The sequence below is a fragment of the Bacillus sp. FSL R7-0672 genome (genome assembly GCF_038601465.1).
Lineage (GTDB): Bacteria > Bacillota > Bacilli > Bacillales > Bacillaceae > Bacillus > Bacillus pumilus.
Genome location: NZ_CP152010.1, coordinates 3396176 through 3453640, shown reverse-complemented (window position 1 = coordinate 3453640; position 57465 = coordinate 3396176). Strand labels below are relative to the sequence as shown.

Annotated in this window: 63 protein-coding genes and 1 pseudogene (2 of these 64 only partly in view); 42 read left to right on the top strand and 22 right to left on the bottom strand. The window is 42.2% G+C overall.

The annotated features are described in order from the left end of the window. The 3 genes from MKY18_RS17625 to MKY18_RS17615 all read right to left on the bottom strand — a co-directional run. Positions 1 to 96: the 5' portion of a glycosyltransferase family protein gene (locus MKY18_RS17625; RefSeq protein ID WP_106066017.1), read on the bottom strand. 573 nt of this gene lie to the left of the window's left edge; only the first 96 of its 669 coding nucleotides appear in the window; it begins with the start codon at positions 94 to 96; its stop codon lies beyond the left edge, outside the window. Next, the gene (locus tag MKY18_RS17620; protein WP_044140252.1) at positions 89 to 778 is read right to left on the bottom strand and encodes a class I SAM-dependent methyltransferase; all 690 of its coding nucleotides are present in this window, start codon (positions 776 to 778) and stop codon (positions 89 to 91) included. Before MKY18_RS17620 ends, MKY18_RS17625 begins: the two co-directional genes overlap by 8 nt. Before the next feature lie 298 nt (positions 779 to 1076). Next, complete coding sequence (locus MKY18_RS17615) at positions 1077 to 1217, bottom strand: anti-repressor SinI family protein (protein WP_003215413.1); 141 nt, start codon at positions 1215 to 1217, stop codon at positions 1077 to 1079. A gap of 456 nt (positions 1218 to 1673) precedes the next feature. Between MKY18_RS17615 and MKY18_RS17610 the strand changes: the two genes are divergently transcribed. Next, positions 1674 to 2057, top strand: a complete 384-nt coding sequence (locus tag MKY18_RS17610) for a GtrA family protein (protein ID WP_034620336.1) — start codon at positions 1674 to 1676, stop codon at positions 2055 to 2057. Positions 2058 to 2084: 27 nt separating this feature from the next. Then, positions 2085 to 2342, top strand: a complete 258-nt coding sequence (locus MKY18_RS17605; protein ID WP_003215318.1) for a hypothetical protein — start codon at positions 2085 to 2087, stop codon at positions 2340 to 2342. A gap of 35 nt (positions 2343 to 2377) precedes the next feature. Here the strand turns inward: MKY18_RS17605 and MKY18_RS17600 are convergent, their stop codons facing one another. Beyond that, on the bottom strand, positions 2378 to 3223 hold the full coding sequence (locus MKY18_RS17600; protein WP_003214606.1) for an AraC family transcriptional regulator: 846 nt from the start codon (positions 3221 to 3223) through the stop codon (positions 2378 to 2380). A 176-nt stretch (positions 3224 to 3399) separates the two neighbouring features. Between MKY18_RS17600 and MKY18_RS17595 the strand changes: the two genes are divergently transcribed. From MKY18_RS17595 to qoxD, 8 genes are all read left to right on the top strand, one after another. Further along, positions 3400 to 4584, top strand: a complete 1185-nt coding sequence (locus tag MKY18_RS17595) for a galactokinase (RefSeq protein WP_185108044.1) — start codon at positions 3400 to 3402, stop codon at positions 4582 to 4584. Next, on the top strand, positions 4584 to 5576 hold the full coding sequence (galE, locus tag MKY18_RS17590) for a UDP-glucose 4-epimerase GalE (protein ID WP_044140251.1): 993 nt from the start codon (positions 4584 to 4586) through the stop codon (positions 5574 to 5576). Before MKY18_RS17595 ends, galE begins: the two co-directional genes overlap by 1 nt. A 34-nt stretch (positions 5577 to 5610) precedes the next feature. Beyond that, the gene (gene galT / locus MKY18_RS17585; protein ID WP_342497611.1) at positions 5611 to 7131 is read left to right on the top strand and encodes a UDP-glucose--hexose-1-phosphate uridylyltransferase; all 1521 of its coding nucleotides are present in this window, start codon (positions 5611 to 5613) and stop codon (positions 7129 to 7131) included. 4 nt (positions 7132 to 7135) lie between these two features. Next, entirely contained in the window at positions 7136 to 8218 is a 1083-nt protein-coding gene (locus MKY18_RS17580) for an aminopeptidase P family N-terminal domain-containing protein (protein WP_065097784.1), read from the top strand. Between the two features lie 516 nt (positions 8219 to 8734). Next, positions 8735 to 9691, top strand: coding sequence for a cytochrome aa3 quinol oxidase subunit II (gene qoxA, locus MKY18_RS17575; protein WP_106066372.1), 957 nt, complete (start codon positions 8735 to 8737; stop codon positions 9689 to 9691). Positions 9692 to 9718: 27 nt separating this feature from the next. Next, complete coding sequence (qoxB, locus tag MKY18_RS17570) at positions 9719 to 11677, top strand: cytochrome aa3 quinol oxidase subunit I (RefSeq protein WP_003215069.1); 1959 nt, start codon at positions 9719 to 9721, stop codon at positions 11675 to 11677. Further along, entirely contained in the window at positions 11677 to 12294 is a 618-nt protein-coding gene (gene qoxC, locus MKY18_RS17565) for a cytochrome aa3 quinol oxidase subunit III (RefSeq protein ID WP_034321973.1), read from the top strand. The genes qoxB and qoxC overlap by 1 nt, the downstream gene beginning before the upstream one ends. Position 12295: 1 nt before the next feature. Continuing rightward, entirely contained in the window at positions 12296 to 12676 is a 381-nt protein-coding gene (gene qoxD / locus MKY18_RS17560; protein WP_007497818.1) for a cytochrome aa3 quinol oxidase subunit IV, read from the top strand. 55 nt (positions 12677 to 12731) lie between these two features. Here the strand turns inward: qoxD and MKY18_RS17555 are convergent, their stop codons facing one another. Continuing rightward, positions 12732 to 12998 carry a spore morphogenesis/germination protein YwcE gene (locus MKY18_RS17555; RefSeq protein WP_003215279.1) on the bottom strand — a complete coding sequence of 89 codons (267 nt, stop codon included), beginning with the start codon at positions 12996 to 12998 and terminating at the stop codon, positions 12732 to 12734. A 476-nt stretch (positions 12999 to 13474) separates the two neighbouring features. On the opposite strand from MKY18_RS17555, the gene MKY18_RS17550 reads away from it, so the two are divergent. The 3 genes from MKY18_RS17550 to MKY18_RS17540 all read left to right on the top strand — a co-directional run bounded on the left by MKY18_RS17550 (position 13475) and on the right by MKY18_RS17540 (position 16604). After that, entirely contained in the window at positions 13475 to 14686 is a 1212-nt protein-coding gene (locus tag MKY18_RS17550; RefSeq protein ID WP_185108040.1) for an FtsW/RodA/SpoVE family cell cycle protein, read from the top strand. Positions 14687 to 14796: 110 nt separating this feature from the next. Continuing rightward, a complete protein-coding gene (gene nfsA, locus MKY18_RS17545; RefSeq protein ID WP_065097787.1) occupies positions 14797 to 15546 on the top strand; it encodes an oxygen-insensitive NADPH nitroreductase in 750 nt (249 codons plus the stop codon). A gap of 56 nt (positions 15547 to 15602) precedes the next feature. After that, the gene (locus tag MKY18_RS17540; RefSeq protein WP_106066026.1) at positions 15603 to 16604 is read left to right on the top strand and encodes an LLM class flavin-dependent oxidoreductase; all 1002 of its coding nucleotides are present in this window, start codon (positions 15603 to 15605) and stop codon (positions 16602 to 16604) included. 324 nt (positions 16605 to 16928) lie between these two features. Here MKY18_RS17540 and MKY18_RS17535 read toward each other — a convergent pair whose 3' ends face one another. Beyond that, positions 16929 to 19355 (bottom strand): S8 family serine peptidase, encoded by a 2427-nt coding sequence (locus MKY18_RS17535; RefSeq protein WP_342497610.1) that lies wholly within the window; start codon positions 19353 to 19355, stop codon positions 16929 to 16931. A gap of 500 nt (positions 19356 to 19855) precedes the next feature. Between MKY18_RS17535 and MKY18_RS17530 the strand changes: the two genes are divergently transcribed. The 8 genes and pseudogenes from MKY18_RS17530 to MKY18_RS17495 all read left to right on the top strand — a co-directional run bounded on the left by MKY18_RS17530 (position 19856) and on the right by MKY18_RS17495 (position 26286). Next, complete coding sequence (locus tag MKY18_RS17530) at positions 19856 to 20134, top strand: hypothetical protein (RefSeq protein WP_044140240.1); 279 nt, start codon at positions 19856 to 19858, stop codon at positions 20132 to 20134. A gap of 52 nt (positions 20135 to 20186) precedes the next feature. Continuing rightward, positions 20187 to 21020: a PRD domain-containing protein gene (locus MKY18_RS17525; RefSeq protein ID WP_044140239.1), complete on the top strand. Its 834-nt coding sequence runs from the start codon at positions 20187 to 20189 to the stop codon at positions 21018 to 21020. 255 nt (positions 21021 to 21275) lie between these two features. Next, the gene (locus MKY18_RS17520) at positions 21276 to 22664 is read left to right on the top strand and encodes a sucrose-specific PTS transporter subunit IIBC (protein WP_044140238.1); all 1389 of its coding nucleotides are present in this window, start codon (positions 21276 to 21278) and stop codon (positions 22662 to 22664) included. 19 nt (positions 22665 to 22683) lie between these two features. Further along, on the top strand, positions 22684 to 24141 hold the full coding sequence (locus MKY18_RS17515; RefSeq protein WP_342497609.1) for a sucrose-6-phosphate hydrolase: 1458 nt from the start codon (positions 22684 to 22686) through the stop codon (positions 24139 to 24141). Between the two features lie 500 nt (positions 24142 to 24641). Further along, a pseudogene (locus MKY18_RS17510) lies at positions 24642 to 24833 on the top strand (septation ring formation regulator EzrA); the annotation flags it as partial. A 65-nt stretch (positions 24834 to 24898) separates the two neighbouring features. Then, positions 24899 to 25390, top strand: a complete 492-nt coding sequence (locus MKY18_RS17505) for a hypothetical protein (RefSeq protein ID WP_340962092.1) — start codon at positions 24899 to 24901, stop codon at positions 25388 to 25390. Positions 25391 to 25740: 350 nt separating this feature from the next. Next, positions 25741 to 25992, top strand: a complete 252-nt coding sequence (locus tag MKY18_RS17500) for a hypothetical protein (RefSeq protein WP_231129509.1) — start codon at positions 25741 to 25743, stop codon at positions 25990 to 25992. Positions 25993 to 26037: 45 nt separating this feature from the next. Then, entirely contained in the window at positions 26038 to 26286 is a 249-nt protein-coding gene (locus MKY18_RS17495; RefSeq protein ID WP_185847308.1) for a DUF2651 family protein, read from the top strand. Between the two features lie 30 nt (positions 26287 to 26316). Here MKY18_RS17495 and MKY18_RS17490 read toward each other — a convergent pair whose 3' ends face one another. From MKY18_RS17490 to MKY18_RS17480, 3 genes are all read right to left on the bottom strand, one after another. Further along, entirely contained in the window at positions 26317 to 26583 is a 267-nt protein-coding gene (locus MKY18_RS17490) for a YesK family protein (protein WP_044140235.1), read from the bottom strand. A 125-nt stretch (positions 26584 to 26708) separates the two neighbouring features. Further along, the gene (locus tag MKY18_RS17485) at positions 26709 to 26855 is read right to left on the bottom strand and encodes a hypothetical protein (protein ID WP_155758700.1); all 147 of its coding nucleotides are present in this window, start codon (positions 26853 to 26855) and stop codon (positions 26709 to 26711) included. Further along, on the bottom strand, positions 26842 to 28008 hold the full coding sequence (locus tag MKY18_RS17480) for a Rap family tetratricopeptide repeat protein (RefSeq protein ID WP_342497608.1): 1167 nt from the start codon (positions 28006 to 28008) through the stop codon (positions 26842 to 26844). Before MKY18_RS17480 ends, MKY18_RS17485 begins: the two co-directional genes overlap by 14 nt. Positions 28009 to 28879: 871 nt before the next feature. Between MKY18_RS17480 and MKY18_RS17475 the strand changes: the two genes are divergently transcribed. Both MKY18_RS17475 and MKY18_RS17470 read left to right on the top strand, forming a co-directional pair. Then, entirely contained in the window at positions 28880 to 29134 is a 255-nt protein-coding gene (locus tag MKY18_RS17475; protein WP_008359596.1) for a hypothetical protein, read from the top strand. Between the two features lie 79 nt (positions 29135 to 29213). Then, on the top strand, positions 29214 to 29696 hold the full coding sequence (locus tag MKY18_RS17470) for a hypothetical protein (RefSeq protein ID WP_113767848.1): 483 nt from the start codon (positions 29214 to 29216) through the stop codon (positions 29694 to 29696). A 45-nt stretch (positions 29697 to 29741) separates the two neighbouring features. Here MKY18_RS17470 and MKY18_RS17465 read toward each other — a convergent pair whose 3' ends face one another. Continuing rightward, the gene (locus tag MKY18_RS17465; RefSeq protein ID WP_113767847.1) at positions 29742 to 30551 is read right to left on the bottom strand and encodes a bifunctional hydroxymethylpyrimidine kinase/phosphomethylpyrimidine kinase; all 810 of its coding nucleotides are present in this window, start codon (positions 30549 to 30551) and stop codon (positions 29742 to 29744) included. A 126-nt stretch (positions 30552 to 30677) separates the two neighbouring features. Then, positions 30678 to 30983 (bottom strand): general stress protein, encoded by a 306-nt coding sequence (locus MKY18_RS17460; RefSeq protein WP_065097796.1) that lies wholly within the window; start codon positions 30981 to 30983, stop codon positions 30678 to 30680. 128 nt (positions 30984 to 31111) lie between these two features. Between MKY18_RS17460 and MKY18_RS17455 the strand changes: the two genes are divergently transcribed. Then, positions 31112 to 31939: a glycosyltransferase family 2 protein gene (locus MKY18_RS17455; RefSeq protein WP_113767846.1), complete on the top strand. Its 828-nt coding sequence runs from the start codon at positions 31112 to 31114 to the stop codon at positions 31937 to 31939. Beyond that, a complete protein-coding gene (locus MKY18_RS17450; protein ID WP_342497607.1) occupies positions 31936 to 32622 on the top strand; it encodes a uracil-DNA glycosylase in 687 nt (228 codons plus the stop codon). The genes MKY18_RS17455 and MKY18_RS17450 overlap by 4 nt, the downstream gene beginning before the upstream one ends. Positions 32623 to 32655: 33 nt before the next feature. Here the strand turns inward: MKY18_RS17450 and MKY18_RS17445 are convergent, their stop codons facing one another. After that, positions 32656 to 34014 (bottom strand): aldehyde dehydrogenase, encoded by a 1359-nt coding sequence (locus MKY18_RS17445; RefSeq protein ID WP_217012690.1) that lies wholly within the window; start codon positions 34012 to 34014, stop codon positions 32656 to 32658. 170 nt (positions 34015 to 34184) lie between these two features. On the opposite strand from MKY18_RS17445, the gene MKY18_RS17440 reads away from it, so the two are divergent. The 3 genes from MKY18_RS17440 to MKY18_RS17430 all read left to right on the top strand — a co-directional run bounded on the left by MKY18_RS17440 (position 34185) and on the right by MKY18_RS17430 (position 36300). After that, complete coding sequence (locus tag MKY18_RS17440) at positions 34185 to 34517, top strand: YwdI family protein (protein ID WP_342497606.1); 333 nt, start codon at positions 34185 to 34187, stop codon at positions 34515 to 34517. Between the two features lie 33 nt (positions 34518 to 34550). After that, the gene (locus MKY18_RS17435) at positions 34551 to 35858 is read left to right on the top strand and encodes a purine/pyrimidine permease (RefSeq protein ID WP_065097801.1); all 1308 of its coding nucleotides are present in this window, start codon (positions 34551 to 34553) and stop codon (positions 35856 to 35858) included. A 70-nt stretch (positions 35859 to 35928) separates the two neighbouring features. Next, complete coding sequence (locus MKY18_RS17430; protein ID WP_003215282.1) at positions 35929 to 36300, top strand: DUF423 domain-containing protein; 372 nt, start codon at positions 35929 to 35931, stop codon at positions 36298 to 36300. Between the two features lie 41 nt (positions 36301 to 36341). Here MKY18_RS17430 and MKY18_RS17425 read toward each other — a convergent pair whose 3' ends face one another. The 3 genes from MKY18_RS17425 to MKY18_RS17415 all read right to left on the bottom strand — a co-directional run bounded on the left by MKY18_RS17425 (position 36342) and on the right by MKY18_RS17415 (position 38524). Beyond that, a complete protein-coding gene (locus tag MKY18_RS17425) occupies positions 36342 to 36959 on the bottom strand; it encodes a cupin domain-containing protein (protein ID WP_044140224.1) in 618 nt (205 codons plus the stop codon). A 133-nt stretch (positions 36960 to 37092) separates the two neighbouring features. Next, positions 37093 to 37635, bottom strand: coding sequence for a spore coat protein GerQ (gerQ, locus tag MKY18_RS17420; RefSeq protein WP_065097803.1), 543 nt, complete (start codon positions 37633 to 37635; stop codon positions 37093 to 37095). Positions 37636 to 37858: 223 nt separating this feature from the next. Continuing rightward, positions 37859 to 38524, bottom strand: coding sequence for a YIP1 family protein (locus MKY18_RS17415; protein WP_260564464.1), 666 nt, complete (start codon positions 38522 to 38524; stop codon positions 37859 to 37861). A 184-nt stretch (positions 38525 to 38708) separates the two neighbouring features. Between MKY18_RS17415 and MKY18_RS17410 the strand changes: the two genes are divergently transcribed. The 12 genes from MKY18_RS17410 to MKY18_RS17355 all read left to right on the top strand — a co-directional run bounded on the left by MKY18_RS17410 (position 38709) and on the right by MKY18_RS17355 (position 49756). Continuing rightward, positions 38709 to 39479 carry a glycosyltransferase family 2 protein gene (locus tag MKY18_RS17410; RefSeq protein WP_217012689.1) on the top strand — a complete coding sequence of 257 codons (771 nt, stop codon included), beginning with the start codon at positions 38709 to 38711 and terminating at the stop codon, positions 39477 to 39479. A 6-nt stretch (positions 39480 to 39485) separates the two neighbouring features. Next, positions 39486 to 40898 (top strand): CDP-glycerol glycerophosphotransferase family protein, encoded by a 1413-nt coding sequence (locus tag MKY18_RS17405; RefSeq protein WP_342497605.1) that lies wholly within the window; start codon positions 39486 to 39488, stop codon positions 40896 to 40898. Between the two features lie 21 nt (positions 40899 to 40919). Further along, a complete protein-coding gene (locus tag MKY18_RS17400; RefSeq protein ID WP_342497604.1) occupies positions 40920 to 42098 on the top strand; it encodes a DegT/DnrJ/EryC1/StrS family aminotransferase in 1179 nt (392 codons plus the stop codon). Next, entirely contained in the window at positions 42095 to 42970 is an 876-nt protein-coding gene (locus tag MKY18_RS17395) for a GNAT family N-acetyltransferase (RefSeq protein ID WP_278177028.1), read from the top strand. The genes MKY18_RS17400 and MKY18_RS17395 overlap by 4 nt, the downstream gene beginning before the upstream one ends. A gap of 1 nt (position 42971) precedes the next feature. Continuing rightward, a complete protein-coding gene (locus MKY18_RS17390; protein WP_342497603.1) occupies positions 42972 to 44096 on the top strand; it encodes an N-acetylneuraminate synthase family protein in 1125 nt (374 codons plus the stop codon). Further along, positions 44086 to 44826: a glycosyltransferase family protein gene (locus MKY18_RS17385; protein WP_065097809.1), complete on the top strand. Its 741-nt coding sequence runs from the start codon at positions 44086 to 44088 to the stop codon at positions 44824 to 44826. Before MKY18_RS17390 ends, MKY18_RS17385 begins: the two co-directional genes overlap by 11 nt. Further along, positions 44823 to 45851, top strand: coding sequence for a glycosyltransferase (locus MKY18_RS17380; protein ID WP_113767838.1), 1029 nt, complete (start codon positions 44823 to 44825; stop codon positions 45849 to 45851). The genes MKY18_RS17385 and MKY18_RS17380 overlap by 4 nt, the downstream gene beginning before the upstream one ends. Before the next feature lie 2 nt (positions 45852 to 45853). Beyond that, the gene (locus MKY18_RS17375; protein ID WP_113767837.1) at positions 45854 to 46594 is read left to right on the top strand and encodes a sugar phosphate nucleotidyltransferase; all 741 of its coding nucleotides are present in this window, start codon (positions 45854 to 45856) and stop codon (positions 46592 to 46594) included. Beyond that, positions 46591 to 47556 (top strand): dTDP-glucose 4,6-dehydratase, encoded by a 966-nt coding sequence (gene rfbB / locus MKY18_RS17370; protein WP_342497602.1) that lies wholly within the window; start codon positions 46591 to 46593, stop codon positions 47554 to 47556. The genes MKY18_RS17375 and rfbB overlap by 4 nt, the downstream gene beginning before the upstream one ends. 3 nt (positions 47557 to 47559) lie before the next feature. Beyond that, positions 47560 to 48414, top strand: coding sequence for a dTDP-4-dehydrorhamnose reductase (gene rfbD / locus MKY18_RS17365; RefSeq protein ID WP_113767836.1), 855 nt, complete (start codon positions 47560 to 47562; stop codon positions 48412 to 48414). After that, entirely contained in the window at positions 48407 to 48862 is a 456-nt protein-coding gene (locus MKY18_RS17360; protein WP_003215275.1) for a dTDP-4-dehydrorhamnose 3,5-epimerase family protein, read from the top strand. Before rfbD ends, MKY18_RS17360 begins: the two co-directional genes overlap by 8 nt. A 102-nt stretch (positions 48863 to 48964) precedes the next feature. Further along, positions 48965 to 49756 (top strand): SDR family oxidoreductase, encoded by a 792-nt coding sequence (locus MKY18_RS17355; RefSeq protein ID WP_269199666.1) that lies wholly within the window; start codon positions 48965 to 48967, stop codon positions 49754 to 49756. Positions 49757 to 49770: 14 nt separating this feature from the next. On the opposite strand, the gene MKY18_RS17350 is transcribed toward MKY18_RS17355, so the two are convergent. From MKY18_RS17350 to MKY18_RS17325, 6 genes are all read right to left on the bottom strand, one after another. Continuing rightward, on the bottom strand, positions 49771 to 50964 hold the full coding sequence (locus MKY18_RS17350) for an aminotransferase class I/II-fold pyridoxal phosphate-dependent enzyme (RefSeq protein WP_065098078.1): 1194 nt from the start codon (positions 50962 to 50964) through the stop codon (positions 49771 to 49773). 18 nt (positions 50965 to 50982) lie between these two features. After that, entirely contained in the window at positions 50983 to 52404 is a 1422-nt protein-coding gene (locus MKY18_RS17345) for an ATP-grasp domain-containing protein (RefSeq protein WP_065097814.1), read from the bottom strand. 15 nt (positions 52405 to 52419) lie between these two features. Beyond that, positions 52420 to 53181: a glucose 1-dehydrogenase gene (locus tag MKY18_RS17340; protein WP_050944484.1), complete on the bottom strand. Its 762-nt coding sequence runs from the start codon at positions 53179 to 53181 to the stop codon at positions 52420 to 52422. Further along, positions 53178 to 53885 carry a cupin domain-containing protein gene (locus MKY18_RS17335; protein WP_065097815.1) on the bottom strand — a complete coding sequence of 236 codons (708 nt, stop codon included), beginning with the start codon at positions 53883 to 53885 and terminating at the stop codon, positions 53178 to 53180. Before MKY18_RS17335 ends, MKY18_RS17340 begins: the two co-directional genes overlap by 4 nt. A 1-nt stretch (position 53886) precedes the next feature. Further along, entirely contained in the window at positions 53887 to 54489 is a 603-nt protein-coding gene (locus MKY18_RS17330; RefSeq protein ID WP_003215386.1) for a hypothetical protein, read from the bottom strand. A gap of 149 nt (positions 54490 to 54638) precedes the next feature. Next, positions 54639 to 55871: an MFS transporter gene (locus MKY18_RS17325; RefSeq protein WP_050944482.1), complete on the bottom strand. Its 1233-nt coding sequence runs from the start codon at positions 55869 to 55871 to the stop codon at positions 54639 to 54641. A 145-nt stretch (positions 55872 to 56016) separates the two neighbouring features. Between MKY18_RS17325 and MKY18_RS17320 the strand changes: the two genes are divergently transcribed. Continuing rightward, positions 56017 to 56496, top strand: a complete 480-nt coding sequence (locus MKY18_RS17320) for an Lrp/AsnC family transcriptional regulator (protein WP_185107670.1) — start codon at positions 56017 to 56019, stop codon at positions 56494 to 56496. Between the two features lie 199 nt (positions 56497 to 56695). Here MKY18_RS17320 and MKY18_RS17315 read toward each other — a convergent pair whose 3' ends face one another. Continuing rightward, the gene (locus MKY18_RS17315) at positions 56696 to 56830 is read right to left on the bottom strand and encodes a hypothetical protein (protein ID WP_260406807.1); all 135 of its coding nucleotides are present in this window, start codon (positions 56828 to 56830) and stop codon (positions 56696 to 56698) included. Positions 56831 to 57248: 418 nt separating this feature from the next. Between MKY18_RS17315 and MKY18_RS17310 the strand changes: the two genes are divergently transcribed. Next, positions 57249 to 57465, top strand: partial view of an alpha/beta hydrolase family protein gene (locus MKY18_RS17310; protein ID WP_226804352.1) — the 5' portion only. It continues 752 nt past the right edge of the window; only the first 217 of its 969 coding nucleotides appear in the window; its start codon is at positions 57249 to 57251; the stop codon falls past the right edge of the window.

Genomic DNA, 57465 nt, shown 5'->3' with positions numbered 1-57465 from the left:
ATGGGGAGCAGGAAGTGAAGCGAGCTGCCGAAAGCAAGCCTGAAACATGGCCTCATCATTTACACATAAAACAAACAGGATGGTGGGGTTACTCATGAAGCTGAACCGCCTCAACCACATACTGATAGGCGGTAGCGGCCTCATGAAAATCTGAACGAATGCCATGCTTCATGAGTAATTCATGTAAATCAATCATTATGCTCTCATAGGAAGGATGCTGTACGCGAATGGTTTCGAGTTCGCGAATACGAAAGCCTGCTGAATGAAAGAGTGCATGAATTTCATGAAGAGTGAAGAAACGTAAATGAGTTTGATCCATTAATCCTGCATCTGAATAAGTGAATCTGCCGGCTAATAATTCTAAAACGGTTGATATGTGACCGATATTCGGAATGGATGACAGGATGGCTCCTTCTTTTTTAAGGAAAGGTTTGACCTTCTTTAAAACGGCCCACGGATCCAATAAATGTTCAAGGACATCTCCGAATATAATGCAGTCAAATTGTTCCTGTTCGTAAGGGAGCGTCATCTGTTCAATATTTCCGCATAGCACATGATCTAGCTCTTGCTCAGCCTCTTTTGCTGCATTCTCAAACGATTCAATTCCATAAATGGTCCGGCCCTTTTGTTTCAGGACTTTTCCAAGCTTGCCTGTGCCGCATCCGATATCCAATAAAGACGTCCATTCCTCACGAATACGGCTGACAATGACCGGGTTCACGCCATGATAATACTGATCCTTTTTTTGGTGATAATAGGAAAGGGAATCTGAACTCACGCTCTACCCACCTTTCTGCTTTCTCATTGTTTTCATGCTTAATATATGGGTGGGGAGCTTGGTTTTATAACGAGAGAAGAACAATTTTTATGAATGGTGGCTAAAAAGGGATCATATAAAGAACGGGAAACGGACTGTCCTCCTAATATAGAAAGACAGAACCCCATGAGTGGAAGGGATTGGTATGAAGGGGTGTTCTACTGTAGCGTATCGTCATGAAAGGATTTTTAAAAGGTCAATTGACAAGTCAGAACTTTTAGCCAAAGCAGTCTGAAAGACAAAGGATAACGGCGTTGATTTACGGTTTGTTTATCATCTTCTGATCACCGTTGGATGTTAAAAAAGCTTGTATTTCTTCGATGGCTAGTCCAATTTTTTTCGCTTCCTGAATCAAATAAACCCACTCTTCGTCAACTCTTCTTTTCACTTGCGTATCCATAATATCCTCCAGTTCAATAAGACATATTCATCTGCAACCAATGACTTGAACAAACCGTCTAGTAACTGTACGTGTGGATGAAAACAGCGCAAAATAGATTTTGTCGAAAAATGATGACATTTAACCTATTTTGTAAAATCTATCACCTACCACGTTCCTAAAAAAATGACTAAAAAACCCATAAATATTGATTTCTTACTTCTAATAATAAACAATTGTAAAGTCAGTTAAAAGATTATAAATTAAAATAATGAAAAAGACCTAAAACATTTGGCTTATATAAACCAATTAGGTTGACATTTGCCATCGAGTAGAACAAATTTCATCTGTGCAGGACGTACATATTGTTCGTTTGGGAAGTTCTTCTCAAGATGGTATTCTAAAAGAAACAGAAACCACCAAGAAGGAATGAAGAAAGACATGTATAGCCTTTTTCAAAAGTATCAAGAAGTTGTCATGTATCTTGTGATGGGTGTGTGTACAACCATTGTCAACATAGTCAGCTTCTACTTATTCGTTGAGATGTTTTCCATGGATTATAAAACAGCTACAGTTGTTTCATGGGTATTTGCTGTTCTCTTTGCTTATATCACCAATAAGAAGTATGTCTTCAAACAAAAGGCTCGTGATACGAAAAGCCTTATGCGTGAGCTTTCTTCATTTTTTAGTGTTCGTCTCATGTCTCTAGGTGTAGATCTAGGGCTGATGATTTTATTTGTGACCCAAATGGCGCTCAATGAAACTGTCGCAAAAATTCTTGTCAACTTTGTGATTGTGGTCGTGAATTATGTCGCCAGTAAATGGTTCGTCTTCAAGAAAACAAAAGAAGATGCGATTTAACACATGAAAAAAGATAGGTGATGTGAAATGAGCAGCAGGCCAGACGAATTATATGATGTCATATATCAACAAACAGAAAAGCAGCATGAACAAGTGCTGAGGCTAGTCAAAGAAATGACCGCACATCCAGAAGCGTTTTCGGAACAAGAAAAGGAAAAGATCAACCGAATGGACATTGCGCTTCAAACAGCAACGGACATTTTGGAAAACTTAATGACACCTGACACGCAAATGACCATTGTTTTAAGACAAGGGAGAATCCATGTTGACCTGACGAAAGCGTAAAAGAAGCAGCCAATTGTGAAAGCGGCTGCTTTTTATTATGCATCGCTTGTTTCCCGCAGTTGCTTTGGAGACATGCCGATTTTCTTTCGAAAGACTTTATTCAAGTAATTCGCATTTCTGTAGCCGCACTGTATGGCGATTTCTTCAATCGAGTATTTTGTTGTTTTCAGTAACGTTTCCGCCTTTTCTAACCGGATATTGGTTAGATAGTGAATAGGTGTGAAGCCAGTGGCCTTTTTGAATTCCCTCGTAAAATGACTTTTGGATAAACGTGCCGCAGCTGCCATATCGTCCGGGCCAATTTCCTCGTGAAAATGATGGCTGGCAAACAAGGCCGCTTGAACGATGGGCTCGGGCCATTTCTCCATTTGTCCCTCAAGCTTTGGCAAATATGAATACAGTTCCATGACAAATTGATAAGCAAGGCTAGACCCCTCAAATGGATTGGTAATCCGTCTTTCACTGGCTTCATCATAAATGGTCTTGAGCAGGCGGATCGGTCTGGAATTCGGATGAAAACGCATGACCTGCTTTCCTTGGTCAATAAATTGGTCAAAGCAAAGATCGCAGGCTTCCCCGTAAAGCGTTAAATAGAGAAATTCCCAATGCTCACTGTCTTCTGGAAAATAATATTGGTAGGCACTTGGGCTTTTCACGAGAAAGGCCTGACCCGGCAATACTTTGAAACGTTTCTCTCCGATTTCAATCATGCCATGTCCAGACAGTGTGAGCTGAAAGATGCACTTGCCCTGATCCTTCCGCTCCACGCCATTCCAGCTATATAACGAAGAAGATTGAACTTCCCAGCCAACAGACCAGATTTGTGCTGGCAATGTCACATCAGAATGGTGAAAACGAAATGCAAATGCTTCTTTCTTCAAATTGGAAACCCTCCTTCACAGCAAAAAACAACCTTTTTCTATTTAGAATCATGTTACACCTCATATCACATCGTACCATTCACAGCAAAAAAAGGGTATTTTTTAACGATTTTTTTACCATTGAACTGATGCTGCTGGGACAACTAAAATAAAAAGTATCAGAAGAGAAAAGGGGAATGGATATGATCGATACGTTACGCGCGGCATTTCACCAGCAATTTGGAGATAGAGAAGAACTGCGCTATTTTTTTGCCCCAGGAAGAGTGAACTTGATTGGTGAACATACAGATTACAATGGAGGACATGTGTTTCCATGCGCGCTTACTCTCGGGACGTATGCTGCTTGTGCAAAGCGGTCAGATGGCCGCGTGAGAATGTATTCCTTGAACTTTGATCGTGATGGTGTGAAAGAATTCAATCTTTTTGAAATCGCTTACGTAGAATCGGACGGCTGGGCAAATTATCCGAAGGGTGTGTTCAAACAGTTTATAGAAGCAGGAATGAAGATAGAAGAAGGCTTTGACATTGTGTACAGCGGCAATATTCCAAATGGCGCAGGTCTGTCTTCCTCTGCCTCCATAGAGCTTGTCACCGCTGTTCTCATCAATGAATGGTATTCATTCAGCGTTTCAAATGTCCGTCTTGCCCTTCTTTCACAGCGTGCAGAGAATGAATTTATTGGTGTCAATTGCGGGATCATGGATCAGTTTTCGATTGCCCTTGGAAAAGAAGATCACGCCATTTTGCTCAATTGTGACACCCTTGCCTTTGAATATAGTCCGTTTCGGCAAGAGGGACTGGCGCTTGTCATCGCCAATACAAACAAAAAGCGGACACTGGCTGATTCCAAATACAATGAGCGCCGGGCAGAGTGTCAATCCGCTTTAAATGATCTTCAGAAAGAAATCGACATCACCCACTTATGTGAGCTCACTGCGGATGAATTTGCAGGGATTGCCCACTTGATTGAAGATGACATCTGCCGCAAACGGGCAAGACATGTCGTGACGGAAAACGAGCGAACGATGAAAGCAGTAAATTTTCTGAAAGATGATAAAATGGAAGAACTAGGTGGGCTCATGAAGGCTTCTCATCTTTCTTTAAAGAATGATTATGAAGTAACAGGACTTGAACTAGATGCACTGGCTGAAGCAGCTTGGCGGCACCCGGGGACGATTGGCTCCCGTATGACAGGTGCAGGCTTTGGCGGATGTACGATCAGCATCGTGAAAGAAGAGCTGCTAGATTCATTTATAGAAGAAACTAGTGCGATATATCAAGAGAAAACAGGTGTTCAAGCCTCTTTTTACACAGCTGGAATTGGAGGCGGCGCAAGAGGACTCACAAAGGGGGAAGTGTGATGACAATTTTAGTTTGTGGAGGAGCAGGGTACATAGGCAGTCATGCGGTGGCGGCTCTTCTAGTGAAAGGCGAACGAGTAGTGGTAGTAGATAATTTGCAGACAGGCCACAAAGAAGCTGTTTTGGAAGGAGCTGTCTTAGAGGAGGGTGATTTACGAGATCACGCCTTTTTAAGACAGGTGTTCAAATCGCATCAAATAGAAGCGGTCATGCATTTTGCGGCAGATTCACTCGTCGGGGAGAGTGTGACAGATCCGCTTAAGTACTATGACAACAACGTCGGCGGAGCAACTGCTTTACTACATGTCATGAATGAATTTGATGTGAAACATATCGTCTTTTCTTCAACTGCTGCTGCATACGGTGAACCGAAGCGGGTGCCGATCGTTGAAACGGATGAAACGAACCCAACGAATCCATATGGAGAAACGAAACTAGCGATTGAAAAAATGCTGAAGTGGTCTGAGCAAGCGTATGGAATAGAGTACGTGGTACTTCGCTACTTTAATGTAGCTGGTGCCCATACAGAAGGACTTGTCGGAGAGGATCATCAGCCTGAGACGCATCTCATTCCAATTATTCTGCAAGTTGCTCTAGGAAAACGGGATCAAATGATGATTTATGGTGATGATTATGAGACAGAGGATGGCACGTGTATTAGGGATTACATTCATGTGATGGATTTAGTAGAGGCACACATCTTAGCTGTTGACCGGCTGCGTGCTGGAAAAGGCAGTGCGACCTACAACTTAGGGAATGGAACAGGGTTCTCCGTGAAGCAGGTCGTAGAAGCTGTTAGAAAAGTCACGGGGCATACCATCCCGGCACAAGTGGCAAAAAGACGCGCGGGAGATCCAGCAAAGCTGATTGCTTCTTCTGAAAAAGCACTGCAAGAATTGGGATGGACACCTCAATATGCTGACCTTCACACGATCATTCAGAGTGCGTGGGATTGGTTTCAGAAGCATCCAGATGGTTACCAAAGTGAATAAAACGTAAAGGCAGGCAAGAGAGGGGACAGAGGGAATGGCGATTGATATTTTTGAAAAGCTGGAACAGCTGATTCAATATGGGATCAATAAAGAGCTAATGACATCACTAGATATCGAATATACGAGAAATCGACTGCTTGAGGTACTCAGGCTCGATGAAGCGGAAGCAAGAACAGTCTCAGGAGAAGAAGACCTTGAAGACATCTTAATGCCGATGCTCGATTGGGCAGTAGAAACAGGGATTATTCCTGAAGGGACAGATACGTATCGTGATTTACTAGATGCGAAAATCATGGGCTGCTTGGTGGCTCCTACAAGTGTTATCTATGCGAAGTTTGAAGAGAGACGCAAGCAAGAGGGACCGAAGGCAGCTACGAGCTGGTTCTATGAGATGCAGCAGCATGCCCACTACATTCATACAGGCAGGATCGCCAAAAATGTACAGTGGTTTACACCAACAGACGATGGCGTGCTGGAGATCACCATTAATCTATCAAAGCCAGAAAAGGACCCTAAAGCCATCGCTGAAGCGAAGAAGCTCAGTCAAAAGCAATACCCTCTTTGTCTCCTTTGTAAAGAAAACGTTGGGTTCGAGGGGCGGATCAACCATCCAGCGAGACAGAATCACCGGATTATTCCTGTGACACTCTCAGATGAATCGTGGTTTCTGCAATTTTCACCTTATGTGTATTACAACGAGCACTGTATAGTGTTCAAAGGCAAACATGAGCCAATGAGCATCACCAAAAAGACCTTTGAACGACTGCTTTCCTTCATATCTATATACCCGCACTATTTCATTGGATCGAACGCCGACCTTCCGATTGTCGGAGGCAGTATATTAAGTCATGACCATTTTCAAGGCGGTGCGCATGAATTTCCGATGGCGAAAGCAGAGATGGAAGAAGTCTTTTCTCTCAAAGCCTTTCCAAATGTGCGAGCTGGCATTGTGAAATGGCCGATGTCTGTGATCCGACTTCGAAGTAATGAGCGGAAGTCGCTCGCAGACGCAGCAGACTTTATCTTACATGAGTGGAAACTGTATTCAGATGAAGTGGTGGGGGTCATCGCTCATACAGGAGAGACACCTCACAACACCATTACACCTATTGCGAGGCGTCACGGGGATGACTATGAATTAGATTTAGTGCTTCGTAATAACCGTACAAACAAGCAGCACCCGGACGGCATTTTCCATCCGCACGAAGAAGTCCACCATATTAAAAAAGAGAATATCGGATTAATTGAAGTCATGGGCCTTGCTGTGCTTCCTGGTAGATTAGCAGAGGAAATAAGTCAATTAAAAGAGGCTTTGCTATCTGAAAGTCCACTTGAAGAAATCAAAGCCCGTCCTGCTATCATGAAGCACGAGGCTTGGGCGAAGCGGCTGCTTGAAGAGAACACCTTTACAGAGGACAATACCGAAACCATTTTACAAAAAGAAATTGGCTTTATTTTTTCTCGAATTCTCTCGCAGGCAGGTGTGTTTAAAAGAACTGAGCAAGGGAAAACAGCTTTTAACCGTTTTATTCAAATACTTCAAACAGGCAGGTGATTAGATGATTGAACAAGTAAGAGAATTAATGGAAGAAAAGCAGCTTGATGGTGTTTTGATTCAAAAGCGAAATAACTTCTCCTGGCTGACAGGCGGAAGAAGGAATCATATTGTGTTAAATACGCCAGAGGGCGTGTGCCAGCTGCTCGTCTTAAAAGACGACCTCGTCCTCATTGTGAATCAAATGGAAGAAAAGCGGATCATTGAAGAGGAAATGGCGTACGTCGATCATCCGTTTCAAGTGGTCACAATGGATTGGTATGAGGATGAGACCCCATACATTCAAGAACTCACAAAAGGTAAACGAATTGGGACGGACATTCAAATAGATGGATTCGAATGGATCGAACCGGATTTGTCGCATGTTCGCTCGATCCTAACCGCCTCACAGCTCAGACAATATGAAACACTGTGTCATGAAACAGCGGTCATTGTAGAAAGTGTCTGTCAAGAAATCGTTCCAGGGCAGACCGAGCACGAGATTGCTTCGCTTGTTGCTCAAAGAGCCATTACACAAGGGATGACGATAGAAGTCCTGCTTCTGGCAACCGATGACCGGATCCATCAATACCGTCACCCGATTCCAACAGATAAAGCTCTTCAAAAGCACGCGCTTGTTGTTCTCTGCGCGGAGCGGCACGGGCTCGTTGCGAATGTCACAAGGTCTGTTTACTTTGGTCAGCTTCCGAAGGAGCTTGAAGAGAACAAAGAGCGTCTAGCACGAATTGACACGGTCATGAATGCCGCCACTCGTCCTGGGGGAACATTAGGAGATGTTCTGAAAGCAGGTATTGCTCAGTACGAAAAAGAGGGCTTCCCTGATAGCTGGAAAAAGCTTCATCAAGGGGGAAAGACGGGATTTGTATCTAGGGAAATCATTGCTGTTCCCTCATCGAAGGAAGAAATTCAGCTTCATCAAGTGTTTACATGGAACCCTTCATTGCCTGGACTGAAATCAGAGGATACGATTGTTGTAGAAAAAGAGGGCAACCGATTTTTAACGTATACAGGCAAGTGGACGTACATGGACATTGAACATGAAGGGAAGATCTATAGACGACCTGACATCTTAGTGAGAGATGAATAAATGCAGAGTGCCGGCGCTGAGCCGGTTTTTTGCTGGAAGTCTTTAGCGAGATTCCACTAATTCAGCATCATTACCAATTCTTACAGCGTATACACAGAGGATCGATACTTTCTTTTCTTGTGAACTTGCGTTAAAATGAGTAAGGTTTTTGTTAAATGTAGGGATACCTATTTTGAAATTGTTTACCTAGATAAAATTTCATTAAGTTAAATTGAAATTTGACCAAACTTTTTTATTGTGGTAAACCTAAATTTGACAAAGTTCTTGATTGTTTGTCCTTTGCCTTCAACTCTCAACTTTTCAAAATCCTAGAAATTTATTGTGTGTGCAATAATATAAATTTATGTCGAATTTATGACATTTTAATAGAAATCTGTTGAAAAATAAATGAACTTTTGAAAAAAGGGAAGCTAACTGTAACAGATTTTGATAGCATTACAAAGGGAAGAAAAGTTTTCGAAGGCAGATGGCTTTTCACAATTATTCAGCAATTTATACATTATCTAAGGAAGGATGGTGATCTTCTTGTTCAGAGCCATTAAACCTATGCTTTTATTAGCGATGCTCGTGAGTGTTTTTGTATTAGGAGGTTGCAGCAATATCGCTGTTTTAGATCCTAAAGGACCTGTCGCAGCACAACAAAAAGACTTAATCCTTTTATCCATCGGATTCATGCTCTTTATCGTTGGTGCGGTATTTGTACTGTTTACCATCATTTTGGTTAAATACCGCGAGCGTAAGGACGTTGGAAACGCCTCTTATAACCCAGAAATACACGGGAACACGCTTCTAGAAGTTGTCTGGACAGTGATCCCAATATTAATCGTTGCTGCCCTTTCAGTTCCAACTGTAAAAACAATTTACTCTTTGGAAGAGGCACCTCAAGCAACAAGCCATAAAGATCCTCTTGTCGTTTATGCTACAGCTGTTGATTGGAAATGGATCTTTAGCTATCCAGAGGAAAATATTGAGACAGTGAACTACTTAAACATTCCAAAAGATCAGCCGGTTTTATTCAAAATCACTTCTGCTGATACAATGGCATCACTATGGATTCCTCAGCTAGGCGGGGAGAAGTATGCGATGGCTGGAATGGAGATGGAACAATATCTTCAAGCTGATCAAGTTGGCACATATGAAGGAAGAAACGCCAACTTCACAGGCGAGGGCTTTGCTCAGCAAAAATTCAAAGTCAATGCGATGACGCAGTCTGACTATGATAAATGGGTAAGCAAAACGAAAAAAGAAGCACCAAAGTTAACGAAGAAAACGTATGACTACTTGATGCTTCCTGATGCTGCAGATGTGCAGACATTCTCATCAACACATTTATCCTTTGCGAAGCATGGAGAGGATTCTGAATACGCACTCCAAGCACGCAAACGTTTAGGTTACAAATCAGTTTCTCCGCATTCCAAAACAGATCCTTTCGAGAATGTGAAGAACTATAAAAGAAAACTAGATAATGAATAAACTGACTAAGGAAAGGAGGAGGCCGTTATGCATTTGAAATGGGATGAGTTTTTTGTAACTGGAGACCCATTAATTCTTGGTGCGCAAATATCTATCGCTCTTACTTCCATTGCTATCGTGTTTGTTTTAACCTACTTTAAAAAGTGGAAATGGCTCTGGAAAGAATGGCTAACATCAGTTGATCATAAAAAGCTTGGGATCATGTATATCCTTGCTGCTGTGATTATGTTCTTCCGCGGTGGGGTAGACGGACTGATGATGCGCGCACAGCTGGCGCTTCCTAATAATACGTTTTTAGATTCCAACCACTATAATGAAATTTTCACAACGCATGGTACGATCATGATTCTATTCATGGCGATGCCATTTTTAATTGGTTTAATCAACGTCGTTGTACCTCTTCAAATTGGTGCACGTGACGTTGCATTCCCTTATTTGAACAACCTGAGCTTCTGGACATTTATGGTCGGAGCGATGCTGTTCAACATTTCCTTCGTCATTGGAGGATCACCAAGTGCAGGCTGGACGAGTTACATGCCGCTCGCCGGAAATGATTTCTCACCAGGACCTGGACAGAACTATTACTTGCTCGGGCTCCAAATTGCAGGTATTGGTACACTTATGACTGGTATTAACTTCATGGTGACCATTTTAAAAATGCGTACAAAAGGTATGACGCTTATGCGTATGCCAATGTTTACATGGACAACGTTGATCACGTCTGTCATCATCGTATTCGCATTCCCTGTACTAACAGTTGCTTTAGCACTTATGACATTTGATCGTTTATTCGGTTCTGCATTCTTTACACTCGAAGCAGGCGGTATGCCAATGCTTTGGGCGAACCTTTTCTGGATTTGGGGACATCCTGAGGTATATATCGTGATCCTGCCGGCTTTCGGTATTTTCTCAGAAATCTTTGCGACGTTCTCAAGAAAACAGTTGTTTGGTTACAAAGCGATGGTTGTATCGATTGTGGCAATCTCTGTTCTTAGTTTCCTTGTGTGGGTTCACCACTTCTTTACAATGGGGAACAGTGCAGCGGTTAACTCATTCTTCTCGATTACAACAATGGCAATTTCTGTACCAACAGGTGTGAAAATCTTTAACTGGCTCTTTACGATGTATCGAGGCCGTATCAGCTTTACTTCACCAATGCTTTGGGCACTTGGTTTCATCCCGAACTTCGTTATCGGTGGTGTCACTGGGGTTATGCTTGCGATGGCAGCTGCGGATTACCAGTACCATAACACGTACTTCCTTGTATCCCACTTCCACTATGTATTAATCGCAGGTACTGTATTTGCATGTTTTGCTGGTCTTGTTTTCTGGTATCCAAAAATGTTTGGTTACAAGTTAAACGAAAGAATCGGCAAATGGTTCTTCTGGGTATTCATGATCGGATTTAACATCTGTTTCTTCCCGCAGTACTTCTTAGGACTGCAAGGAATGCCAAGACGTATTTATACGTATGGACCAGAAGATGGCTGGACTGCACTAAACTTTATTTCAACAATTGGTGCATTTATGATGGGTGTCGGATTCATCATCCTGTGCTACAACATTTACTACAGCTGGAGACACGCGAAACGTGAAGTGTCTGGCGACAGCTGGGGAGAGGGACGTACTCTTGACTGGGCGACATCTTCTGCAATTCCGCCGCATTATAACTTTGCAGCACTTCCAGAAGTGACAACACCAGATGCATTCCATCATTGGAAGCAAAACAATGTAGACGTTCATCCTGAAAAAGAATTCAAGAAAATTCACATGCCGCACAATTCAGGCAGACCACTTATCATGTCTGCATTCTTCGGACTTGGTGCATTCGGCCTTGTATTTGAATGGTACTGGATTGGCGTTATTGGTTTAATCGGTGTATTCGCAACAATGATTTTACGCTCATTTGAATATGACGATGGCTACTATATTCCTGTTGAAGAAGTGATTGAAACAGAGAAAAAGAATAAGGAGGCGCAGAAGTAATGGGACATAATGATAGCAGCTATGCAAATGCACCGCTTGAATATCAGTCTGAAACGGGACGTTTAAACATCCTTGGTTTCTGGATATTCCTTGGCGCGGAAATCGTGTTATTCTCAACACTTTTTGCGACCTACTTTGTTCTTCATGGCAGAACAGCTGGCGGCGTTTTACCAGCTGAGCTGTTTGATATGAAGCTTGTATTGATCATGACATTCCTGCTATTGGTTAGTTCATTTACATGCGGGATTGCCGTTCATGAAATGCGCCGTGGAAGTACAAAAGGGGTTGTCATTTGGACGATCCTCACACTGCTTCTAGGTGCAGGCTTCGTTGGGTTTGAGATTTACGAGTTCTTCCATTATGTACATGAGGGTGCGAGCATTCATACAAGTGCGTATTGGTCTGCATTCTTTGTACTCTTAGGAACTCACGGATTACACGTATCCATCGGTATCTTCTGGATTACCGGGGTCTTGTTCCAAATTAAAAAACGTGGATTAACTCCACAAACAGCATCGAAGATTTTTATCTCAAGTCTATACTGGCATTTCCTTGATGTTGTATGGATTTTCATCTTCACAGCTGTTTACTTGATCGGATTAGGGGGGCTTTTGTGATATGGCTGGAAAAACACATTCCTCAGCAGAGCACGAACACTTCCCTTGGAAACACGTAGTTGGCTTCATCCTATCCATCGTGCTAACCATCTTAGCATTCTGGATTGCCATTGGAGCTGAAATTGGCAGTTCTGCAAAACTATGGATTATCTTTGGTTTTGCCTTCATTCAAGCGTTCTTACAGCTATTCATGTTTATGCACATGACAGAAAGCGAGAACGGAACTGTTCAAGTCGGAAATACATTGTTTGGTCTGTTTTGTGCGATTATCTTCGTTATCGGATCTGTTTGGATCTTTGCGGCTCACTACAGCCACGGAGAGAACAGCAAAGACGGTTATTCACCTTCTGCACCAAAGCAATCTGAGCATTCAGAGAAATAATAAAAAACCACTCATCTCTCAAAGGTGAGTGGTTTTTATCATGATGTTGTGTTATTTATCTGGTGCTGCTGAATCTTTTGCGAATGAATGGAAGTCCATAAATGAGGAACGCTGCAATGTGTGCCAAAATGACATTAATGGCAAAGAATGCGATCATGAAGGTATGTCCTGCTGGAGATAAACTGCTTGTCATGTAAAGACCGAAGAAAATCCACATAATCATAATGGGTGGAATAGAAGCTAGTGCAATTTTTCTGTTTTCAAGCCATAAAAACAGGGGTGTAGCCGTTGCAATACATAGGTACGCAAAGAACATATCCATCGTATCCAACTCCTTTGTAAGTTGATGTTCAATTCAAATGAGAGGTCAGGATGCAATTGTGTCTGTTTTTAGGAGATATTGTGAACATTTTGTTACAAGTATTATACCACAATTGACTTTGAAGTAAACTCAATAATTGGAAAATGGGCCTTATTCCGTAGAAAGTGGCTTTTTCCTTTTCACTCCGTACAGCTTATGCTGGCTTAATAATTGCTTGTCATATCGCCACATAGGTCATTGAATTTTCCCCTTAATATCTGTAAAATAATCTTTTTAAAGGACTCATGATCGGTTGAATGGTAAGAGTATAGAGGGATTTTTTCCTATTGTTAGGATGAAAAGTATTTCATTTTTTGAAAAATGGTTGGAACCTTTCGGATGTATCTTCCGTCATATTTAAGGTGAGTTGCTTTTGTGAAAAATTCAATCTAATATAAATAAGGGCTTTTATGTTTTGTAATAAGGGTGGTTAGTTCATGAACAAGCAGAATACATCTCCGTACTATCAAGGGGATTTAATTTTTATATTTTTAGCCTTCTTTGCCATCAGTGTCATTTCTATATATGCTGCGGGTCAGTTTGAACAATATGGTAGTGGTGCATGGACAAGGCAAATCATTTATTATCTCATTGGAGCAATTTGCATTGTAGCCATTAATTATTTAGACCTTGAACAGCTTGAAAAGTTGAGTATATACATCTTTCTAGGTGGGATACTTCTTCTAATTATTTTAAAATTGAGCCCCGCTCAGATAGGGGGTAAAGACTTTGCCCCTATAAAAAACGGAGCCAAAAGTTGGTTTATAATTCCAGGGGTTGGAACACTTCAGCCTTCAGAGTTCATGAAAATTGGTTTGATTATGATGCTCGCGTCTGTCATTGGAAAGTCTACACCTAGGGGAAAAAGGACATTAGAAGATGATATTATTCTATTATTAAAAATTGCCGGTGTAGCAGCTGTTCCAGTTGGACTGATTTTCTTACAGGATGCAGGTACGGCAGCTGTCTGTATGTTTATTGTCGTTGTGATGGTGTTTTTATCAGGGGTCAATTGGAAGCTGATTTCTCTCATCGGTTCTGTGGTTGTGCTTTTAGTTGCCGCTGTGTTAGCCGTGATCATACTTTTCCCTGATGTTGCAAAAACAATCGGCATTCAGCAGTATCAGATTAACCGGATTACCGCTTGGCTGCCTGATAGTTCTACGTCAGCCAACCAAGCGCAGACTCAGGATGCGTCTGGGTCTGATAAATACCAAGTAGACCAGGCCATTATGGCTATTGGTGCTGGACAGATTTTTGGGAATGGGGTTAAAAACTTAAAGGTCTATGTCCCAGAAGCACAAACAGATATGATTTTCTCCATTATAGGAGAAGCCTTTGGTTTTATTGGCTGTGCGTTTGTTGTGATCATGTTCTTCTTCTTGATCTACCGGCTTGTCGTGCTGATTGATCGTATCCATCCTTATAGCCGATTTGCGTCATTCTTTTGTGTAGGATATACAGCACTTATTGTGATCCATACGTTCCAGAACATTGGAATGAACATAGGCGTAATGCCTGTAACAGGGATTCCGCTCCTATTTATCAGCTTCGGAGGAAGCTCTGTTTTATCTGTTCTCATTGGATTCGGGATTGCTTATAATGCAAGTGTTCAATTAACGAAATACCAAAGTTATTTATTTAAATAAAACGGGTAAGGGCAGTCTAAGCATAGACTGTCTTTTTTTATTCGAATTTTAATTTTTGAAAAGCCATATGTTTTTGTCTTATGATAGTAGAAGTGAAGGAGGTCTTCGAATTGAACAAAACGATAGAAACGATATTAAATCATCGGTCCATCCGTTCGTTTACAGACGAGCGTTTGTCCGAAGAAGAGGTGCTGACACTCATTAAAAGTGCACAGGCTGCTTCGACATCAAGCTATGTACAGGCGTACAGTATTATTGGTGTGACAGATCAAGAGAAGAAGGCCAAGCTTGCTGAACTGGCTGGGAATCAGCCATACGTTGAGAAGAATGGGCATTTCTTTGTCTTCTGTGCAGACTTGAAACGCCATGATGATATTGCAAAAAAAGCAGGGAAGAATCATCAGGAGGCGCTTGAGAATACGGAAGCCTTTCTCATTAGCGTCATTGATACGGCGCTCGCTGCGCAAAATATGAGTATAGCTGCAGAATCAATGGGACTTGGGATCTGCTATATTGGCGGCCTGCGCAATCAACTGAGAGAAGTCTCTAATTTGCTTGAAACGCCATCATATGTGCTGCCATTATTTGGTCTGGTTGTCGGACATCCAGCGAGTCAATCGTCACAAAAGGAACGACTGCCAGTTGAACTCATTTATCATGAAAATTCATATCAGCAAGATGAAGCACATGTGGATCGTTATATAAAAGAATACGATGACCGTATTTCATCTTATTATGAAGAACGAACAAACGGAGAGAGAACAGATACTTGGTCTAAGCAGATGCTTCGCGGCTTTAGTCAGCCAAAGCGTGCCTTCCTTGGAGAATTTGTGAAAGAGAAGGGCTTTAATCGAAAATAAATAAGACATCCCCCTTTCAATGGAGAGAGGGGGATTTCTGTAAGAGGTGCAGTAAGATGAAATTAAGTATACTGGATCAATCTCCTTTAATTGGAGATGCAACACCTGCTGAAGCCTTGATGCAAACGGTTGAATTGGCAAAGCAGGCAGAGAATTGGGGCTATCACCGTTTTTGGGTATCAGAGCATCACTTTTCAAACCGGCTTGCAGGATCAAGTCCAGAGGTGCTTCTCGGTCATTTATCAGCCGTTACGTCACATATACGTATTGGCTCAGGCGGTGTGATGCTGCCCCACTACAGCGCCTATAAAGTAGCAGAGAACTTCAGGGTTCTTGAAGCACTCGCTCCTGGCAGAATCGATCTTGGAATTGGACGTGCTCCTGGTGGTATGCCCATTTCCTCCATAGCTCTTCATCATGGTGAACGAAAACGTCTAGGTGATCAATATCCTGAGCAGGTAGAAGAGTTGAAGGTCTATTTACACGACCTAGCGGATGAATTTTACCCGCTGCCCCATTTAACCGCTTCTCCGAAGGTAGAGACTGCACCAGAGGTATGGATGCTTGGTTCCTCTGGAGGAAGTGCAAGACTTGCGGCGAAAGCAGGTGCAGGCTATACGTTTGCTCTATTTATCAATGGCGAAGGCGGAGAAGATTCTGTAGAGCAATATATCAACCGGTTTGAACCTTCAGCATTCGGTGATGAGCCGCGCGTCAGTCTGGCGGTCTTCGTTTTATGTGCTGAAACAGAGGAACAGGCAGAAAAACTGGCAGTCAGCTTAGATTTATCCTTACTCGCCAATGAACAGGGGCAAAACCTTGGGGGCTTTCCTTCATATGAAAAGGCACAGGCTTATTCCTATAGTCCATATGAACAAAAACGAGTGGCTGCCAATCGTCAAAGGATGGTGGTTGGGACGCCATCTTCTGTGAAAAAGCAGTTGACGGCACTAACGAAGGCTTATCGTACAAATGAAGTGATCGCCGTGACCATCACTCACCGCATGCAAGACCGGCTCACATCGTATCGTTTATTAAAAGAAGCCTTTGATGCATAACGTATGTATGTCTGTTTACCGTCCACGCAGCCAGTAGAGAGGGAAGAGGAGCATCATGATGAAAATAAACGCGGCTGTCACCAGCAAACTAAGCGGGTAAATGAAGGACACATAGACCGTTAGCTCGCATGCTTGATGAAAAGGACGAGGATGTTTCGCGTGGAAAAGGGTGAGAAAATACACCAAGGTGATCGTTAGAAAAAAAGCAGTAAAAAAAGAAACGATCCATAGCAATATCAACATCAGTCTCTCTTTCCTCCATATATGATCGAAAAGCCTTGATGAGCATATCCGCTCATGCAAGGCTTTTCTTGTGATTCACGTTTATTCAGGGTGAATTTCGAAAGGTTCCTTCGTTTGAACAGTGTCGGATTTCCCTTTCAAACTGGCATACGCAAGCATTGTATACTCACCAGGTTCGAGCTTTTGACCTTGATTGATCGTGCCATTCCATTTTACGCGGTGTTCTCCTTTATCAACATGTTGATAAACACCTGCTTCACCTAAATATTCTCCATCTGTCGAGTAGACGAGGAATGCAAGGTTTTCAGCTCCGCCAGGAAGATAGCTGCTAATGACATAGCTTCCAGCACGGTTATCCGGCTCTACAGAAACCGAAGTGACACGAGGATAATCAGGCTCTTTAACAATCAATAAAGTCGGAATCTCTGTGACCTTTCTGCCATTTTCGCGAAGGGTAATGCTGCCTTGGTACGTTCCTTTTTTCGTTTTACCGTAGTTCACTTGTACCGCGGAAGTAAAGGACCCAGTGGAATTCCCTTTGACAGTGATTTTTTTCGTTCCGTTTGTGCTGATGCCGCTGCCATCGAATTTGTAATCAATGGTATACGTTTTCGGTGCTTTTGAAAGGTTTTCTACCTTGAATTTCTTCGTTTTGATTTGAACGCCTTTTTCTTTCAAGAAAGTGCCGTAAGAATAACTCGCATCAGAAACGATAGATGACGCTTGGAGTGATTCGATGATGCGAACACTGCCTGTCCCTTGTGTGTTGTGAGGGAATGGGCTGCCGTTTGCGTCAAATAGTTTTTCTGCTGTATTCATCAGCAATGCTTTGATTTGTTCTGTTGAGTACGATGGTTTTGCTTGCTTAATGATCGCTGCAACCCCAGCCACATGCGGTGAAGCCATGCTTGTCCCTTGCTTTGAGCCATATCCGTAAGGCTGAGAAGGATCATGCGTTGGGATTGTACTCACAATGCTGACGCCTGGCGCTGATAAATCAGGCTTAATCATCCACGTATCCACAACTGGTCCGCGAGAGGAGAAGTCAGCGACTTGCTCACTAAGTTCTTTGACAAATTGAATGGAGAAAGTTGTTGTATTGTTTCCAGCCTCAATGGCTTTGACAAGGGCCGCTCCTTCAGCTTTTGAAAGCTTAATCGTTGGAAGAGCAAGTCCCGGTACATCGACTGGAATTTCTCCATCGGTGTTGTTATACATCACAACGCCGATTGCACCAGCAGCTTTTGCATTGTCGACTTTATCAACAAAGGCAATGGCTCCTCGTTCGATCACGGCAACCTTTCCTTTAACGTCGATGTCTTCAAATGCTTTTTCGTCACCGATACCTGCATGGACGAGTGTGATTTGTTTTTGGTCAAGTGCTTTTAAATCACTCTCTTGGTAGTAGCCCATCACTTTTGCAGTAGAATAGTTCGGGAATTTTACATTGTAAAGGCTGTACGGAAGCTGAGTTGCTCCGACAGAAATGGCATCTCTTGACGTGCCGGGAGATCCGACTGTCCAGCTGTTCGGACCACTGTTTCCATTCGATGTGACAGCGACAACGCCTTCAGACATGGCCCAATCGAGTGCGATGCTTGTGGCATAATCAGGGTTATTCACACTGTTTCCGAGAGAGAGGTTCATGACATCTGCTCCATCAGTAACAGCCCGGTCGATGCCTGCAAGGACGTTCTCAGTTGTCCCAGACCCGCCTGGTCCAAGTACACGGTAGGCAAGAAGCGTGGCATCTTTTGCGACACCTTTAATTTGTCCATTGGCAGCAATTGTCCCTGCGACGTGTGTACCATGGTCTGTTGATTCGCCTCTAGGGTCTCCTTTAGGAGTCTCTTGCGGAGAATAATCGTTATCAACAAAATCATAGCCTTTGTATAAACCGAAGTTTCCTTTTAAATCAGGGTGGGTATAGTCTACTCCAGTATCAATGACAGCGACTTTTACCCCTTTTCCAGAGTAGCCGGCATCCCAAGCTTTTGGTGCACCGATAAATGGAGCGCTTTTATCCATAAGAGGGGAGACATCTTCATTTGGAAGCTGAATGCTTTCCTTTTTCACTTCATCTGTTTGATATGTAACATCCGGATAAACGGCTTTTACTCCGTCCACTGCGAGCAGCTTCGGAATTTCGTTTGCAGGAAGTTTCATAGAGAAACCAGAGAAGACTTTTTCATATTCTTGACGAACACTCGCTTTATCAATTTCTTTGAGTGCTTCATTTTTTACTTTTGTTCGAGATTTTTTGAGGGAGGCCTTCGTTTGTGCTTTGCCTTCTTGTTTGGCTTCAACTAAGGATTTTTCCTTTAATTCAACAATGACAGTGGTGTGTTTTCTAGATTTGACATTGATTTCACCGAAGATTTCTGCTTTTTCCAGTTCCACCTGTTTGTTCGATGGAGCGGCACTAGCCTGTTGACCTGTAAAGAATGTGGATAAAATAAAAATAGTGGAGAACAATAGAACAGAAGAACGAGAGATGACCTTTTTCATTAATTTTCCCCTTTCTAGCTGTGTTTTTAGGGAGATAGCCTTTCTTTTTGTGGATAAATAGGAAAGATTCACTGCCCGTTATTAAGTATTCAATACGTTGAAAACAATTCCTTTACTAAAATGGTCTTATTTTACATAGTCACAAAGAACTATTTTGTTTATAAAGTCTCACTTATGCACAAACTCCTGTTGATAACTCAATTGTTTAGATACATATATGGAAAATAAAAAAATCTCATACACAAAATCTAGTAATGGGGTGTTGATATGTGGATAAACCCTGTTGATAAGGTGTGCTTATCTTTTGGATATAGTGTGTATAAAATTTTTATTCAAACATCCACTTACATGATGAACTTCTGCACTTTTCAACAAAACTTCTGAAAACTAGTTTGTTTTTTCACCCAGATTGTGACAAATCTCTCTTTTTTCTCGGGATATGATAGGAGCAGTTGTTTTGCTAGAACTGCTAGATTCTAAGAAAAGCGGAGGGATGTTCAGTGAGGAAATTCAAAAACTGGTTGAGTGTATGGTTTGGTTTCATGATGAATGTGCTTGTGAATCCTGGTGTGATGATGAAGCAGCAACGTTTTCAGGCGGCCGCGGTGGATGAACGTTTCTTTCAAGTGGTGAAAGAGAGAGAGCTAGAGAAGCTGGCAGAAGAAAAGAACAAGAAGCGCAGGTCAGAGAAACCGTTTAAGCAAAGTCTGATGATGCTTGATGAGAAGACGACGAGAGAGGCGCGTGCTGGTCCGCTCTTACCTTTACATGAGAGATGAAACAGGGTAAAATCCCACATAAGAAACGTTATCTGGTGGGAGAGGATACCCCTTGAAGATATATAAGATATTGAATAACAATGCAGTGATTGTAAAGGAGGGTGATCAGGAGAAAATTGTGATGGGTCCCGGAATTGCTTTTCAGAAGGGGAAAAATGACGTCGTTCCCGTTCAAAAAATAGAGAAAATCTTTGTTGTGCGTGAAGAAAATGAGAAATTCAAACAAATTCTTGCGACATTGCCCGAAGCGCATATTGAGGTGGCAGAGCATATCATCAGTTATGCGGAGGGTGAACTGATGATGCCGCTTAGTGATCATATCCATATATCACTGACTGACCATTTATCCTTTGCCATTGAGCGTATTCAAAAGGGCATTGTGCTATATAATAAATTGCTTGGTGAGATCAAAGTCTTATATAAGCAGGAATATGATATTGGAAAGTATGCCATTCGTTATGTAAAGGAGCGGCTCGGGGTTGAACTGCCGGACGATGAGGCAGGGTATGTGGCACTCCATATTCATACGGCCAAAATGAATACGGAGTCTATGAAAAAGACCGTGAAATATACAACGATGATCAAAGAAATGATCGAGCATATAGAAAGCTACTTTCAGCATTCAATTGATGAGAATAGTATTTCCTATCAGCGGCTTGTGACACATTTGAGGTATGCATTAGGCAGGTTGGATTCAAATGAGGCATTTCAAATCATGGACGATGACATGCTGAGTTTTATCCAAACAAAGTATGATTTGGCTTACCGGTGTGCACGTGGACTCGCTGATTTGTTGAAAAATGAATATGAACTTCATCTCCCTGAATCGGAGATCGGCTACATCACGCTGCATGTCCAGCGTCTGCAGGATGCCGAATTGGTTTAGTGTTTGTGCCTGCATGCAGGCTTTTTTTTATGCACACTACTCTAAATAGTGTATATGGGTCAATAGATTCGAAAAAAAGAGGTTGACGCAGGTCACACTCTTATACTATGATGAAAGCGTAATCAAAACTTGATATCGTGGGATTGTGACTGTCAGGCAGGCAAGACCTAAAATTTGCGTAACGAGGGGACGTGTATGTCCTTTTATCGTTAGTGAATTTTAGGTCTTTTTTGCTTTAAAAAAGGAGGAGACAACATGGATTATCAAAAAACAGCCAAAGAATTAACAGAACTATTAGGCGGCAAAGAAAATGTCATCAGTGCCACGCATTGTGCAACAAGACTCAGATTGGTGATGAAAGATGAGGAACTAATTGACAAAGATGCCATTGAGGAACTTGAAGGGGTAAAAGGGGCTTTCTCAAGCTCGGGGCAATTCCAAATCATTTTTGGAACGGGAGCGGTCAACAAAGTATATGAACCATTTGCTCGTGAGACCGGCCTTGAGACAGACGACGAGAAAGAAAAACCTGTCAGCCATGATGAAGCAGTGAAACAAAAAATGAATCCACTTGCACGTTTTGCAAAGACGTTATCAAATATTTTTGTACCGATCATTCCAGCCATTGTTGCAAGCGGTTTATTAATGGGGCTTTTAGGTATGATGAAAGCCTTCAAATGGGCTGACCCAAGCTCCGCGATTTTTCAAATGCTTGATATGTTCTCAAGTGCAGCCTTTATCATTTTGCCCATTTTAATTGGTGTCAGTGCAGCGAAAGAGTTTGGTGGAAATCCGTATTTAGGAGCCGTTATTGGGGGGATTATGATTCACCCGAACCTGCTCAACCCGTGGGGACTGACGGATGCGAAACCAGAGTATATGCATTTATTCAATTTTGATATTGCTCTGCTTGGTTACCAAGGAACAGTCATTCCAGTATTATTGACTGTGTACATCATGTGTATTGTTGAAAAAAATTTAAGAAAAGTGGTTCCGAACAGTATTGATTTACTTGTGACCCCATTTGTGACGGTAATTGTGACTGGATTTGTGACGTTTATTGCTGTTGGACCGCTTGGAAGAATGCTCGGTACAGGAATTTCGAATGCACTGACATTTATTTATGATCACGCAGGGTTCTTAGCAGGGCTCATTTTCGGAGGAGCCTACTCTCTCATTGTGCTCACAGGGGTCCATCATAGCTTCCATGCGATTGAAGCAGGATTGCTGAATGATATTGGGCGTAACTATTTGCTGCCAATTTGGGCGATGTCCAACGTAGCGCAAGGCGGAGCAGGCTTGGCGGTCTTTTTCTTAGCGAAACGCGCGAAAACAAAAGAAATCGCACTTCCTGCAGCCTTCTCAGCTTTCCTAGGGATTACCGAGCCTGTTATATTCGGTGTCAACCTCCGCTATCGTAAGCCGTTTATCGCCGCGATGATCGGAGGCGCATTAGGCGGGGCATTTGTTGTCTTCACAAAGGTAGCAGCCAACGCCTATGGTTTAACGGGTATTCCGATGATTGCGATTGCAGCGCCATTTGGTGTGCAAAATGTGGTAAATTATGTGATTGGTATGTTAATCGCTGTTGCTGTTTCATTTACTCTCACCATCATCTTCAAAGTAAAAGAAGTCGAAAAATAATCAAGGAGTGGTCACAGTCATGACAACAACTGACGCAGCACTTCGTCAAAAGGTAACAGAACGTATTCGAAACTATGAGCATTTGGTAAAAAAAGATGTGTATCGCCAGCATTTTCATTTAATGCCGCCAGTTGGTCTTTTAAATGACCCGAATGGGTTGATTCAGTGGAAAGGGATTTACCACGTTTTTTATCAGTGGCAGCCATTCAAAACGGGACACGGCGCAAAATTTTGGGGCCATTACACATCGACAGATTTAGTGAATTGGCAGCACGAGGAAGCCGCCCTTGCGCCAAGTGATTGGTTTGATCAAAATGGCTGTTATTCTGGCAGTGCAGTCATTGATGATGGACATATGTATGTGATGTACACTGGCAACGTTCGCGATGAACAAGGGAACCGCGAGACGTATCAATGTTTAGCTGTTTCAGAGGATGGCATTCATTTTCATAAAAAAGGTGTCGTGGCGACGCTGCCAGAAGGATTCACCGCCCATTTTCGTGATCCGAAAGTATGGAAGCGAAATGGCAAGTGGTACATGGTTCTAGGTGCACAAAGCTTGAACCTGAAAGGTAATCTTGTCTTGTTTACCTCTGATACTTTAGACAATTGGACGTTTCAAGGCATCATTGCAGGCAGTGGGAAAAATGGATTAGAGGATTTCGGCTATATGTGGGAATGTCCAGATCTATTTGAATTAGATGGCCGAGATGTATTGATTGTGTCGCCACAGGGATTAAAGTCAGATGGCTTAAAATATCATAATACACATCAATCAGGCTATTTTGTTGGGAGATTGGATGACCATACTTATCAATATACGCACGGAGCGTTTGAGGAGCTGGACCGAGGCTTTGACTTCTATGCGCAGCAAACCTTTCTAGACGAATCAGGCAGACGCATTTTAATTGGATGGATGGGAGTGCCTGATCAAGGAGAAGAGCATCACCCAACGATTTCGTATCAATGGATACACTGCCTCACCATTCCGAGAGAGCTGCGTTTAGATGATGACGGACATCTGATTCAAAAGCCAGTCACTGAGCTTCAGGCGATGAGAACCAACGAACAAGAGCATATTTTCCATATCAAACGCTCCGTTCAATCGATTCCTGTAGATGATATTACGAGCGCAGAGTTATTCATTGATCAGATTGATACACAAAAAGGGTTTGAATGCTGTATTCGAGCGGCAGCCCGTATCATTTATGATAAAGGTGAGGGCAAACTGACACTAGAACGAGATCGATTTGAAGATCGATCAAAAGAAGTTCGAGAAGTAGCAATAGAGGAATTACACGACCTTCACATCTTTATCGATGCATCGTCAATTGAGATTTTTGTAAATGGAGGTCGAAAAGTATTGACTGCTCGTTACTTTCCTTCCCCGGGAAATAAATCAATCTCGATCAGTGGCAGAAATGAAACAAAGCTTAAACTAAAAACATGGCATTTACAAAGAGAAGCAGGTCAATGATCTGCTCAACAAGTAGAGAAAACGTCTACGTCTCCTACAAGTGATGATCAGTATGATGTGAAATTGAATTTTCCGGTTGATAAGTACAAGAAACAGCGCAATGCTATAAATAAGGGAGCTCTTCAGCCGCCTGCACAATTGATAGAGAAGATGTCGATTAAAAATAGGAAATGTCAAACAAGAAAAAAGAGATGAATCATGAGGTTGTATAGGTAGAAATCAACCTGTTGAAATATTACTACTAAAGCTAAAGAAGAGCGAAAAAGAAGCAGGAAGGGATAGCCTGCTTCTTTTTATTTTGTGCAGTGAATAAACCTCTATTTTCCTTAAAAGCGCAGAGGAAGTGTTTGTACATGCCCAATGAAAGAAATACAATAACAGCGTTCCATTGTTGGAAAAGGAACGGGGAATTGAAGGTTAAACCCAAACCTTTCAAGAGACATATTCTAAAAAGACTAATAGGATATATGCTACAGGGTGATATTGTCTTGGTTTTCTAAGACAAAAAGAAGCCATACAATTTGAACTTCTTTGACAAGAAAACTACAAAAAAATTCTATTGCTCTCAATTAGCTTGGAGGGCTTGGGAAAATCAAGGTCATGATATTGACAATAATAAAAAAGATTCAGTTGTGTCACCGATGGAATTAGTTAGCTCTAACAACACGAAGGTCTTTTATCATAAAAAGTAAGTTAATAAGCAGTCGGGGATTTCCCCGATTGCTTTGCTTGTTTAAAATTAAAAGGAGATGATTGAATGAAATACTTTAAGTTGCTTTTATCAGCTTGTGCCATAGCATTAATATGTACAGCATGTTCAAAGAAAGAGGAGGCTGTGGGAGACTCTTCTAAGGGAGAATTGAGCAATATGAAAGATAGTAAATTTGCTGTAATTCATTCAAAGATGATGAATAGGGGATGCGAGATAGTAAACTATAACGATATAGGGAGTAAGCTATCAAGCGTGTCATTAAAAGACTGCGTGGGATTTACTTCGTCTACTCAGAGTGATAATAATATGTACTTCTCATCTAATAGGTCTAATTATCATGTCTCGATAGATAAGAATAATGGCAAGGTAAACCATCTACAAACAAAATCACTTTCAAAATCTACAGAAGACGAGGGAGCATTTTTTATTAACTACTCTAATGGCTATGTTCTACATGATATAAACGTTGGCTATGTAGAAGGTGGATTAGCAGGAGAGTTAGTTTATTGGGAAGAAGACAGCGGAAGTAAAGAGTAACTCAAATTCAACGGAGAATTGAGGACAGCTATATTTGACCATAAAAAAATATATGCCATTTTGAACAATGATGAACATATCATATTATCCTCTATAGACCCAAAAAGTCATAAGACTAAAAGAAAGAAACTGGACATTGACTCTGTTTTTTATCCTGACAACAATGAATCATTAAATAATTTAAACAATAAAGAATTAATGATTGCTGTAAATGATGATGTCGATAGTAAGAAAAATTCTATGTTAATTATAATCAACAAAGAAACTCTCGATAAGAAAAGAGAAATCGTAATGGATAAGGGGTTCAATATCTACAAATTACGATAATATCCCATGAAGGAGAAGTTAAAATGTTTAACAGAGACTTCAAAGAGATATCTTCTGAAAAAATTCCACTTAATTTTAAATCAGATGACGAACGTTTAGAAGAGGTCAAGATTTTATACGGCAAAATTTATGCATTGGTAAGAATGTTTGATAGAGATAAGGATGGAGTTATTGGCAGAATTATTGAATATAATATTGAAAGCAAAGACTCTAAAGAGATATCTCTAAAATCTGATAGAGATTGGGAAATGACAAGCTTGGAAGTTGTAAAATAACTGACGAGGAGCGTGGAGTAAATCAACTTACATTATCTTGAACCCATGAGGCTTGTGTTATTCACATTGCCATTGTTGTATTTGGCTTGGGGGATTATTGGCTATTTAATCTTTAAGAAGGTTCATGTGGTTTTAACTATCACATTTATAACTTCAACCATTTTTATATTTGCCTATACTGGGTTTGACATGTCAAATATGTATTGGGTAGGGGTGGTGACTTTTTTATGCATGTGCACCTCTGTAATTACAAAAATTATTCGAGACATGTATATTCGCTATAAAAAAGCATAATCAACAAGCTTATGTCCACAAACATAAGCTTTATTTTTGTTTCATACCACTAAAATAACTCAAAATGCTTGTAATAATTAAAGTGATAACTGATGAAACTAACAAAGAAACGCTGATCGCTCCTAACCCTAAACCTTCCCATCCTCCCACAAAAAAGCTTATGAGCAATAAGATGATACTTACCATCATTAAAACTGCTGGAAATCCATACTGGAAAGATGACTGGTTTTTTTTAAAGATTAAAGAAACGCCTAGTATAATAACTGTAAGGATAGTTGTCAGTAGCCAGAAAGACATTTGTTTTTCCCCCTTGAAAGAGATGATGAAAGAACCCTAATGAATAACCAGGGTTCTTTTCAATATCGTACCACTGATTTAAGCTGTTTACCAAAGCAGCCAGTCACAGAACCTTTTCTTTGATCTTATATTTTATTTCCAGCTTCTTTCCCTACACTCGATGTAATCACTTTGTCAGCCACTTCATGTGAGACAGCAGCAGAATGAAAAATTGGTAACGCTAATGCTACAGTTACAAGCATGATGGGAACAAAAATTTTACTCTTCAACATATAACAATTCCCCTCCTTGAATTAACGACTTTGCTTCAAGAGCTCTTTCATAAAAAACGACAGCAATTTCCAACTGCCCACTTCTATTATAGTATCGTGCAGCTTCAAAAGCTAGTTGATACACATCTTCGTAAAGATTTTTGCTTTGTAGGGTATCAAGCCAATGTTTTAACTCTGTGATCGCATTTGGTGTCTTAGATTGAAAATAAAGGCAATATAAAAATTTCATTTCTGCTTCATAAATTATGTCATCCAGTTGTTGGGCCGCCGAGACCCCTTTCTCAAAAGTTTCGGCTGCTGGAACAACCTGTCCTAATTTCAAGAGAGTGTATAACTTGTTAAAATAGGATTTTGGAACATGTGATGTTTCATTCTTTTCAAAAAGTTCACAAGAAGTATCAAAATGGGACAAGGCTTCTGTATATTTTTCTAAGTGGAAATAACACTTGCCTAAGTTAAAGATCGTAGAGGATATAAGGTATTCGTTTTTCGTCTGCTGTGCAAAAGAATGGGATTTTTCAAAGTAAGTAAGTGCATCAGCATATTGTAGCTTAGATAGATAATTTCCAGCGATGACTGAATAACACCAGGCTATTTTTTCTTGCATTAATGGTTGTTCTGTAAATAGACTCAATGCTTTATGTGCAAACATGACAGAAATTTGATACTGGTCTATATGGTAGTACACTTCTGATAACTTGTAGTAAAATTCAGCCTTTTCAATAGGGTCTTCAACATCCACAAGAATTTTTTCAGCACTTTTATAAGAACTGATCGCCTCGTCAAATTGTTTTTTCCTAAATTCGTGCATTCCTTTAAAAAACCAGAAATAAAAATCTAACATCTTTTCAATTTGATCTTTGTCTTCGTGAAGTGATTGATCAATCTTATGTTTCTGCTCATTTATCTGAACCATATATTCATCTAACTCTTGGCTAGATAACTTAGGCTTGAGGTAGCTTAGCATTAAGTCATGTCGAAATTCTAGAAGACTAAAATATAATAAAACAGTTTGATTTTCCTCCATACTGTCAAAGAGTCGTTTAACATCCGCTTTTAAAAATTCAGCATCAGTTATTTGATCTTTTTTGATGGCTGAATACCATTCATTCAGTTTGATCGCAACCTCGTCATAAGTGATAGAACCACCCATATATACGCCCCCTTCATATTCCTATAAAACCAATTATATACAATATTTTAACATGTCTAACTATTCTAAAATCGAACAGATGCGCTATTTATGTAAATTTTCGGTATACCGCAAAATCAAGCTGACTCTAAGAGGGAAAATGAGTAATTCATATAACATATGACATGCTACACATTACTTATTTTTACATAAATGTTGGAAAATAAATCGTCATCTGCGATAATAAGTCTAAATTGTGGTGAATAGAAAGGGGCAGGTAATTAATGAATCACTTTAAAGTTATGATATTGAGCCTTACCTTATTAATGGGGATCACAACTAATGTACATATAAATTCCTCAAATGATTTTCAAACCGCAGAAAACGGATACTTTGGATAAGCATTAGGAGAAGTAGACTCTCCACAAGTTTACTTTTTCTATTGGGTTTTCTAGTGTTAGCAAAAAGGCGTACTGGAATAAAAAGCAACTCCATTAATGATTGATTGAAAAAAGAACAAAGAAAAAGCCCTGTCCGCAGGGCTTTTTTGTTCGTCTTTATTTAGTTCGATGCTTCATTTTATGAATTGTTCTATAAGCCGATTCAACGCCAATGAAAACGACAAAGAATATAACTATCCAACTGAACAGGTCAGCCCAAACATTGGACATGTTTAGCTGGGGTTAGCCCATTCCATTATACCGCTCTGGTTTTAATAGTGAAATCAACCTGTATCTTATAGCCTATAACATGTATATACAAGGTTGGCTGGAAGCGGTTTGATGACGTTTTACATATATGATAACAGGTGGAATTATGGTATCATTTTAAAATATATACAGCTGAGGCTGACGTTTATCCAAATGCGGTAGGACAAAAAGGGGTTGTTTACTTGAATTCAAAACAGCAGCCGACGACTAGAAAACGCTTGGAGACAATGGCAGATCATGTTGAAGATAAACGTGAAGAATATAAAGAATTGCTCATTCAAGTCCAATCTATTCTCGGTGAACCTTCTCTAGAGCAGGAAGAATTAAAAGAGAAGCTGTCAGATACGTATAAACAAATGAAAGAATATGCCTTATTTGTTGAATCTATTGAAGCCTTTATTCGAAAAATGGCGAAAGAATCTGATCAGCAAAAGTAGGTATCCTTTATGGATAAAAGAGTGTACCCATACGCGGGTATGCTTTTTTTCATGAAATAAAAATGAAAAGTGTCGTCAATTGAAGATAGAAACGTATATTTATTTGGAGGACAAGAAGAAGTTTGTACCCATTGATGATATTGAAAAGATCAAAACATTCGTTGCTACGAAAGAAGATTTTATGGAACAAGGGTTTACAAACCTTGAAGGCACAATTACGTTCGATCATGAGGAAAAGGGGAAAATAGAGGATTTCGAAAATCCAGATTCTATTGAAGAGTTGTGGCATTATTACACAAACATTTTTGAGAAATATGTGGAAGAAGGGTATGGAAAAATATATTATCCAAGTGTTCCATTAGAGATACAGTTAGAAAAAAGATCTGATCATGAAGTGATGTTATCGCTTGATAATCAAACCTTAATTGCAGAGTATAAAGAACTTGTGCGTCATTTTATTGAATCTGGTCGTGAGTTCATTCGCTTTCTAGAAAACATAGCACCGCAGGTAGATCATTCTGGTTTCACCAATCAATTGAACGATTTAGAAAAAACATGTTAAAAACAAAAACCGATTCACCCAAAAGGCGAATCGGTTTTTTCTACTCTACTTATCAAAACGATGAGCAGAGTGCTTTGTTGGTCCGATGTATTCATTTAGCTGGAAAGAGCCTTTGATGGCAGCTGTGATGAATTCTTTTGCTGCATAAATGGCTTTTTTCACGTCTGAGCCGTTTGCTAGTTCAGCTGTGACTGCTGCTGAGAATGTGCAGCCTGCGCCGTGTGTGTATTCTGTGTCGATCTTCTCTGTTTCAAGTCGTTCGAAGGTTTGTCCATCATAAAGCAAATCGATCGCTTTATCTGGGCTTAGCTTACCGCCTCCAGTGATGACCACATACTTGGCACCAAGTTCGTGAATGCGTTTTGCTGCTTCTTCCATTTGTTCGATCGTTTTGATCTCACCGATTCCGCTTAATTGACCTGCTTCGAAAAGGTTAGGCGTAATGACGGTTGCCAGTGGCGTGAGCTTTTCGCGCAGTGCTTCCGCATGCTCCGGATATAGCACTTCGTTCGCACCCTTACAAACCATAACAGGATCAATGACGACATTTTTTAGGTCATATGTTTTGATGGTGTCCGCTGCAAGTTCGATCACGTCGACTGTTGGGAGCATACCCGTTTTCAGTGCATCTACCCCAATGCCTTCTACAATGGTAGAGAGTTGCGCACGAATCGTCGCCGTATCAATTGGAAACACCTGATGATCCCAATGGTTATGTGGGTCCATTGCAACGACAACGGTTAAAGCTGTCATCCCGTAGACGTTTTTTTCTTGAAACGTTTTTAAATCTGCTTGGATACCTGCACCGCCGCTTGAATCCGAGCCTGCGATGGTGAGTGCTTTATTCATAGACATAGTTGCTGAACCTCCAATGTGATGTGTAACAGTTACTGTTCTATCCCTTATTATAATCAGCTTTTCCGTTTATCACAATGAAACGACATAAAAAAGCGTTCCACCTTAGGAAGAACGCCTTTCCCCTTACCTTTTACAAATCACCAATTTCCCCTTTTTCAGTTCGTCTAAAAGTGTTAAAGCTAATTCCTGATCGGCGCCAACCGACATCATTTTGGCCATGAGCTCGTCATCCCGGGTGCGGATGACATTGGCAATTTGATCTAAAATCCCTTGATCGACCGCTGTCATGCTTTTGGCATTCGTATGCTCTGTGACGGTATCAGAGCGTTCTGGATCGTACGCAAAAACAAAAATATCATCCTTTGGTGAACGTATTTGTTCAATGGTCTGTTTCGCTTCTTTGCTATTTTCTACTGTGAAATATTCCATCGTGATCACTCCTTTTCATCAAAAATTCCCATTTTCCCGTCACATCAAACCGCCTTTTATATCATGAGAAGAACGTCATTTTATGTTTTAATGGAAAAAGACGAATCTATTAAAGGAGTTAGCTGAATATGAAGATTTCCTTATTAATTGTGACACATAACCGGCTCAGCGCACTGTGTGAGCTGCTTGAATCTATTACGAGACAAACCGTACAGCCTTTTGAAATTGTGGTTGTGAATGATGCAGGAGAGCGCGTCGAGATCATTCAGGAACTCTACCCCGAACTTCCGATCCGCTTGATCCATTTAGATGAGAACGTCCAGCATGTGAATGCTAGAAACGTGGGGGTGCGGGAGCTGACAGGCGATGTGATCATGCTGAGTGACGATGATGATTACTTTACACCTTGTCATATCGAACGTATGAGTAAGGCGCTGGAGGACGCCGATTTTGTCTTTTCTGATGCTGAAATTGTGTCATTTGAAGAAAAAGGTGCGACCCGCTTCCCGGTGTCAAGACGTCTGTTTGCGTATACAGCTGCTGTTGAGGATATGCGTGTCTTTTCTACATACGTTCCTTCCGGCAGTATGTATAAACGCTGTATACACGATGAGATTGGCTATTTTGATCCAGCGATGCATCATTACTGGGATTGGGACTTTTTCTTACGTGTCACGCAGCATGCCCGGGTCAAACGAGTGCCAGCTGCCAGCGTGATCTATGCGTTTTTTGATGGCGGAGGGAATCAGTCTAGTGATCTTGGTGAGACAAGGAAGAACTACTTAGATGATCTAAGTGAAAAGCATGGGCTGGGTGACCTTCCGACAGCGAACTTTGCTGTCTTATTAGAAGAACCAGCGATGAAAAAACGAGAATCAGAGAGTGAGATTGTGTGGGACGGAAAACCGATGATCTCAAGACTAACGCAGCAGACACAAGGAGGAGAACCCCAATGAAGCCATTTTTAAATGATAGCTGGTGGGCTGTGATGAAAAGTGAATTTGAACAGCCATATTATCAGGAATTACGTGAATGGATGAAGGAAGAATATCGCACGCAGACCGTTTTTCCGAAACCGGATGACGTTTATCGTGCGCTTCATTTGACGTCATATGAAGAGGTCAAAGTGGTGATTTTGGGACAAGACCCTTATCATGGCCCGGGTCAGGCACATGGATTAAGCTTTTCTGTTCAGCCTGGCGTGAAGCATCCGCCATCGTTGAGAAATATTTTTCAGGAGCTAAAGGATGATCTTGGCTGTCCTGTTCCAAATCACGGCTCACTTGTGAGCTGGGCAGAGCAAGGTGTGCTGCTCTTAAACACTGTGCTGACCGTAAGAAAGGGCGAGGCGAATTCTCATAAAGGCAAGGGCAAGGGCTGGGAACGTGTGACAGACCGCGTGATTGATGTGCTGAATGAACGTGAGCAGCCCGTCGTTTTTGTGCTGTGGGGAAGACATGCTCAAAATAAGAAAGAACGGATTGATCAAAACAAGCATTTCATCATTGAGTCCCCTCATCCAAGTCCTTTTTCTGCAAGAAACGGCTTTTTTGGCAGTCGTCCGTTTTCAAAGGTAAACGCGTATTTAAAGCAAATGGGGACAGAAGAAATTAACTGGTGTATCCAAGATATTGAATAAAAAGAGGACGAGGGGAGAGACCCTTCGTCCTGTTTATTTTAAAAATTTACGAACCAAGTCGAGTCCGTTTTTCGCATTTGGATAACGGAAGGAAAAATCGAAGCGATTGGTTTGGCGCAGGACGCTTTTTTCATGCGTAAACGTAAAGAAGCTTTCTTTCCCATGATATCGTCCCATGCCGCTTTCACCCACGCCTCCGAATGGCAGGTAAGGAGTAGCGACATGCATGAGCGTGTCATTGATACATCCTCCACCAAATGAGAGATGGTCTAGAATATAGGCTTCTGTTTCTTTACTTGTTGTAAATAAGTAAAGCGCAAGCGGCTTCGGTCTAGCTTTGACCATATGAGCTGCCTCGTGCAGAGAATCGAAGGTCATGACAGGCAGAATCGGTCCGAAAATTTCCTCCTGCATGACAGGATCTTCCCATGTGATGTGGTCTAATATGGTCGGAGCGATTTTGAGCTCGTGTTCATTGCGCTGTCCACCTGTAACGATCGTTCCATTTGAGAGGAATTGTGAGAGCCTGTCAAAGTGACGCTGGCTGACATTTTTCCCAAAGTGCGGATGTGTTTCCGGTTGTTCGCCATAAAAGTCACGGATACAAGCTGTCATTTCCCGCAAAAGTTCTTCTTTAATGGATTCATGAACAAGCAAATAGTCTGGTGCAATACACGTTTGGCCAGCATTGGTGAATTTGCCGAACGTGATTCGCTTTGCCGCTAATTTGATATCTGCATCAGGCGTGACGATGCAAGGGCTTTTTCCGCCAAGCTCAAGTGTGACAGGGGTCAAATGCTTTGCGGCGGCTTCCATGACGACTTTGCCAACTGCCACACTTCCTGTAAAGAAGATATAATCAAAGGGCAATTTCAACAGCTCTGTACTCACATCTACACCGCCTTCTACGACAGCTGCATGGTCTTCTTGAAATACACGTTCCACCATTGCACTGATTACTTCTGAAACTTGCGGCGTCAGCTCAGACGGTTTTAAAATAACGGCATTACCCGCAGCAATGGCACCAACTAATGGAGAAAGGGCCAATTGGAAAGGATAGTTCCAAGGGGCAATGATGAGCACACTCCCATAAGGTTCCTTCATAATCATACTTTTCGACCCGATATGAGTGAGGGGCGTTCGCACGCGTGTTGGCTTTGCCCATTTGTGGATGTGCTTGATGGTATGATTGATTTCTTCATACACCATCCCGACCTCTGTTGTGTAGGCTTCCTGTTCGGATTTATGTAAATCATGGGCCAAGGCTTGTAAAATATCCTTCTCATGCTGTTTGATGGCTGCTTTTAAGTCTTTAAGAAGACGGATGCGTTCTTCCACCGGCGGCTTTTGAAAGACTTTTTGTTTCTGAAAAAGTGTTGTGAGTTTGTCCATTATTCAATCCTTTCATAAACTATGTTGTTGCTTTTATTATGTGTGAAGGGCTATGTCGGGTCAAATAAGAGAGGCGGGAGCAGACTGCTTTAAAAAAATGAACCCATTTCGTTTGTTCATTTGGTAAAATAATGTTGAAAAGAGACTTTTTTAGATTGGAGGGTCTACCCTTGAATATTCATATATCAAGCCTGCTCCAAAAAATGCAGGAAGCGGTTCAAAAGGCGAAACAAAGTGGAAATGATGAAGAGGTGAAACGTCAAGTGGCGGCGATTTCTTCACTATGTGATGTCATTCTCGATGCACCATCACAGGTGCAAATGCCGCAAACGCCGATTATCTCGCCACCTTCTTCGATACAGACACCGCCCGCGCCGCCCGTATCCTCAGATCAAGCCATGCTTGAGAAACTGATGGGTGCGAGTGGTGCGAAGAAATTTCAGCATCAAGAAGAGGGGCAAAAAGAGAAGGATGGGAACGGCGACTCTATCTTTGATTTTTAATGGTCTTGTCACGACAAAGGGAAGGTGATCGGTTTGAAACTATTTTTGGGCGCCATTCAGTGGATGGCATTTTTTATCGCAGCTTCTATTGCTGTACCAATTGCGATTGCACAAGCATTTGAATTGAACCAAGTGCAGTCAGCAGAGCTGATTCAAAGTACATTCTTTTCACTTGGTCTTGTGGCGATGGTGCAATGTTTATGCGGCCATATGCTGCCGATCAATGAAAGTCCAGCAGGGCTTTGGTGGGGTGTGTATACCCTTTATGCAGGTATGACAGGAACCATCTTTGCGACGTATCCTGAAACTCTGCAAGCACTACAAGGGGCTTTAATTTTTAGTGCCGCTTTCTTTTTTATTTTTAGTTTATTTAAAATCATTAATTGGCTCGCGTCTTTATTTACGCCAGTCGTCACAGGCATTTACTTGCTATTATTAGTTGTCCAGTTAAGTCAGCCGATCATGAAAGGGCTGATGGGCATCGGCTATCGGGGAAATCAGGTGGATGGGCTTGTCTTTTGCTTGTCGATCTTGATTATTGTTCTGACCTTCATGATCAGCCGCTCAAAATGGCATTACTTAAGGCAGTTTTCTGTGTTATTTGCCCTTGCAGGAGGCTGGTTGTTATTCGCTCTACTCGGGTTGGCAAAGCCGGTTCGAATTCCAGAAAAAATCATCGAGTTTCCGAAGCTGTTCCCATTCGGCATGCCAGTCTTTGACAGTGGATTGCTTGTCACGTCCTTTTTCATTACGATATTACTCATTGTGAACATGCTGGCAAGTATTCGCATTGTGGAAAGTTCAGTGAAGGCATTTGGTGAACTGCGTGAGCGGAAGAGAGCTCGTCCGGCTGGTTTTGTCGCAGCATTTGGCCACTTACTGAGCGGATTGATCGGAGCGATTGCGCCTGTACCTATTTCCGGGGCAGCAGGATTTATCCAGACAACGAAAATTCCATCGAGAAAGCCATTTTTCATAGGAAGTCTGCTCATTGTACTCATTAGCTTGTTCCCGCTGCTCATGAGCTTTTTCTCCGCATTGCCATCACCTGTGGGGCTTGCTGTAAACTTTGTGGTGTTCTCCTCGATGATTGGAATTGCGATGTCTGAGTTTGATCAGTATGAGAAAGAAGAAATTCCGCGGATTCGCTTTGTCCTAGGGATTGCCGTTTTAGCAGGTGTAGGGGCGATGTTTGTACCGCAGGAGGCCTTGAAAGGCATGCATCCTGTGCTCATTTCATTATTAAGCAATGGACTTGTTCTAGGTACACTCATTGCGATCGCGGTCGATCAAGTTCTGTTACGAAAGAAAAAGAAATCCGACAATCTCGTGTCAACGTAAAGGGAAAGTTGAATATCGTCTGTCACCCGCGCTATGATAAATATAATTGACGAGATAAGGAGAATGACGAATGAAACTATTTTTCATTTTAGGTGCGATTAATGCGATGCTAGCTGTTGGACTCGGAGCCTTCGGTGCGCACGGTCTTGAAGGGAAAATCCCTGAAAAGTATATAGAGATTTGGAACAAAGGGGTTCAATATCAGATGTTCCATGCGATTGGACTATTTATTGTCGCCTTTCTTGCAGATAAGCTGTCAGGTGTTTCTCTAGTCCCAACCGCTGGCTGGGTGATGCTTGCAGGTATCCTTTTCTTCTCAGGAAGCCTTTATGTCCTAGCATTGACTCAGGTGAAGATTCTAGGTGCCATTACCCCAATTGGCGGAGTGGCGTTTATTGCTTCTTGGATCATGCTTGTCATTGCAGCAGCAAAAAATTTATAAGCCAAAAAACCGATGCTCTGTGAGGGGCATCGGTTTTTTTCTTAATTCCAGTAAGGGGCGTAGTTTGGCGGTGCTTGATAATAAGGGATGTAGTGAGACGGAGGGACAGGGTTCGTTTGTGCTTCCTCTTCTCTGTGGCAAAATGGTCCGATAAACGCACTTGGCTTCACAGGCTGCGTCGCCTGTTTCCACTGTGTTTCGTTCATGCAATACGTATGTGCCATGATGTGAGCAGGGGTGAGGGTGAGAAGGTCTGAGCCTAGGATCACTTCTGGCGTAGATGCGTTAAAAATGGCTAACAAATGAGTTCTGTCTTGAAGGGCAACTTCGTAGTGCCACCAGCCTTGAGGTACGTTTGCCACCTGTCCTGGGGTGATGGTATAGGTGTGCAGTTTTTTTGTAAAAGGATTCAGCATCGAGACGGCAGCAGAACCGGCTATACAATAAACAAGCTCTGCGGCATTTTGATGATAATGAGGCTCTACGACTTTGCTTTTACTCAAATATATATCCAGCAGAGATACTTGATCCAACGAATTTAATTGTTTTTTCCCTAAAACGTTAATCAGGTTATGCTGATCGTATTTCACAAGTGGACTTTGATTCAGGTCGTATGAATATTTAACATTTGGTGATGTATAATCCAGCTCAACAGTCATGAATGTCACCTCTAGGTGTTTGATAAAAACTACTAGGCATCTTATGAGCAGCACCCTAGAGTTGTGACAAAAACCTAGTCAAAAGAAAAAAGCAAGGGCGCCTGCTCCTTGCTTTTGCGATATGTGGCGTTATCTACCTCGGAGAGTACGTGGACATGGAGTATGGATAGTCGTATTGAATTTCCCCATCAAACGTAATGTAATCAAGATAGATCGTTAATAGTAAGTATCGTGTTCCTGTCTTGTTATCACTAATGATAATGTGGTCACGTCCTGCAGCTTCAATGACGCCTCTGAAAATCTTCGAGTTCCATTCCTTACTTGCCTCAAACGTCATATAAATCGTGGCTACCTTGCCGCGGTTCAATCGTAAAATATTTTCAATATAGGACTGCTCGATTGGCAGTTGACCAGTGACATTCTGCTGATAAATCGGTCCAGAAGGAATTTGATACGGCTGCCCGCCGCTCTGCGTGCCCTGCCCCCCTTGTGAAGAACCAGTAGACGGCATTGGTGAAAATCCCTGCTGCATTTGTCCTTGCATTTGACCCTGCGTTTGGGGAGGGACTGAATAACCCATCTGCTGCGCAGGATACGGATTTGCTCCATATTGTTGCTGTCGAAAATCTTGACCTTCGAAACCCGAACCTTGCCCAAATTGATTTTTCAATTTCATAACGTTCCTCCTCTTTCCTCATGGTGTTCTAAACAGAAGGCGCTTGAGCACCTGTTGTTTCCATAGCATTCTTTCTCTCTTTCACACTATGAGACAGGAGGGGAGAATATGTACATTGAACGAAAAAAAGGAACTGTGGTGCAGTTCCTTAGGCGCGGGCAAACCTTCTCATTCTTTGTCAGGTCTGCGCTTCGTTGCTTACGAATATGATGTGCAACCTTCCTTACATCATCCAATTTACAGCGCGCTGGACACCAAATAAAAGAGTAATGATAAGAAAACATGTAGCAAGCGGTGTGATCACAATGAGAAAGGCTTGCCATAATCTGAGCTTCATCACAGCGGCAATGCCTAAAACAGCCATTCCCAATATCCACGTCTTTGCATAAGCATCAATCAGTGTTAAAAGATCGAGATAATACCAAACCTCATAATGCTGATCTAAATAGGGTGAGATTTTGACAAACGTATACGGACCGAGCATTCCAATCGTGAAAATCCAACTGAGTGCAAATAAAGCAGAAGGGAAAAAGACCGACAGCGTGCAGGCTTTCAGTACATCTCGATACGCGGTTTGACTGCCGAAAAAAAGACGACCTAACCACTTTAGGATGAGTACACCGAAAAATAGACCGAGATTGCCTGCGAGAATACCATATCCCGCACCTTGTAACAGAATAAAAGGAAATGGAATATGATTGCCCATATACTCGCTAAAATACCCTTCGTAGACCCAGCCTGTACCAGCGATACTTGCAAGGAGCATCATCAGCCAAATGGGAATAGAGGAATGTTGATATGAGCGAATAATCGTTTTTGTCGCCACGAAAATTTTGAAAAATCGAAAAAAACCTTTTACTTCCTCTTGTTGGGAGTGATCATTCTTCATAGCTTCCAATGTTCTTTACTCCTTTAATACATATAAATGATTACTTATATTACCAAAAAGTTCGCGTTTTTCAAAGATAGATCATTAAAAAGATACAATTTTATAAAAAATAGGTCACTCTACAGTCTCTTTAAGAGGAGACACATATGATAAACATAGTTTGAAAGAGACCGAGGTGAAAACTTTGACAAAAGTAACTGTCATTATGACGAGCTTCAACAAGGCGGCTTACGTCGGCAGATCGATTGAAGCGATTTTGCAGCAGACGCTGTCAAATTTTGAACTATTTATCATGGACGATGGTTCAAACGAAAAAACCCTTGCCGCGATTGAGCCCTTTCGCAAAGATCCCCGTGTTCATTTTATCCAAAGTGGTGTCAAATCGCTGGAGGAGAGAACAGCGAAAACCCGATACGCCGTCCTCATTAATCAAGCATTAGAACTAGCAAAGGGCGAGTATATTTCCTATGCCACAGATGACAATGTCTATGCCCCGGACCGTTTAGAGAAGCTCACACATTATCTAGATGCTCGACCAAGTGAAGATATTGTCTATTCTGCATCGAAAGTAATCTATTTAAATAGCAATAAAGAGCCAGTAAAGGAAACGATTCGACCTGCGCAAACGGTGCAATGGAATGCACCTTGTGCCATAGATCATTGCTCGGTCGTTCATCGTGCTTCTATTTTAACAAAAATTCATACTGAATTTGGGTCTTACTGGGACGAGAGTCCGCATTTTTATCGAATAGGGGATGCCCGGTTCTTTTTTCGATTAAATCATTTTTATCCGTTCTATCCCTATGATGAAGTTTTAGATACAAATTACATCACAGAACAGTCGATTCACTATCAATTGGCGGAAGAAGAGAAAAGTGCCTTTATTCAAGCACTTCCTGAGCAGTCTACCTGCTGGGAGCTCCGCCATATATTAAAACAAAGACATGGGAGGTGACCTGAAGTGTCGTACTATATTCATCATTATTGGCAGGTGTACTTTGAGTATGTGAATCTTATGAAGGATTTGTCCTATCAACAAATTCCCCTTGGGTTGATCAGCAATTTCTATCAATATATCAGTCCTGAGGTAAGGGAACGTATGGAGGATGAAGCATTCGGTCAAGAATTGACAACCGATTGTCCGTTGCCGGAAGAGATTCAGCCATTTTTTGATCAACATAAGCAGCAGATCAAGCGTATTGCTTATCGTCCGGCGAATGGAAAGGTCCTGCTTCACTTTGAACATCTGCGTTTTACTGAACAAAATTACATGCGGTTCCATCCGAGTCAAACGGTGGTGCTTGCTCGCTGGAAGAAGGCAGATTATTTCGGTTTACCGGTCATCAGCAAGCCGGAATTAGCAGGAGAGGTTAATAAAGAAGCCCATGCTGAATATATTGAGAAAGCAAATGCTCTCCTTAAACCTTACGCAAAGCATCCGGTCTTTGGCAATGTCTTTTTTAGAGAAAAGCTTCGGAAGGACATTGTGCAATTTATTGATGTGATTGACCAGACAGAAGTGCTATTTCAGATGGAGCCAATTGCAGCCATCATTGTGGGGACAACGGAGGATGCTTACAGCCGCGTACTTGCACTGCAAACTGTGAAACGCCAGCTCACGAGTATCTGTCTTCAGCACGGCGCACTGATGGGAGACGAAGCCTTTTTGCCGATTTTCACGACGTGCCACGGGGTGTTTGGAAAGTATGAAAAAGACTGGTATGTAGACAAAGGCTGTCAGCTGGAACAGGTGGAGATCACAGGTCATCCGAGGTTTGATTTGGTGAAGGATCGAACGCCGCTTCAGCAGGAACTCATCTTTCGTAAATTGAACTTCAATCCTGCCAAAAAGACCGTGCTTGTGGCAACGCAGCCGTTTTCAGAAGCCTTCTATGGTGATGTGCTTAAAACGATTGCAAAACGGAAAGACATTCAGTTGATCATGAAGCCGCATCCGTGGGAAATTGCCCGCAACCGATTAAATGAGTATGTGTCCATTGAACGAGCAGGAAATCATGTGAGATTGATTAAAAAAGAGATCGACTTGTATGACCTATTGCCATATATGGATATGGTCATTACGCTCACATCAACCGTCGGTCTTGAAGCGATGCTCTTTGAAAAGAGTGTGCTGATCGGGAAAATGACAGAAGGCAGAAGATACCCTTATTACGAGTCGCTTGGCAGCTATCATATGAAAAACCCTGTTGAACTGGCTGAGAAAGCCATTCGTATTTTGTCGGATGATCAAGAGATGAAGCTGGCAAAGAGGCAAGGAGCTGATTTCATTAAACAACATTATCCGCATGCGCGATCGACCGATGTTCTGCTTTCTCTGCTTCAAACAAAAACAGGTGTGGATTTTCAGAGATGAAGATAGGGGTGTGCAAGCGATATGGAAAAAAAGAGAGAACAATTTCTTCCTTATGCCCTGCCGTTGATTGAGCAGGAAGAAATTGACGAAGTCATTGGAACTTTAAAATCCGGCTGGCTGTCAACCGGACCAAAAGTCAGACAGTTTGAAGAAGAGTTTCGGCAGCTGACCGGTGCAAAACATGCGATCGCTGTCAATTCATGTACGGCTGCTTTATTTTTAGCCTTAAAAGCTAAAGGGATTGGGAATGGGGATGAGGTGATCACAACGCCTCTGACATTCTGCGCAACAGCCAATACGATCATTCATACAGGGGCAGCACCTGTATTTGTCGATATTGACCCAGCGACACTCAACCTCGATGTAGAGAAACTAGAAGCGGCGATTACACCATACACAAAAGCGATTGTCCCTGTTCATTTTGCTGGTCAATCGTGCGATATGGAACGGATTTTAGCCATTGCCAAAAAGTACGATCTCTTTGTGCTAGAGGATGCCGCTCATGCTCTTTACACAACGTACCACGGTCAGCCCGTTGGTTCGATTGGTGATGCGACTGCCTTTAGTTTTTATGCGACGAAAAATATAGCGACCGGAGAAGGAGGCATGCTGACGACAAATGATGATGCACTTGCCGCTCGGATCAGAAGACTAGCACTCCATGGGATGAGCAAGGGAGCATGGAATCGTTATGGAGAAAAAGGAACGTGGTACTACGAGGTCGAGGAACCTGGCTATAAAATGAACATGTTTGATGTGCAGGCATCGTTAGGGCTTGTCCAGCTAAGCCGTTTAGATGATATGCAGGCACGGAGAGAACAAATTGCGAAAGCATACAATCAAGCATTTCAAAAGGAAGCAGGGCTGATCCTGCCGCCAGTCCATCAAGAGGGAAGACATGCATGGCATTTATATGTACTGCAAGTGGACCCGAAAGAAGCATTCATCACACGCAATGAGCTGATTGATCAGCTGCAAAAGGACTATAAAATCGGCACGAGTGTTCACTTTATCCCTGTTCATTTGCATCCATACTATCAACAAACCTACCACTATTCACCAGAGGATTTCCCAGAGTCACTCGCGTACTACAAGCGGACCATCTCACTGCCTCTTTATCCCAGTATGACAGATGAAGATGTGCAGGATGTCATCACTGCGGTGCTGTCTATTTTAAAAGAACAGAAGGCATCTTCATGAAGACCGTTCATGCAATAGACGATCAGGTGCTGTCCGCTTGGATTGAGAAATACGGTCAACAAATTGAACAAATGAAAGGCTTCAAACAGTTTGGTCTTGTCAGTGGCGCCCAGCTCAAAGCAGTGCTGTTATACGACTGGTCAAAATGGGAAAGCGGCATATTTGATCAGCATATTTTTCATGTGAAGTTTGCGGAAGCTGAGTCAGCTTCTGCTTTTCAGGAATTGATGGAGCGCTTCATCAATTGGATGAGAACAGAAAAATGCGATTTTTTCTTTTTACGTCTTGAAGCGGCGGATGTTGAAAAAAACCGCATCGTCCAAAAGCTGTCACATGTGTACTATGTGGGCGGTCTCACTCGTCTTGAAGCGCCGCCTGTTCACTTGGAAATGCCATCAACAGGTGAAGATGTGATCATCAGTCTGCCGAATGAAAAGGAATACGATGAGGCGGTGTCACTCGCTTATCAGGCTTTTGTGAAAAGCCGGTATGCCCTCGATCCATTTTTAGACCAGAATGTCGTCCAGCATTTCTATCAAGAATGGATGAGAAATAATGTGCTCGGACGTGCAGATATCAATATCGTAGCAAAGGTGAACGATGAAGTCGTGGGCTTGATACAAGGGATGACCAAGGGCGATGAGCTGGCACTTGAGCTGTTTGCGATTAGACCGGATGTACAAGGAAAAGGGATCGGGAAAAAGCTGTTTATTGAGATGATGAAGGTCTCTTATGAGAGAGGGCATCGTTTTATTTCTGCCGGAACACAGCTGCATAACACAACCGCCATTCAGCTGTATGAAAAGATGGGATTTAGAACAACAAATGCCTTCTTGTATTACCATGTATGGCCGAAAAAAGGAGAGAGGTAAGATGGCGCATTTCTACATTGGAGATTGCAAAGTAGGGGATGGTGCGCCTGTCTTTATCATTGCAGAGGCAGGCATTAACCATGATGGAAAGCTGGATCAGGCGCTTGCTTTAATTGATGTGGCAAAAGAAGCAGGTGCCGATGCAGTGAAGTTTCAAATGTTCCAGGCTGATCGGATGTATCAAAAGGAACCAGGTTTATACGAAACAGCCAAGGGAGAAGAGGTGTCCATTTTTTCCTTAGTCGAACAAATGGAACTGCCGCCAGAATGGCTGCCGGTGTTATTAACCCGCTGTGAGGAAAAAGGGCTAATATTTTTAAGCACAGTGTGTGACGAAGAATCTGCGGATTTATTAAATCAAACCGATCCGAAAGCTTTCAAACTGGCATCCTATGAAATCAATCATTTGCCTCTTTTGCGACATACAGCTTCTTTTCAAAAGCCCATCATTTTCTCAACTGCCGGGGCCACTATTGCAGATGTTCATGAAGCATATGAGGCGATTACAAGCGTGCAAAACGATCAGGTTGCCATCATGCATTGCGTCGCAAAGTATCCAGCACCTAGAGCTTACACGAATCTTCGTGTGCTCCAAACCTTAGCTTCCGCTTTTCCAGAGGCAGTCATCGGTTTTTCCGATCATAGTGAGCATCCTACTGAAGCCCCTGTTGCTGCTGTGAACCTTGGGGCAGCCATGATTGAAAAGCATTTTACGATAGATAAGACGTTGCCTGGCGCCGATCATTCCTTTGCGCTCGATCCCGAAGAATTAAAGGAAATGGTTCAGCATATTCGAGCGGCGGAAAAGGACCGAAATCAATCAGAAACAGACGCTCATTCTGTGTCAGAGGAGCTCCTTGGCAGTTCTTTTAAAACGACAACAGCCATTGAAGGGCAGATTCGTGAATTTGCGTATCGAGGGATTTTTACGACAAAAGATATTGCAAAGGGCGAGACATTGACCGAAGAAAATCTAGCCGTATTACGTCCAGGACAAAAAAGCCAAGGTCTGCATCCGCGGTACATGGAGATTTTACTTGGCGTCAAGGCTGTCAGAGACATTCCAGCCCATACAGGGGTTTCGTGGAAAGATGTGCTCATGCAGGAGTCTACAAATGATCAATGATGTGCTCTTTGTCATACAGGCTAGAATGGGCTCAACAAGACTGCCAAAAAAGGTGATGAAACCAATCGGTGGTATGGCGTTGATCGATTTTATCGTTGAACGGGTAAAGCAATCAACTTATTATAATCACAAAACGCAGAACCTCATGATCGCCACAACAGTCGAAGCAGAAGATGATCTATTGGCTCATTATTGTTTATCAAAGGGCTATAAGGTATTTCGTGGCAGTGAGATGGATGTATTGCAGCGATTCGCAAAGATAGCTCAACATTTTGAACCACAAACCATTGTACGTTTAACGGGAGATAATCCATTTATAGATCCAGCGCTTTTGTCGAAAATGCTTGAAGAACATAGACAGAAGAAGGCTGATTACACGTATACGACCGGAACACCACTCGGTATTTCCGGGGAAATGATCAACGCAACTATTTTACGTAAAATCGACAATTTCCCCCTTACGCAGCCGGAGCGTGAGCATGTCACGCTGTATATCCGAAAGCACCCTGAGCAATTTCAACTGCAATTATTCACACCGCCCAAAGAACTCGCATATCCTGCTTATCGATTCACGATTGATACAGAAGAAGATTATGTATTTGCCACCCGTTTACTTGAAAAAGCCGGTGGGTCTAATGCAGTGCCTACAGCTGAGCTCATCACCATTTGTGAACAAGATCCTAATATGGTTCGGTTGAATCAATTTGTGAGACAGAAGGATGCTGAATGAATAAAAAAATCATGATTGTTGTGTACGGTGGTTTTTTAAGAGGAATGGGGCATATCGTTAGAATGAAACGTCTGGCAAAGGAACTGATTCAAGAAGGAAACGACTTATATTTCTATACAAATGAACAGATTTGTGTAGAAATGCTCTCGCATCCAGCATGGCACGTTCATTTGGTGCAGGAATCAAACGTATTCCTTCAAATGGATCAGGACATAAAAGAGCTAAATCCTAATCTTCTGCTAATCGATGTCCTTGATTGTGACCTTCAGTTCCTTCGATCGATCAAAGCGTCCTCCAGAAATGCAAAACTGGTCTTATTTGAAGAAGAAAGAACAGAAGCTTGCCAGCTTGCTGATGCTGTCGTAAACGGCATTTATGGTGGACTAGATGAAAAGCACCTGCAAGTAAATGGAACGGACTACTTTTATGGAACACCTTATTTATTGTTAGATCACGAGATCAGCAAATTAAAAGACACATATGAGGTTCGCAAAGAATGTAAGAAGGTGGTGATCAGCCTTGGGGGCAGTGATCCAGGCGGATTATTATTAAAGGCTGTATCAGCATTTCTCGAAGCAGGCCATTTACACATTCTAGCGGTTACAGGAAAAGCCTCTCGCATCGAAGAAGAAATCGAGGCTGCACATATTCAATTCATTCGTCATACGGATCAATTACCTACCCGTCTTGCAGAAGCCGATCTAGCGATTGTTGCTGGCGGGATGACGTTATATGAGGCCGTTTGTATCGGGGTGCCCAGCATTGTCCTTTCACAAGTAGACCACCAAGCAGTGACAGCCACTCGTTTTGCACAAAGGGGAGCCTGTCACCATCTTGGATTAGGAAGCCTTGTGGATGAAAAGGATATATGGCGTGCTGTTCGAAGGCTGTCCGGCAGCTACTTTCTCCGCAGGAGCATTCATCTCAATGGACGGTCACTCATTGATGGAAAAGGAACCGAACGAGTGAAAAACATTCTTATATACCTCATGAATCATCACCAAAAAGAACATAAGGATGTGTAGATGTGAAGGGAGTTATTTTAGCAGGAGGAAAGGGATCACGACTGGCACCTTTAACAAAGATTTTCAATAAGCATTTATTGCCGGTTGGCCCATATCCGATGATTTATTGTTCATTGTTCAAATTGAAAGAAGCGGGAATTTTAGAAGTAATGGTCATATCACAAGCAGAACAAATCCCGCTGTTTCAAAAGCTGCTTGAAGGCGATCAGGAACTGGGGATGAACATCGTGTATCAGGTCCAGCCAGAAGCTTCTGGAATTTCAGACGGCTTATCCTACGCAAAGCCCTTTGTAGAAGGGGAAAAGTTTGTGCTCATGCTTGGTGATAATGTATTTGAGGATTCGCTAACCCCTTTTGTTGAAGCCTTTCAGCAGCAAGAAAGTGGTGCGAAGGTTCTGTTGAAAGAAGTGGCAGATCCAAAGCGGTTTGGCATTGCAGAAATTGATGCCACCCACCACCGAATTGTATCAATTGAGGAAAAACCGGAGTATCCGCGTTCATCCTACTGCGTCACGGGCATCTATTTTTATGATCAAGAAGTCTTTCAATATATTGAGAAAATCTCGCCGTCAGATCGAGGCGAATTAGAGATTACAGATGTAAACAATCTCTATATCTCAAATAGCCAGCTGACCTATGATATGTTAAAAGGGTGGTGGATTGATGCAGGAACACATGAATCTCTCCACCAAGCATCGACGAAAATGTTTGAAACGATGAAGAAAAAAGAGGGATACGAATGACGAAGTCTTATTTCATTACAGGCGGAGCGGGATTTATTGGACTGAATTTTGTGAAGCTGCTGCTTCAGGAGACAGATGTCCGGCTCACTGTTTTTGACAAGTTAACATATGCTAGTCATCCAGAGGAGATGGATGAATTATTAAAACTGTCTCATTTTCGTTTTATTCAAGGGGATATCACCCTTCAACTTGAGCTGGATCAAGCGTTTGATGAAGTCTATGATGCTATCATTCATTTTGCAGCGGAATCCCATGTTGATCGCAGTATTGAATCGGCAGAGCCCTTTATTCAAACCAATGTCCTCGGTACCTATCGTATGCTGGAGGCAGTCTTAAAGGGCAAGGCGAAAAAACTTATTCATATTTCAACAGACGAAGTATATGGAGATTTGGAACTGAATGATCCGGCTTTCACAGAACAAACACCACTTTCACCGAATAATCCTTATTCAGCAAGCAAGGCAAGCTCAGACCTGCTTGTAAAATCTTATATCCACACTCACCAATTACCCGCAATGATCACACGATGCAGCAACAACTACGGACCGCATCAGCATGAAGAGAAATTAATACCGACGATTATTAGAAAAGCAATCAATGGAGAAAAAATCCCGATTTATGGAGATGGCCAGCAGATTCGCGATTGGCTGTATGTAGAGGATCATGCGAGAGCTGTAAAGCAGGTCCTTGAAAACGGAACAGCTGGGCAGGTGTACAATATCGGCGGTGGCAACGAGAAAACGAATCTAGATTTGACCAAAACCATTCTGACGCAGCTCGGGATCAGTCATGACCGTATTGCGTTTGTTGAAGACCGTAAAGGACATGACAGACGGTATGCGATTGACGCCAGTAAGCTAAAACGGGAGCTTGGCTGGACGCAGGAGACGTCATTTGAAGCAGGTATTGAAAAAACGATCAATTGGTATCGTGCCAAATATGATCAGAGCGAAGAAGGGTGACCGATGAAAGTTTTAATCACCGGTGCAGGCGGGCAACTAGGGAAGGAATTGAGCAGACAGCTTAAGGAGAAAGACATCACCGTCATTTCCTTAACGAGGAGCATGCTCAATATCGCAGATCAGCAAGCAGTCAGACATGCGATGAGACACTTTCGTCCTAATATTGTTGTCAGTGCAGCAGCATATACCTCAGTAGATCAGTGTGAAACAGAAACGGAAAAGGCGTATCTTGTTAATGGCATTGGCGCCTACTATACAGCGCTGGAGGCAAAGAACGTAGGGGCTGATGTGTTACATGTCAGTACAGATTATGTGTTTGACGGGCAAGCAGACACGCCTTACCAAGTCGATGCACAGCCAGATCCTCACACCATTTATGGAAAAAGTAAAAAGCTTGGTGAGGAATTGATTCATCTTGTATCAGACGAAGTGAAAATCATCCGTACATCGTGGCTATACGGACATGAGGGACATAATTTTGTGAATACCATCCTTCGGCTCGCAGAAACAAAGGATCATTTGCGCATCGTGAATGACCAAATAGGCTCACCTACTTATACAAAGGATGTCGCAGAGGCCATCATTCATTTATTTGATCAACAGGCAGGAATTTATCATGTCAGTAACCGAGAAAGCTGTTCCTGGTTTGACTTTGCGTCAGAAATTGTGACAAAAAGCGGCCTGTCTACGACCATTGAGCCAATTTCCACAGAAGAGTACGGCTTCCAAACACCTCGTCCAGCCTATTCTGTGTTAGACCTTCAAGCGATTGAAGCCACAGGCTGGAAGCCGAGACATTGGAAGGATGCGCTTCACGAATTTTTGCAGAAAGAAGGGAGATGGCATCAGCATGATTGATGGTGTACAAACGAAAAAACTCATGAAACATTGTGATGATCGCGGCTTTTTTGCAGAGCTCATTCGAGATGATGAGCCCATGCTGCAACGTTTTGGGCAGGCATCGTGGTCGAAAAGCTTTCCAGGTGTGATCAAAGCCTTTCATTATCATGAAAAGCAAGATGATGTTTGGTTTTTCCCAGCAGGTCATGCTCAGGTCGTTTTATACGATTTGCGTGAGGACTCTCCTACAAAGGGTCAAACCGATGTGTATTATATGGGGGAAGACAATCCAATGCTCCTCCTCATCCCAAAGGGTGTCGCACATGGCTACCGGGTACTAGGCGAGACGCCGCTGCAAATTGTCTATTTCACGACAGAATCCTATGACCCGAAAAACCCAGATGAAAAGAGAATCGCTTGGAATGACGAGACAATCGGATTTGATTGGGAAACGACATTTAAATAAAGAACAAAGGCCTTTCGCAGGAGAAAGGTCTTTTTTTGTTGAAATACATTCTATAAGTGTCATTTTATGTATTTTTCTAAGTTAAGCAGAAAAGGGATGTGGATGAGTTTGTCTAAAAGAATTGCATTTGTAACAGGGGCAAGTACAGGGATTGGAAAGGCAATCGCCATAAAGCTTGCCGCCCAGGACCATGTAAAGGTCATCATCAATTCTAGAAATCAATCCTTACTAGAAGATGCGCGGCAGCATATTGAGCGTATGGCAGAAACAAAGGAGCCGGTGTCTCTTTTCTGTGGTGATATGTCGCATGAAGGAGTGCGAGCTGAGGCCTTTGCGGCAATAGATCAAGAGTTTGGCAGACTGGATGTGTTGATTAATAACATTCCAGGAGGGAAGCCAGATACTTTTAATTCATGTGAAAGTGAGCAGATGCTGGCAGCATTTTCTCAGAAAGCCCTAGCGTACATTGATATGATGAAACGTGCGGCAGCGATGATGAAAAGACATGAATATGGCCGGATCATTCAAATTGTCGGGAACCTTTGGAAGGAACCTGGTGATCAAATGTTTACGAACAGTATGATGAATGCAGCGATTATCAATGCTAGTAAAAATGCAGCCACACAGCTTGCGCCTTCAGGGATCACAGTGAATTGTTTAAACCCAGGATTTATTGCTACAGATCGATATGAACAGTTTATCGAAAACATGATGCGTGAGCAGTCATTATCACGGGAAGAAGCTGTACAGGCTGTTGCGTCAGGGATCCCGATGCAAAGAGTAGGTTCAGCGAGTGAAATGGCTTCATTGGCGGCATTTATCGCATCAGAGGAAGCCTCCTATGTCACCGGACAGCAAATATCTGTCGATGGTGGTTCGATGAAAAGTATATAAATATGAAAAACCCGCTATATGCGGGTTTTTTGTTGAAAACGAATCGGCAGTATATGCAGCCGATCGATAAAAAGGGCAAGCTGTTCAATTGGCGCCACCATTGAGATGCGGACATGATGTCTTCCATGTGTTCCAAACACACCCCCAGGCGTCACGACGACATTTGCATGCTCGAGTAAATAGTCGGCAAATGCATGAGAATCCTCGAAATCATCAGGAATCGGTGCCCACAAATAAAAGGCGCCGGCTGGACGTTCAATGGTCCAGCCAAGCTGCTTCTCCGCTTGACGGATGAAGAAAGCCATTCGTTCAATGTAGACTTCTTTCAATGATTGAATATGACAGTCATCACTTTGTAAAGCGACGGTGGCGGCATGTTGAAATCCACCATACATACTGACAAACACATGATCCTGGAAGGCGTTAATGGCATGAATGATGTCCTCATTGCCTACAGCAAAAGCGACTCTCCATCCTGCCATATTGAATGTTTTGGATAAAGAATATAATTCCACTCCTACGTTTTTCCCAAGAGGAGCCTTTAGAAAGCTCACTGGTTTTTGCTCATAATGAAAGGAACCATAAGCAAAATCATGAATCACATGCAGATCGTGAGCGGACGCAAATTCTGCAGCCTCTTCAAAAAAAGCTTCATTCGCCACAGCACCAGTTGGGTTATTCGGATAATTTAAGAAAAGCACCTTTGCCTTTTTTAACACGTCTGGATCAATTGAAGAGAAATTCGGCAAATAGCCATTTTTCTTTTCAAGCTGGATGCAATGTGGCTTTGCGTCCGCCATCAAGATACCTGAATGATATTCTGGGTATCCCGGATCGGGGACGAGGGCAATATTCCCTGGATCAAGCAGGCACTGACTCATCACATAAAGCCCTGTTTTTCCTCCATTGAAAAGGGCAATTTCCTTCTTCCGGTCAACCTCAATGCCGAATTCCTTTCTGTAGAAATCTGCAATGGCTTGCTTGAAAAAGTCAAAGCCTCTAAAAGGTGCATATTGCTGAAATTGCAAAGAGCCTGCTGCCTCTTGAAGGGCATTCACAATGTGCGCCGGAGTAGGAAGATCAGGATTTCCCTGACCAAGGTTCACAATGTTCGCTCCGTGTTGTGTTTTATGCGCAATTTTCTCAAATACGGTTCCAAATTTTTGTTCTGGCAGCCGTTCAATCATGTTAGATGGTAAGATCTTCACCACGACATCCTCTCTTTCTTATCCCTTCACTAATTCATCCATTAACTGAATGGCTGCCTGCTTTTGAATGTTACGGATGGAGGCGGCAACATCCTGAGAAGACGACCCTTTTAATTCAAGAGACACGATGCCATTAAATGCTTCAAATAAAGATAGATCTACAAAGGTTCCTTTAGGTGGGACAGATTCGCTGATGATGACAGTATCTCCAACTAAAGTGTCCTGCGGAATATGCACATGATCAATGGTGATGTGTGTGGCCTCAGGCGGAATGTGTCCGCTCTCTTTGAAATGCTGAGGGTATAAATGACAGTCAGCTACATAATGCGTATGTCCAGAAAGTAGTTCTTTTGGCAAATTAGCTTTTTTTCCATCGACTAATACATCAATCAGCAACTTAGCCATATCCACCCCAAAGACCTTTTTGATATTCGGAATCATATTCCAGCCAGCAAATCTAGCTGCTGATTCGATCAGTCCGGTTTCTCGATGTTTCATAAGCTTGATTTCTGTATGAGTGGCACAGTTTTCAAGACCTAATCCTTCATTTGCTTTCCTCGCTGCCTCAATGATGATTTGCTGGGCTTCATTGTCTAGGATCGACGGAGTGATATGAGCCGTTTCTGTAAAGCCGATTTGAGGGGTCTTATCATGAATGACAAAAGGGATATATTCACCCTCAACAACTAATCCTTCTACACTGACATAATCAGAATAGCCGTCGTCTTGATACCAATCCTCGTAAGCCCCCTCTAAGTACGTTTCAGCGACAAACGGTGCTTCATACGTCACAGCGTTTGGAACGGGAATGGTTTGCAAATAGGATTGTACGTTTAAAAAGAGATCATCACTGCCGGATCGGTCATGAAAAAGGGTCACGCCAATGGAGCTTGCTAAATATGTAGGCTTTAAAATAAGCGGTGTACCAATATGTTCAATGGCTTGCTGAAAATCAGCTAAAGTCGTGACAGGCTGAGTTTTTACTGCTTTGACCCCAGCTGCGTTGAATGCAGCCCTCATTTGGCTTTTATCACGCGCTAATTCAGCTGCCTTTACCCCAGCGCCGCGCAGCCCAAGTCGCTCAGCGGCTTTTGCCATTGGTGCAATGAATAATTCATTATTGGTGGTGATCGCATCCGCTTTGAAAAAGGAAGCGACGCGAACTAGGTCGTCCACCACCTCTTCCTCGGATTTTAGATAATCATCATGTGCCCAGTAAATCGAATCTGGGTGTTCAAAAGAAGGGTTTTTGTCAAAATAATCTCGATCTTTGATGACCGCAATAGAGTATTTTTCGATTAGCTCAGCGTGTCCCTTTGTAATAGCAAAAGGTCTCAGGATATAAGAAACGATATGATACGATGCAGCCACGCTTTCGTAAAACATATGGGGCGGGCATCCTCCTAGATCAGCAATGACAAGTACGGTTTTTTTACTCAATGAAAGCACTCCTTTTTATCTAGCGGTGTAACCGCCATCTGCTGTGACAACACTTCCAGTCATATAGCTGGATAGATCAGAGGCGAGAAACAGCATGACGCTCGCAATTTCTTCGGGTTTTCCGAGACGAAGTAATGGGTTCACCTTTGCTTTTTCCTTTTTAACAACCTCAAGGCTTTCTGAATGATTGTCTGAAAAGGATTTTTCATTTAATGGTGTATCAATAATGCCTGGGGCGATACAGTTCACTCTGATTTGATGGGCGGCATAGTCGACCGCCATCGATTTGGTGAGCTGGATGACACCGCCCTTTGTTGCGTTATAGGCAGGGATGTCAGGCCAGCCGACAAGACCCCCGACAGATCCGGTATTGATAATACTTCCGCTTTTCTTTTCAAGCATATGCGGCAAAGCATGCTTACTCATGAGAAATACACCCGTCAGGTTGACCTGTACAATGTGATTCCAATCCTCCAGCGTCATCTCGTGAACGGGAGAGACAATTTCAATGCCTGCATTGTTAATCAGCACATCGATTGTCCCAAACTGGGTCAGCACAGACTGAACGGTTTTTTGACAGTCAGACTCATTCGTAATATCTGTTTTGAAAAACGCAACATGCTCGTGCGCCAATGATTCGACGAGCTGTTTGCCGCTTTTTTCATTGATGTCAGCCACTGCAACTTTTGCTCCGTGCTCAAGGAAAAGCTTGACTGCGGCAAGCCCAATTCCCGATGCACCTCCTGTAATCAGGACGACTTTTCCGTCGAGGTTCATTTCTTCACCTTAGACGTTTTTGGCTTCAACCGATTATAGCGGGGAGGGAAGAAGAGATTAATAGACTTTGATGCTTCCGGCTTTGGATTTATCGCACCGTGGTCTTCCCTAGGGTCACAAAAGTAGGTAGTACCAAATTCCATTTTCTCTGTAAAGCCTTCAATCGTCATATCATAACCTCCGCTAATGCAAATGCCGATTTGTTCATTCCGGTGTTTGTGAAAAGGCATTTCTCCGCCATTTCCAGGAATGTTGGCTATCATGAGCTCCATCCAATCCTCAACAAAAAAGGTCACTTCCATGCCAGGAAGTAAATCTCGTGTTTTGAAAATGTCTAAGAAATAAGTAGGAGGCGCCGTGTATTCTTCGCCATCTTTTAATCTCTTAATATCAATAGCAATCACTTCTTCATCTGTCAGGTTAGAAGCGCCGTGAGGGACAAAAGGTGGTGCGATATACGCTGATTCTAAAGGGGTAAGCAATTGGGTCGATGGGCCAACTGTCATTTGAAGCTCGCCTTTTAATACGATGCCGATTTGTGCTTCGGGATGCTCGTGAGGTTTAATGATCGTGTGAGGAGGGATGTATGAGATGAGCACTTCCGTATCACCTCTGACCGTGGAATATTGTGTGACACCATTCTCCCATTCTATTTTTTTGGCTTGTGGAAAATATCGTTCTTGCGTTTTTTGTTCAGTTTGCATATTATATCTCTCCTTTTCCGAATATGGACCAGCTCATAGGAATGCTTTTAAACGTTCGAACGAAGGTGAGGCCATATGTGGCTCTGGCTACCTCATTGGTTAAAGCGAAATCAAATTCGCCGTCTCTTACTTTTTGTGCGGCAGTACTTGTCGAATTGACTAGCTCAAATTCAGCATTTTGGTGAATGAAATATTGAATCAAATTGACAGGTGCAGGGTGAGAGACAATTTTTAAATGGTGGAGCATTTGTTCTTGAAATGGAAAATCTGGTCTGACAGCCAAGCCATACATGGGTGTGTCACATCTGAAAATTTGTAAGAGCTGCAGGTCAGGTCTCATGTAGAAGTGTTTGATTCCTTCGTATGCGTGTGGAACGAGAGTGTATTGGAGTGCGTGAGAGAGAGTATGTTCAATGCAAGTTTCGAATGTGTCATAAAGGGATAGTTTCGTATGAGTGCCGAGAGTAGTGGTGGAATGAGAGATGAAGTGTTTTGCTGCGTATTCACTGCTTGTCCCCTTAGGGCCTAGTGTATTGACTGTAAACATCTTAGGTGAAACGATGGGCTCTTCTTTGAAATGAAAAACATCATTCTTTAAGATCATGTTTACCATCCAATCTTTTTCAAATTTTTACTAGATTATAAAAAATAAAATTGGCAATTGTCAACAAAATTTATAAAAAATGTATTTTATGATGATATTAAAAATTGATCTAAAAAACTGCACATACCTAGATGTGCAGTGAATTGAACTTACGTTTCAAATGTGTTTTTATGTTTCTGCTGTAAGGTTCGTTCACGTTTATAGCTGACGAAGCTAATAAGAAAACCAACAAGCGTAACGAGAGCACATACAAGCCCTACCGTATGATAGCCGAAATGGACATAGACAGGTCCCATAAGAGCGGAACCAAGCATAACGGCAAGATTGGACGCAAGGCTGTAAAAAGCCATCACTTTGCCTCGGTGGGTTTGGGAGCAGTCACTTAGAACAGTGCTCAAAAGCGTGACAGATAAACTTTGCATGGCACCCCAAATAAATAGGGCAAAAATCAGCAATGTCCATGAGAAAGGAGCATAAGGAAGTAAGGCGAGAACGAGCGTAATGCCGCCCAGCACAAAGAAAAGAGAACGAGTTTTGCCAAACCAGTCTGCTAATTTCCCTGTAAATACACTCATGGAAAAACCGACACCGTAAGCCATGATCAGAAGTCCTGCCGTCGATTGCCCTCCAGAAAACAAACTTTGTAGATACGCTCCTAAAAACGAGTACATGCCATAAAATCCAAGCATATTACAAAATGTCACGGTCAAATAGGCGGGGACACGATCAATTTTCAAAGCTCCCCATAAAGAGCCAGCTTTCTCCCTAGCTTGAGGTGTTCCTGTATTCGCTGTGGCGGTTTGTTTACGAGATTCAAGGATGACGAGCAGCAGGACAATGAGACTCATGATGGCGAAAATCCAAAAGGTCCATCGCCAGTTTAAACTCTGCCCGATGAAGGCGCCAATTGGTACACCAAGGACAAGAGAAAGAGACCAACTCGACACAATGAGCCCCATCACTTTGCCTCGATATTCATAAGGAACCCGGTCACCCACAAGCGCATAGGCTGTTGGCACAAATACACCGGTCGCCAGCCCAGAAATAGCACGGCCTGCAAAAAATACGGCCAGATTCGGGGCAGCCGCACACATTACGGTGCCAATCAAAAAGAAAGAAAGCCCGATAATCAGGCATAGCTCCCTTGAATACCGGTCCCCTAAAGGAACAAGCAGCGGGGCTCCAACCAGCACAGCTAACCCATAAATGCTGATGGAAAGGGCGAGAATATCAAGAGAGTGCTGAAAAGAGTTTGATAAATCAGGCAGCAGTGGTGAAATCACCAGTTCTTCCGATCCCGCCGCAAAGACGCCAAGTGTGAGCGCAATGGCAAGTGTGATGGGAAATGTTTTAGAAGCCTGGCTGTCTAAAGATTCTTTCATCAGGTGATCCCTCCAAACTTGCTTTTTCATTCAATTCCGTTAAAATAAATTCTACCATTATTTAGTTTTATTTTACATTTCGCATCATAAGTATTATCATAAAATACTTTTCAAATGGAACGATTTTTGGATAGGAGAGGTACGAATGAAAATCACCGGTGTTGATGTGCATATTTTAAATGAATTGAAAGAAGATGCCCGCTTATCTATGAGGGAATTGTCCAAGCGGGTCAATTTATCCGCACCTGCGGTAGCAGAAAGAGTGCGTAAATTAGAAGATGCAGGGATTATCGAAGGGTATTCGGTTCAGGTTAACTATAAAAAATTAGGGCTTATGATTGACTGCCTGCTGGAAGTCACAGTGCTAAACGGGGAGTATCAACGTTTTGTGGCTTTTATGAATCAGCATCCACGCGCTTTTTTTGCTTATCGAGTGGCAGGGCAGTCATGCTTTTTCATTAAGCTGTCTGTCGCTTCCCTTGAAGAAATTGAAGCCTTTATTCAGGCAGTGTCTGGGTTTACCAAAACAGTATCTCATATCGTCTTATCAGGGCACTCTTTTTCTCATCCCATTCAGGAACGTGTGAAACCAATAGAAGAGCCAGAAGTGACCGTGGTGAAATAAAAAGTTTCAGATTGTTGACACAGGGCTAAAATGATCTTTATTTTAGCCCTGTGTCTTCTTTTCAGCTCAGCGTGATAGAAAACCTTTGAAGTCTAGGAAGGGCGAGCGCCGGAGCGGAGCGAATTTGACATTCGTGAGCTTTGGAGCGCAGGACTGACAACGAATGCGAGGGTTTGTCTACACGCTGAAAGGACCTGTCTCAGGTCCTTTTTATTCGTTTATCTGACTGATAGCTCATAATCGTAATGATAAGACCAATAAATGTCACAGCTGCAGCAAATAACGAAACAAGCTGTAAATGTGTTTTCGATAGCAAGACCGCCAAGCGCTGCACCGCCGGCATTTCCTATATTAAAGGCAGAATGGCTGAGGGCATATATAGAAAATAAAATTCTGTATTTCAAGATATCTTAAACAGACTAAATGTATTTATAAAAATGTGAATTGTTAATAAGGTATTATGGCTGATGTGAGTTTGTTGATGTGGATTTATATTAATCTTTAAAGTCTCTCAACCTATTGATATATATGCATCGACAAGGTCTTTTATGATTTCCCTTATATTTTTTGTCTTTTTATTGTGTATTTTTATATTAATGGTTACTTTAATCTATCTTGTTAATTACACATTATTGGCTTACTAATAAGCTTTCATTTATCAATTTATTTATTTAATTTGTTTCCAAAAAAATAACCTTTTTATGCTAAAATATTCGTATAGTAATAATTTGGGTTTAAAGGAGTTAATTCTTTTGAAGCTTTTAAAAGTAATAGATTACGCAGCATTAATGGATATGCACAGAACAAGAAGCAAAGAAAGTCACTATAATAACCTGCCTATTGACGTAGGTAATAGGGGTCGTTTTTTTAGTACTCAGCCAATTGATTTAGAATTTCACATCGATAACCATACAACAAACTTAAAAAGTGGAATATTTTCTTTTAATTCAAGCATCAAATCTGGTGTAG

Bases quoted from the DNA above. Each gene is read 5' to 3' on its own strand.
- MKY18_RS17615 (WP_003215413.1), bottom strand. From the start codon at position 1,217: ATGGATACGCAAGTGAAAAGAAGAGTTGACGAAGAGTGGGTTTATTTG.
- MKY18_RS17610 (WP_034620336.1), top strand. From the start codon at position 1,674: ATGTATCTTGTGATGGGTGTGTGTACAACCATTGTCAACATAGTCAGC.
- MKY18_RS17605 (WP_003215318.1), top strand. From the start codon at position 2,085: ATGAGCAGCAGGCCAGACGAATTATATGATGTCATATATCAACAAACA.
- MKY18_RS17595 (WP_185108044.1), top strand. From the start codon at position 3,400: ATGGATATGATCGATACGTTACGCGCGGCATTTCACCAGCAATTTGGA.
- galE (WP_044140251.1), top strand. From the start codon at position 4,584: ATGACAATTTTAGTTTGTGGAGGAGCAGGGTACATAGGCAGTCATGCG.
- galT (WP_342497611.1), top strand. From the start codon at position 5,611: ATGGCGATTGATATTTTTGAAAAGCTGGAACAGCTGATTCAATATGGG.
- MKY18_RS17580 (WP_065097784.1), top strand. From the start codon at position 7,136: ATGATTGAACAAGTAAGAGAATTAATGGAAGAAAAGCAGCTTGATGGT.
- qoxB (WP_003215069.1), top strand. From the start codon at position 9,719: ATGCATTTGAAATGGGATGAGTTTTTTGTAACTGGAGACCCATTAATT.
- qoxC (WP_034321973.1), top strand. From the start codon at position 11,677: ATGGGACATAATGATAGCAGCTATGCAAATGCACCGCTTGAATATCAG.
- qoxD (WP_007497818.1), top strand. From the start codon at position 12,296: ATGGCTGGAAAAACACATTCCTCAGCAGAGCACGAACACTTCCCTTGG.
- MKY18_RS17555 (WP_003215279.1), bottom strand. From the start codon at position 12,998: ATGGATATGTTCTTTGCGTACCTATGTATTGCAACGGCTACACCCCTG.
- MKY18_RS17550 (WP_185108040.1), top strand. From the start codon at position 13,475: ATGAACAAGCAGAATACATCTCCGTACTATCAAGGGGATTTAATTTTT.
- MKY18_RS17540 (WP_106066026.1), top strand. From the start codon at position 15,603: ATGAAATTAAGTATACTGGATCAATCTCCTTTAATTGGAGATGCAACA.
- MKY18_RS17535 (WP_342497610.1), bottom strand. From the start codon at position 19,355: ATGAAAAAGGTCATCTCTCGTTCTTCTGTTCTATTGTTCTCCACTATT.
- MKY18_RS17520 (WP_044140238.1), top strand. From the start codon at position 21,276: ATGGATTATCAAAAAACAGCCAAAGAATTAACAGAACTATTAGGCGGC.
- MKY18_RS17515 (WP_342497609.1), top strand. From the start codon at position 22,684: ATGACAACAACTGACGCAGCACTTCGTCAAAAGGTAACAGAACGTATT.
- MKY18_RS17505 (WP_340962092.1), top strand. From the start codon at position 24,899: ATGAAATACTTTAAGTTGCTTTTATCAGCTTGTGCCATAGCATTAATA.
- MKY18_RS17500 (WP_231129509.1), top strand. From the start codon at position 25,741: ATGTTTAACAGAGACTTCAAAGAGATATCTTCTGAAAAAATTCCACTT.
- MKY18_RS17495 (WP_185847308.1), top strand. From the start codon at position 26,038: ATGAGGCTTGTGTTATTCACATTGCCATTGTTGTATTTGGCTTGGGGG.
- MKY18_RS17490 (WP_044140235.1), bottom strand. From the start codon at position 26,583: ATGTCTTTCTGGCTACTGACAACTATCCTTACAGTTATTATACTAGGC.
- MKY18_RS17485 (WP_155758700.1), bottom strand. From the start codon at position 26,855: ATGTTGAAGAGTAAAATTTTTGTTCCCATCATGCTTGTAACTGTAGCA.
- MKY18_RS17480 (WP_342497608.1), bottom strand. From the start codon at position 28,008: ATGGGTGGTTCTATCACTTATGACGAGGTTGCGATCAAACTGAATGAA.
- MKY18_RS17465 (WP_113767847.1), bottom strand. From the start codon at position 30,551: ATGTCTATGAATAAAGCACTCACCATCGCAGGCTCGGATTCAAGCGGC.
- MKY18_RS17460 (WP_065097796.1), bottom strand. From the start codon at position 30,983: ATGGAATATTTCACAGTAGAAAATAGCAAAGAAGCGAAACAGACCATT.
- MKY18_RS17455 (WP_113767846.1), top strand. From the start codon at position 31,112: ATGAAGATTTCCTTATTAATTGTGACACATAACCGGCTCAGCGCACTG.
- MKY18_RS17450 (WP_342497607.1), top strand. From the start codon at position 31,936: ATGAAGCCATTTTTAAATGATAGCTGGTGGGCTGTGATGAAAAGTGAA.
- MKY18_RS17445 (WP_217012690.1), bottom strand. From the start codon at position 34,014: ATGGACAAACTCACAACACTTTTTCAGAAACAAAAAGTCTTTCAAAAG.
- MKY18_RS17430 (WP_003215282.1), top strand. From the start codon at position 35,929: ATGAAACTATTTTTCATTTTAGGTGCGATTAATGCGATGCTAGCTGTT.
- MKY18_RS17425 (WP_044140224.1), bottom strand. From the start codon at position 36,959: ATGACTGTTGAGCTGGATTATACATCACCAAATGTTAAATATTCATAC.
- gerQ (WP_065097803.1), bottom strand. From the start codon at position 37,635: ATGAAATTGAAAAATCAATTTGGGCAAGGTTCGGGTTTCGAAGGTCAA.
- MKY18_RS17415 (WP_260564464.1), bottom strand. From the start codon at position 38,524: ATGAAGAATGATCACTCCCAACAAGAGGAAGTAAAAGGTTTTTTTCGA.
- MKY18_RS17400 (WP_342497604.1), top strand. From the start codon at position 40,920: ATGGAAAAAAAGAGAGAACAATTTCTTCCTTATGCCCTGCCGTTGATT.
- MKY18_RS17395 (WP_278177028.1), top strand. From the start codon at position 42,095: ATGAAGACCGTTCATGCAATAGACGATCAGGTGCTGTCCGCTTGGATT.
- MKY18_RS17390 (WP_342497603.1), top strand. From the start codon at position 42,972: ATGGCGCATTTCTACATTGGAGATTGCAAAGTAGGGGATGGTGCGCCT.
- MKY18_RS17385 (WP_065097809.1), top strand. From the start codon at position 44,086: ATGATCAATGATGTGCTCTTTGTCATACAGGCTAGAATGGGCTCAACA.
- MKY18_RS17380 (WP_113767838.1), top strand. From the start codon at position 44,823: ATGAATAAAAAAATCATGATTGTTGTGTACGGTGGTTTTTTAAGAGGA.
- rfbB (WP_342497602.1), top strand. From the start codon at position 46,591: ATGACGAAGTCTTATTTCATTACAGGCGGAGCGGGATTTATTGGACTG.
- rfbD (WP_113767836.1), top strand. From the start codon at position 47,560: ATGAAAGTTTTAATCACCGGTGCAGGCGGGCAACTAGGGAAGGAATTG.
- MKY18_RS17360 (WP_003215275.1), top strand. From the start codon at position 48,407: ATGATTGATGGTGTACAAACGAAAAAACTCATGAAACATTGTGATGAT.
- MKY18_RS17355 (WP_269199666.1), top strand. From the start codon at position 48,965: ATGAGTTTGTCTAAAAGAATTGCATTTGTAACAGGGGCAAGTACAGGG.
- MKY18_RS17340 (WP_050944484.1), bottom strand. From the start codon at position 53,181: ATGAACCTCGACGGAAAAGTCGTCCTGATTACAGGAGGTGCATCGGGA.
- MKY18_RS17335 (WP_065097815.1), bottom strand. From the start codon at position 53,885: ATGCAAACTGAACAAAAAACGCAAGAACGATATTTTCCACAAGCCAAA.
- MKY18_RS17330 (WP_003215386.1), bottom strand. From the start codon at position 54,489: ATGATCTTAAAGAATGATGTTTTTCATTTCAAAGAAGAGCCCATCGTT.
- MKY18_RS17325 (WP_050944482.1), bottom strand. From the start codon at position 55,871: ATGAAAGAATCTTTAGACAGCCAGGCTTCTAAAACATTTCCCATCACA.
- MKY18_RS17320 (WP_185107670.1), top strand. From the start codon at position 56,017: ATGAAAATCACCGGTGTTGATGTGCATATTTTAAATGAATTGAAAGAA.